General features: G+C 39.6%; 48 protein-coding genes and 1 pseudogene (1 of these 49 running past the window's edge). 9 read left to right on the top strand and 40 right to left on the bottom strand.

The window, feature by feature from the left end; all coding sequences use genetic code 11:
• The 3 genes from ACTJLE_RS04845 to hflX all read right to left on the bottom strand — a co-directional run.
• Positions 1 to 144, bottom strand: partial view of a sensor histidine kinase gene (locus tag ACTJLE_RS04845; RefSeq protein ID WP_481267668.1) — the start only. The gene continues 1,341 nt to the left of window position 1, outside the view; the window shows 144 of its 1,485 coding nt (coding positions 1–144); it begins with the start codon at positions 142 to 144; the stop codon falls past the left edge of the window.
• 150 nt (positions 145 to 294) lie between these two features.
• Entirely contained in the window at positions 295 to 1,257 is a 963-nt protein-coding gene (locus tag ACTJLE_RS04840) for an L-lactate dehydrogenase (RefSeq protein ID WP_004107125.1), read from the bottom strand.
• Positions 1,258 to 1,397: 140 nt separating this feature from the next.
• Positions 1,398 to 2,858: a GTPase HflX gene (gene hflX / locus ACTJLE_RS04835; protein ID WP_481267667.1), complete on the bottom strand. Its 1,461-nt coding sequence runs from the start codon at positions 2,856 to 2,858 to the stop codon at positions 1,398 to 1,400.
• A gap of 107 nt (positions 2,859 to 2,965) precedes the next feature.
• Here hflX and ACTJLE_RS04830 point away from each other — a divergent pair, with 107 nt between their 5' ends.
• Positions 2,966 to 3,733 (top strand): class I SAM-dependent methyltransferase, encoded by a 768-nt coding sequence (locus ACTJLE_RS04830; protein WP_481267666.1) that lies wholly within the window; start codon positions 2,966 to 2,968, stop codon positions 3,731 to 3,733.
• A gap of 25 nt (positions 3,734 to 3,758) precedes the next feature.
• Entirely contained in the window at positions 3,759 to 7,874 is a 4,116-nt protein-coding gene (gene hrpA / locus ACTJLE_RS04825; protein ID WP_481267665.1) for an ATP-dependent RNA helicase HrpA, read from the top strand.
• Positions 7,875 to 8,019: 145 nt separating this feature from the next.
• On the opposite strand, the gene ACTJLE_RS04820 is transcribed toward hrpA, so the two are convergent.
• Positions 8,020 to 9,444, bottom strand: a complete 1,425-nt coding sequence (locus ACTJLE_RS04820) for an MFS transporter (protein ID WP_481267664.1) — start codon at positions 9,442 to 9,444, stop codon at positions 8,020 to 8,022.
• Positions 9,445 to 9,546: 102 nt separating this feature from the next.
• Positions 9,547 to 10,503: a nucleoside hydrolase gene (locus ACTJLE_RS04815; protein ID WP_481267738.1), complete on the bottom strand. Its 957-nt coding sequence runs from the start codon at positions 10,501 to 10,503 to the stop codon at positions 9,547 to 9,549.
• A 341-nt stretch (positions 10,504 to 10,844) separates the two neighbouring features.
• On the opposite strand from ACTJLE_RS04815, the gene ACTJLE_RS04810 reads away from it, so the two are divergent.
• Positions 10,845 to 13,118: a HelD family protein gene (locus ACTJLE_RS04810; RefSeq protein ID WP_481267663.1), complete on the top strand. Its 2,274-nt coding sequence runs from the start codon at positions 10,845 to 10,847 to the stop codon at positions 13,116 to 13,118.
• Between the two features lie 104 nt (positions 13,119 to 13,222).
• Here ACTJLE_RS04810 and nrdR read toward each other — a convergent pair whose 3' ends face one another.
• Positions 13,223 to 13,678: a transcriptional regulator NrdR gene (gene nrdR, locus ACTJLE_RS04805; RefSeq protein ID WP_481267662.1), complete on the bottom strand. Its 456-nt coding sequence runs from the start codon at positions 13,676 to 13,678 to the stop codon at positions 13,223 to 13,225.
• Positions 13,679 to 13,742: 64 nt separating this feature from the next.
• Positions 13,743 to 14,009 (bottom strand): LysM peptidoglycan-binding domain-containing protein, encoded by a 267-nt coding sequence (locus tag ACTJLE_RS04800; protein ID WP_481267661.1) that lies wholly within the window; start codon positions 14,007 to 14,009, stop codon positions 13,743 to 13,745.
• 220 nt (positions 14,010 to 14,229) lie between these two features.
• Between ACTJLE_RS04800 and lexA the strand changes: the two genes are divergently transcribed.
• On the top strand, positions 14,230 to 15,018 hold the full coding sequence (gene lexA, locus ACTJLE_RS04795; RefSeq protein ID WP_481267660.1) for a transcriptional repressor LexA: 789 nt from the start codon (positions 14,230 to 14,232) through the stop codon (positions 15,016 to 15,018).
• Between the two features lie 196 nt (positions 15,019 to 15,214).
• Here the strand turns inward: lexA and ACTJLE_RS04790 are convergent, their stop codons facing one another.
• The 5 genes from ACTJLE_RS04790 to ACTJLE_RS04770 all read right to left on the bottom strand — a co-directional run bounded on the left by ACTJLE_RS04790 (position 15,215) and on the right by ACTJLE_RS04770 (position 21,351).
• On the bottom strand, positions 15,215 to 15,694 hold the full coding sequence (locus tag ACTJLE_RS04790) for a GreA/GreB family elongation factor (protein ID WP_119486748.1): 480 nt from the start codon (positions 15,692 to 15,694) through the stop codon (positions 15,215 to 15,217).
• Positions 15,695 to 15,781: 87 nt separating this feature from the next.
• Entirely contained in the window at positions 15,782 to 16,189 is a 408-nt protein-coding gene (locus tag ACTJLE_RS04785; RefSeq protein ID WP_119486749.1) for an FKBP-type peptidyl-prolyl cis-trans isomerase, read from the bottom strand.
• A gap of 129 nt (positions 16,190 to 16,318) precedes the next feature.
• Positions 16,319 to 17,848 (bottom strand): L-serine ammonia-lyase, encoded by a 1,530-nt coding sequence (locus ACTJLE_RS04780; RefSeq protein ID WP_481267737.1) that lies wholly within the window; start codon positions 17,846 to 17,848, stop codon positions 16,319 to 16,321.
• Between the two features lie 85 nt (positions 17,849 to 17,933).
• Complete coding sequence (locus ACTJLE_RS04775) at positions 17,934 to 20,618, bottom strand: HAD-IC family P-type ATPase (protein ID WP_481267659.1); 2,685 nt, start codon at positions 20,616 to 20,618, stop codon at positions 17,934 to 17,936.
• Positions 20,608 to 21,351, bottom strand: coding sequence for a hypothetical protein (locus ACTJLE_RS04770; protein ID WP_481267658.1), 744 nt, complete (start codon positions 21,349 to 21,351; stop codon positions 20,608 to 20,610). The genes ACTJLE_RS04775 and ACTJLE_RS04770 overlap by 11 nt, the downstream gene beginning before the upstream one ends.
• Before the next feature lie 127 nt (positions 21,352 to 21,478).
• On the opposite strand from ACTJLE_RS04770, the gene ACTJLE_RS04765 reads away from it, so the two are divergent.
• On the top strand, positions 21,479 to 21,922 hold the full coding sequence (locus tag ACTJLE_RS04765; RefSeq protein ID WP_481267657.1) for a toxin-antitoxin system HicB family antitoxin: 444 nt from the start codon (positions 21,479 to 21,481) through the stop codon (positions 21,920 to 21,922).
• Positions 21,923 to 21,993: 71 nt separating this feature from the next.
• Here the strand turns inward: ACTJLE_RS04765 and ACTJLE_RS04760 are convergent, their stop codons facing one another.
• Positions 21,994 to 22,602, bottom strand: a complete 609-nt coding sequence (locus ACTJLE_RS04760; RefSeq protein WP_481267656.1) for a pyroglutamyl-peptidase I — start codon at positions 22,600 to 22,602, stop codon at positions 21,994 to 21,996.
• Between the two features lie 405 nt (positions 22,603 to 23,007).
• Here ACTJLE_RS04760 and nox point away from each other — a divergent pair, with 405 nt between their 5' ends.
• On the top strand, positions 23,008 to 24,348 hold the full coding sequence (gene nox, locus ACTJLE_RS04755; protein ID WP_481267655.1) for a H2O-forming NADH oxidase: 1,341 nt from the start codon (positions 23,008 to 23,010) through the stop codon (positions 24,346 to 24,348).
• A 187-nt stretch (positions 24,349 to 24,535) separates the two neighbouring features.
• On the top strand, positions 24,536 to 25,669 hold the full coding sequence (locus ACTJLE_RS04750; RefSeq protein WP_481267654.1) for a 4-hydroxybutyrate dehydrogenase: 1,134 nt from the start codon (positions 24,536 to 24,538) through the stop codon (positions 25,667 to 25,669).
• Positions 25,670 to 25,811: 142 nt separating this feature from the next.
• Here ACTJLE_RS04750 and ACTJLE_RS04745 read toward each other — a convergent pair whose 3' ends face one another.
• Together ACTJLE_RS04745 and ACTJLE_RS04740 are read right to left on the bottom strand one after the other, a co-directional pair.
• On the bottom strand, positions 25,812 to 27,890 hold the full coding sequence (locus ACTJLE_RS04745) for a YhgE/Pip family protein (RefSeq protein ID WP_481267736.1): 2,079 nt from the start codon (positions 27,888 to 27,890) through the stop codon (positions 25,812 to 25,814).
• A complete protein-coding gene (locus ACTJLE_RS04740) occupies positions 27,880 to 28,647 on the bottom strand; it encodes an ATP-binding cassette domain-containing protein (RefSeq protein ID WP_481267653.1) in 768 nt (255 codons plus the stop codon). The genes ACTJLE_RS04745 and ACTJLE_RS04740 overlap by 11 nt, the downstream gene beginning before the upstream one ends.
• A 558-nt stretch (positions 28,648 to 29,205) precedes the next feature.
• Here ACTJLE_RS04740 and ACTJLE_RS04735 point away from each other — a divergent pair.
• Together ACTJLE_RS04735 and ACTJLE_RS04730 are read left to right on the top strand one after the other, a co-directional pair.
• Entirely contained in the window at positions 29,206 to 30,546 is a 1,341-nt protein-coding gene (locus tag ACTJLE_RS04735; RefSeq protein WP_481267652.1) for a Na+/H+ antiporter family protein, read from the top strand.
• Between the two features lie 267 nt (positions 30,547 to 30,813).
• Positions 30,814 to 33,291, top strand: a complete 2,478-nt coding sequence (locus ACTJLE_RS04730; RefSeq protein ID WP_481267651.1) for a hypothetical protein — start codon at positions 30,814 to 30,816, stop codon at positions 33,289 to 33,291.
• Between the two features lie 286 nt (positions 33,292 to 33,577).
• On the opposite strand, the gene ACTJLE_RS04725 is transcribed toward ACTJLE_RS04730, so the two are convergent.
• From ACTJLE_RS04725 to ACTJLE_RS04605, 25 genes and pseudogenes are all read right to left on the bottom strand, one after another.
• Entirely contained in the window at positions 33,578 to 34,171 is a 594-nt protein-coding gene (locus tag ACTJLE_RS04725; RefSeq protein WP_481267650.1) for a type IV toxin-antitoxin system AbiEi family antitoxin domain-containing protein, read from the bottom strand.
• 156 nt (positions 34,172 to 34,327) lie between these two features.
• The gene (locus tag ACTJLE_RS04720; RefSeq protein WP_481267649.1) at positions 34,328 to 35,137 is read right to left on the bottom strand and encodes a nucleoside phosphorylase; all 810 of its coding nucleotides are present in this window, start codon (positions 35,135 to 35,137) and stop codon (positions 34,328 to 34,330) included.
• A 165-nt stretch (positions 35,138 to 35,302) separates the two neighbouring features.
• Positions 35,303 to 35,881 (bottom strand): LemA family protein, encoded by a 579-nt coding sequence (locus ACTJLE_RS04715; protein ID WP_481267735.1) that lies wholly within the window; start codon positions 35,879 to 35,881, stop codon positions 35,303 to 35,305.
• A gap of 39 nt (positions 35,882 to 35,920) precedes the next feature.
• Entirely contained in the window at positions 35,921 to 36,907 is a 987-nt protein-coding gene (locus ACTJLE_RS04710) for a DUF3137 domain-containing protein (RefSeq protein WP_481267648.1), read from the bottom strand.
• Positions 36,908 to 36,926: 19 nt separating this feature from the next.
• On the bottom strand, positions 36,927 to 37,079 hold the full coding sequence (locus tag ACTJLE_RS04705; protein ID WP_481267647.1) for a hypothetical protein: 153 nt from the start codon (positions 37,077 to 37,079) through the stop codon (positions 36,927 to 36,929).
• A 713-nt stretch (positions 37,080 to 37,792) separates the two neighbouring features.
• Positions 37,793 to 39,559, bottom strand: coding sequence for an ABC transporter ATP-binding protein (locus ACTJLE_RS04700; protein WP_481267646.1), 1,767 nt, complete (start codon positions 39,557 to 39,559; stop codon positions 37,793 to 37,795).
• Between the two features lie 199 nt (positions 39,560 to 39,758).
• Positions 39,759 to 40,181, bottom strand: coding sequence for a GNAT family N-acetyltransferase (locus ACTJLE_RS04695; protein ID WP_481267645.1), 423 nt, complete (start codon positions 40,179 to 40,181; stop codon positions 39,759 to 39,761).
• A 97-nt stretch (positions 40,182 to 40,278) separates the two neighbouring features.
• Entirely contained in the window at positions 40,279 to 41,535 is a 1,257-nt protein-coding gene (gene sstT, locus ACTJLE_RS04690; RefSeq protein ID WP_481267644.1) for a serine/threonine transporter SstT, read from the bottom strand.
• A gap of 143 nt (positions 41,536 to 41,678) precedes the next feature.
• Positions 41,679 to 42,920 carry an MFS transporter gene (locus ACTJLE_RS04685; RefSeq protein WP_481267643.1) on the bottom strand — a complete coding sequence of 414 codons (1,242 nt, stop codon included), beginning with the start codon at positions 42,918 to 42,920 and terminating at the stop codon, positions 41,679 to 41,681.
• A 420-nt stretch (positions 42,921 to 43,340) separates the two neighbouring features.
• Complete coding sequence (locus ACTJLE_RS04680) at positions 43,341 to 44,294, bottom strand: hypothetical protein (protein WP_481267642.1); 954 nt, start codon at positions 44,292 to 44,294, stop codon at positions 43,341 to 43,343.
• 90 nt (positions 44,295 to 44,384) lie between these two features.
• Positions 44,385 to 44,957: a hypothetical protein gene (locus ACTJLE_RS04675; RefSeq protein WP_481267641.1), complete on the bottom strand. Its 573-nt coding sequence runs from the start codon at positions 44,955 to 44,957 to the stop codon at positions 44,385 to 44,387.
• Positions 44,958 to 45,305: 348 nt separating this feature from the next.
• A complete protein-coding gene (locus tag ACTJLE_RS04670; protein ID WP_481267640.1) occupies positions 45,306 to 46,574 on the bottom strand; it encodes an MFS transporter in 1,269 nt (422 codons plus the stop codon).
• Between the two features lie 173 nt (positions 46,575 to 46,747).
• Positions 46,748 to 47,941 (bottom strand): hypothetical protein, encoded by a 1,194-nt coding sequence (locus ACTJLE_RS04665; protein WP_481267639.1) that lies wholly within the window; start codon positions 47,939 to 47,941, stop codon positions 46,748 to 46,750.
• 131 nt (positions 47,942 to 48,072) lie between these two features.
• A complete protein-coding gene (locus ACTJLE_RS04660) occupies positions 48,073 to 48,705 on the bottom strand; it encodes a helix-turn-helix domain-containing protein (RefSeq protein ID WP_481267638.1) in 633 nt (210 codons plus the stop codon).
• A 511-nt stretch (positions 48,706 to 49,216) separates the two neighbouring features.
• Positions 49,217 to 49,702, bottom strand: a complete 486-nt coding sequence (locus ACTJLE_RS04655) for an NUDIX hydrolase (RefSeq protein ID WP_481267637.1) — start codon at positions 49,700 to 49,702, stop codon at positions 49,217 to 49,219.
• A gap of 289 nt (positions 49,703 to 49,991) precedes the next feature.
• Positions 49,992 to 51,200 (bottom strand): ATP-binding protein, encoded by a 1,209-nt coding sequence (locus ACTJLE_RS04650; RefSeq protein WP_481267636.1) that lies wholly within the window; start codon positions 51,198 to 51,200, stop codon positions 49,992 to 49,994.
• Positions 51,201 to 51,438: 238 nt separating this feature from the next.
• On the bottom strand, positions 51,439 to 51,786 hold the full coding sequence (locus tag ACTJLE_RS04645) for a hypothetical protein (RefSeq protein ID WP_481267635.1): 348 nt from the start codon (positions 51,784 to 51,786) through the stop codon (positions 51,439 to 51,441).
• Between the two features lie 147 nt (positions 51,787 to 51,933).
• Positions 51,934 to 52,392, bottom strand: coding sequence for a GNAT family N-acetyltransferase (locus tag ACTJLE_RS04640; RefSeq protein WP_481267634.1), 459 nt, complete (start codon positions 52,390 to 52,392; stop codon positions 51,934 to 51,936).
• Between the two features lie 293 nt (positions 52,393 to 52,685).
• The gene (locus tag ACTJLE_RS04635) at positions 52,686 to 53,717 is read right to left on the bottom strand and encodes a PDDEXK nuclease domain-containing protein (RefSeq protein WP_481267633.1); all 1,032 of its coding nucleotides are present in this window, start codon (positions 53,715 to 53,717) and stop codon (positions 52,686 to 52,688) included.
• Positions 53,718 to 54,049: 332 nt separating this feature from the next.
• The gene (locus ACTJLE_RS04630; RefSeq protein ID WP_415703698.1) at positions 54,050 to 54,346 is read right to left on the bottom strand and encodes a type II toxin-antitoxin system RelB/DinJ family antitoxin; all 297 of its coding nucleotides are present in this window, start codon (positions 54,344 to 54,346) and stop codon (positions 54,050 to 54,052) included.
• 130 nt (positions 54,347 to 54,476) lie between these two features.
• Positions 54,477 to 54,911, bottom strand: a complete 435-nt coding sequence (locus ACTJLE_RS04625; protein WP_481267734.1) for a hypothetical protein — start codon at positions 54,909 to 54,911, stop codon at positions 54,477 to 54,479.
• A gap of 240 nt (positions 54,912 to 55,151) precedes the next feature.
• Entirely contained in the window at positions 55,152 to 55,292 is a 141-nt protein-coding gene (locus ACTJLE_RS04620; RefSeq protein WP_196218478.1) for a hypothetical protein, read from the bottom strand.
• Between the two features lie 116 nt (positions 55,293 to 55,408).
• Entirely contained in the window at positions 55,409 to 56,290 is an 882-nt protein-coding gene (locus ACTJLE_RS04615) for an Abi family protein (RefSeq protein WP_481267632.1), read from the bottom strand.
• 331 nt (positions 56,291 to 56,621) lie between these two features.
• Positions 56,622 to 56,990, bottom strand: a pseudogene (locus ACTJLE_RS04610) (DUF4097 family beta strand repeat-containing protein); the annotation flags it as partial.
• Positions 56,986 to 57,165 (bottom strand): hypothetical protein, encoded by a 180-nt coding sequence (locus ACTJLE_RS04605; protein ID WP_415704526.1) that lies wholly within the window; start codon positions 57,163 to 57,165, stop codon positions 56,986 to 56,988. The gene ACTJLE_RS04605 and the pseudogene ACTJLE_RS04610, both read right to left, overlap by 5 nt.
• Between the last annotated feature and the right edge of the window lie 506 nt (positions 57,166 to 57,671).

The following is a 57,671-nucleotide window of genomic DNA, read 5'->3' as shown; positions in this document are numbered from 1 at the left end:
ATCGCCATTTTGAATAACAAGTAGTAAATCAGCAAAACTTAAATCGGCAATAACTTGCCAATCAGCAACTAAGTGATGTAACCATTCGCGATCACTATCGTTAAAATCAGGTCGAGTTGCAAGAATATGAGAAAAATCAGCCATACAGCAATCATATATCGAACTCAGAGAAAAAATATTACGAGGCATGTTGTTAGCACAAAACAAAACCGCTCCCTCACAGTATTGTGAAGAAGCGGTTTAGTTACTTCAATATGAAATTATGCTTCTATAAGAAGGAATAATTTACAAAAATTAGAAGCCAAACTTAGCAGCAGTTTCGCGCAAAGTTTCTGCAGAACGCTTCAATGCAGCCAACTCGCGGTCAGAAACTGGAGTGTTAAGGCGAGAGTTCACACCATTGCGGTTAAGCAAGGTTGGAACAGACATGCACACGTCGGAAATGCCGTGGAAGTCATCAAGCAAAGAAGACACTGGCAAAATGCGGTTGGTATCGCGAAGAACAGCCTCAACAATGTCAACGCCAGACATAGCAATAGCGTAGTTCGTAGCACCCTTACCGTTAATAATCTTGTAAGCAGCATTTACGACTTCCTGGTGAATCTCTTCACGCTTAGCAGCATCCAATGGCTCGTGGCCTGGAAGAGCGTTCCAATCGCACATTGGGACACCACCGATGGTTGCAGAAGCCCACAGAGGAACTTCGGAATCACCGTGTTCGCCAGCAATGTATGCGTGAACGTTCTTAACATTCACACCAGTGTGCTGAGCGATAAGGAAGCGAAGACGTGCAGAATCAAGGTTGGTACCAGAACCAAACATTTGGTTTGCAGGAAGACCGGAAAGCTTCATAGAAACATGGGTTACAACGTCAACAGGGTTGGTAATCAACATGTAAATTGCATTAGGAGCAACCTTAACAACGTTTGGAATAATGGACTTCATGATGTTGATAGTTGCACCTGCAAGCTCCAAACGAGTTTGTCCTGGCTTCTGGCGAGCGCCAGCGGTAATAACAACCATGTCAGCGTCACGGCAAATTTCCACATCGTCAGAACCGGCGATAGAAACTGCAGGATAGAAGCTGGAACCGTGCTGCATATCCAAAACTTCAGCTTCAACACGTTCCTTAGCAATATCTTCAAGAACAATTTCACGAGCAACACCACGCTGCGCAGCAGCGAATGCGAGCGTTGAACCTACTGCACCAGCACCAATAATTGCAAGCTTCGTTGGCTTAACCTGCGAACTCACCATGAGTAAAAACCTCTTTTCGGCAACTTATTAATCCCTTATAAGCGCACAAAAATACGCCGTTTATGTAATTTAAGGGCTGCTCTTATATTAAGAGCTTGTTGGTATGAACACCTTTACTCTAATCGCACCACCGGAATTTTTTATTGCAATGCGACTTGCTTTAGTTTTGCAGCTAAAGAAGGACCAACTAAAGCTGTAATACTAATACCGGTATCTAAGTAATCAACCTTTTCAACTATGCCATTTTCGCGAATTTTTGAAAGAAGCGAACCTTCACTATACGGAATAATCGCATCTATATGAACGCGTGGAGATGGCAACAATTCTTCTATAGAATCGCGAAGTATTTGAATATTTTCGCCACTTGCTGCAGAAACAATAATTGCATCCGGGTAGATAGCGTTAAAATGTTCTCTCGTAGAATCGCTCATCATATCTGACTTATTTAATGCAATAATTTGCGGAATATCTTCTACGCCATCAATTTTTGAAAGAACTTCGTTTACTGCATCAATTTGCGAAATAGGATCCGGGTGGGAACCGTCAACTACGTGCAAAATAACATCAGCTTGGCTAACTTCTTCCAAAGTAGATTTAAAAGCTTCCACAAGTTGAGTTGGTAGTCTGCGCACAAATCCAACAGTGTCAACTAAAGTATAGTTTCTGCCGTCTTGAGTTTGCGCTCTACGAACTGCTGTATCAAGAGTTGCGAATAACGCATTTTCTACTAATTCTTGCGAACCAGTTAAGCAATTAATAATAGAAGATTTACCAGCGTTCGTATATCCAACTACTGCAACTGTTGGAATATCTTTACGTCTGCGAGATTCACGTTTTACGTCGCGCGCAGGTGCCATATGCGCAATATCGTGGCGAAGTTTAGAAATACGATTGCGAATAGCTCGACGATCCATTTCTATTTTTGTTTCACCAGGTCCTCTAGAACCAATACCAGCTTCTCCTGCAGCTCGTCCGCCAGCCTGCCTAGAAAGAGCCGCTCCCCAGCCTCTAAGTCTAGGAAGCATGTATTGCAATTGTGCAAGCTCCACTTGAGCTTTACCTTCGCGGCTTGTAGCATGCTGAGCGAAAATATCTAGAATCACGGCAGTTCTATCAACAACCTTAACTTTAGTTGCATCTTCTAAAGCACGTCTTTGGCTTGGAGGCAAATCGTCATCAACAATAATCGTGTCTGCATCATGTTGCGCAACAACTGCTGCAATCTCACGAGCTTTTCCAGAACCAACATAAGTTGCAGCATCTGGCCTATAACGCTGTTGCAATATGCCATCGCACACAACAGCGCCAGCTGTTTGAGCTAATGCTGCAAGCTCTCGCAAAGATTCTTCCGCTTGTGCAAGAGTTCCTTTTGCACTCGACCATACGCCTACTAAAACAACGCGTTCAAGGCGAAGTTTTCTGTATTCGACTTCGGTAACATCTTGTAATTCGCCAAGACCTGCAACACGCTTTAAAGCGTTTCTTGATTCGCGCTCCTGCCAAGCCTCATCGTGCTGTTCTCTTGATGACGTGTTGTCAAGAAGCACGTCGGAATGACTCAAAAGCACATCATGAGTAGCAGTCCCCTCGCTATCTACCATTATGCCCTCCTGTATTCCATTGTGAATGACGTTTTACAACGTTTGTTTTATTATGGTTAATTGAGCCGACAATACAGAACGATGCGAAAGCAAACAAATAGCGAATTATGAGTAAGCAGCAATCGAAAAAAGCAAAGCAGTTACAAGAATCAGATCAATCGAAAAAAGCACAGCCACAAAATACGCAAAAGCAACAAAAGCCACAAAAGCCACAAAAAATAAGTGGCGAACAATACTTTTCAGCTGAACCTTCATCGATTGACGAGCGTCGCACTTTACACGTAACTTTACGAGACAATGACGTAACTGTGCAGGTTTCTAACGGCGTATTTAGTGCTTCTAGGCTTGATTTAGGCACTTCTGTATTGCTTAAACATGCTCCGGAGTTGCCAAAATCAGGCAAATTCCTAGATATTGGTTGCGGATGGGGTCCTATTAGCCTCGCTTTTGGATTGGAATCTCCAGAAGCGGAAGTTTTCGCAATTGATGTTAATGAACGTGCGCTAGAACTTACTGAATTAAACGCAAAAAACGCTGGATTAAAGCATATTCACACTTCTTTAGTAGATGATGCTTTAAAAGAAAACAATTCTAAAGAAAACAATTCTAAAGAAAATAATACTTTAGAATTTAATAATTTTGATATTATATGGTCTAATCCGCCAATTCGCGTTGGAAAAGAAATATTGCACGATATTTTGCTTACTTGGATTCCTCGCTTAAAAGTTGGAGGAAAAGCTTACCTTGTTGTGCAAAAAAATCTTGGATCAGATTCGCTTATTACTTGGCTTGCAGAAAATCTTGGCGAAAGCTACAGCGTTGAAAAATATGCAAGTTCCAAAGGGTACCGAGTTATTGAAGTGAAAAGAAATTAAAATTTAAGAAAAGAACTCGCATATTATGAAATTTGACTACCCTACTGATCTTCCTATTTGCGCAGCACACGACGAAATTATTGAAGCAATAAAATCTTCGCAAGTTGTGATTGTTTCCGGACAAACTGGTTCCGGTAAAACTACGCAAATCCCAAAAATGGCGCTTGAACTTGGAAGAGGCGGCAGAGGAAAGCAAATAATACACACTCAACCTAGACGCTTAGCTGCGCGCACCGTAGCAGAGCGTATTGCTAGCGAAATGGAAGTAAAACTCGGTGAAGAAATCGGTTATCAAGTGCGATTTACCGATGAAAGTTCATCTAAAACAAAGCTTCTAATCGCCACAGACGGAATTTTACTTGCGCAAATTCAGCGAGATCCTCTACTTACTCGCTACGATACGATTATTATCGACGAAGCTCACGAGCGCAGCCTTAATATTGATTTTCTACTGGGATATTTAACAACTTTGCTACCTAAACGCAAAGATTTGAAGCTTATTATTACGTCCGCAACTATTGATTCTGCAAAATTCCGCGACCATTTTGAAGAAGCGTTACGAATTAAGGTTCCGGTTATTGAAGTTTCTGGACGCACATACCCTGTTAAAGTACTTTATGAGCCGCTTGGATCCGCACCTTCACTTATGCGTCACGTTCCTGGTTTTGCAGACATTACTATGGATGAGGATTCTGTTGCAGAAAGCCAGTTAAGCGAAAGTGATCGTTCTGACATTTCTGACGAAGATATGTCATCTGCAGTAACTCGCGCGTGCGCACAGCTTGTAATTCATTCCAGCCACGAACTAGGCGCTCGTGACATTATGGTTTTTGCTTCCGGCGAGCGAGATATTCGTGAATTTGAAGCAGGGTTGCGCTCTTATTTTGGCGTGCGTGCGAGCGATATGAAGCGTACGGATGCGATTGAAATAGTGCCGCTTTTTGCGCGTCTTTCTGCTAAAGATCAGCATCGCGTTTTTGAACCTCACGCGCATCAGCGAATTGTTATTGCTACTAACGTTGCAGAAACTTCGCTTACTGTTCCTGGTATTCGATACGTTGTTGATCCTGGTTTTGCTAGGATTTCTAGGTATTCTAAATCCGCAAAAGTGCAGCGACTTCCTATAGAGCCGATTTCTCAAGCAAGCGCCGACCAGCGTTCAGGCCGTTGCGGACGTATTGCGGACGGTATTGCGATTCGATTATATTCTCGCGAAGATTATGAGACTCGCTCTCGTTTTACAGATCCTGAGATTTTGCGCACTTCGCTTGGAGCAGTAGTTTTGCACATGCTTTCAGTTGGCGTTGCTAAAACAGGCGAAGATATTACTAATTTTGGTTTTATTGATCCTCCGGATATTAAGGCTGTAAGTGATGGTTTTAATGAGCTTACCGAGCTTGGAGCAATAAGCAGAAAATTTGGCGCAATCACTTTAACGCATATTGGTCGCGAGCTTGCTAAATTGCCGATTGATATTCGACTAGGCCGCATGATTGTTGAAGCTGCAAAACGAACTACTCCGAATACTCTTGCTGCAGTTTTGGTAATTGTTGCGTTTTTGAGTTTGCAAGATCCACGCGAGCGTATGGAAGAACAACGCGAAGAAGCAGATAGACTTCATAACCGTTATGCAGACGAAACAAGCGATTTTTTGACTGCTCTTAACATATGGGATCGATTATTCCAGGCTGACGGAGATATGAGCAATAATGCTCTTAGAAAAATATGCAAGGCTGAATTTTTCCACTTTTTGCGCATAAAACAATGGAAAGATTTAGTAAACCAGCTACAAGACTTATGCAAAGAGTTACATTACAAAGTTGGAGAAGCGATTCCTGCAAAAAGACCGTCTTTTGAAATTCGTCAGCTTCCTAATAATCAGCAGGCTGCTCACAGTCTTTGTTGCTCTTGGGATTCACAAGGCATACATACGTCAATGCTTGCAGGCTTACTTTCAATGTTGGGAATGCAAGTAGTGCGCGAGCCGAAAGCTTCTGATTTTGCTGGTTTAAGCGGAACAGCAAAAATTAGAGCTATGAAACGCGCGCAAAAAATGGCTAAAAATGATTATCAAGGCGCTCGTGGCACAAGATTTGCAATATTTCCAGCTTCTTCTGTTTCGAAAACTACACCTTCATGGGTAATGTGCACTGAATTGGTTGAAACTTCAAGACTTTGGGCAAGATATTGCGCACAAATAGACCCTGCTTGGGCTGAACCACTTGCTAAAAATCTTACACGAATCACTTATTCTGATGCACACTGGAGCGCTTCTAAAGGCGCTGCTATAGCAAAATCTAAAGTATTGCTATACGGATTGCCTATTGTTCAAGATCGCACAGTTCAATGGGCAAGAATTAATCCTTATGAAGCACGAATGATTATGATTCGTCAAGGATTAGTTGAAGGAGACGTTCAGCAACGATTCCCTCACGATGAGTTTATTACGTCTAATCGTGCTGTTCTTGAAGATGCTGACAATCAAGCAAATCGCACGCGTCAAATAAGCGAAACTGTAAATGACGAGGATTTATTTACTTTTTACGATACAAATCTTCCGCAAGAAGCTACTACTATTACAACACTTGCGAAATGGTGGAAAGATAGTCGCGAGGAAAATCCTCACAAACTTGACTTTAATCCTGAAGAAGTTGAGCGTTTACAAACCGCTCAAAGCACTGATTTAGCTGATTATCCTGACCATTGGAATACTGTTGGAACCGACGGGCAAGCTCTTAAACTTCGCTTAAGCTACGTGTATGATCCGCATAATCCTTTGGATGGCGTAACAGTTCATGTGCCATTGCATACGCTTTCTCGCTTAATGCCTGAAGAGTTTACATGGAATGTTCCAGGCTTACTTGATGAGCTTATTATTGGCATGATTAAGTCGTTGCCAAAAGCACTTCGCGTGCAATTTGTGCCGGCACCGGATACTGCTAATAAAATTCGCGAGTGGATTGACGAAAATTACAGCAGTCTTCCTGGTATTGATGAAACTGGCAACGATTTAAGTGATTCAAGTAGCTCAAGCGATTCAAGTAGATCAAGTGATTTTGCGTGGCCAGATTTTCGTGAAGTTTTCACAAAAGCAGCTATTTGTGTAGTTGGAGCGCAAATTCATCCAGAAGTTTTTGACGATGAACAAATTAGCAGACTTGCACCGTACTTGCGCGTAACATTCAGCGTTGAAGAACGTAAATTTACAGGAAATCGCAATAAAAATAACGCTCGCAACAATTCAAATCACGTAAAACCTACAGTTCTTGGCACCGACAAGTCCTTGGCTGCATTACAGCAACGTTTTGCTAAAGAAGCACAAGAATCAGCTCGAGCAGTAGTAAACCGTAAAGCGAATCAGGCAGCACAAGCTGGAAATGTGATTGAGCGAGCAGATTTATTGCACAAGTCTGGAGCTACGAATCTTTCGCGCTCGCAAATGGTGTGGGATGGTGCGTTAAACATGCTTAGACTAGATGATAAACGCATTACTTCTCGCTGGCTTGGATCCGAAGCGTTACTTCTTGCAGCTGCACCTTATTCTTCGTCTAAAACTCTTGCTGAAGATTTACAAATGGCTGCAGTAAAGCGATTGCTTCCTAATACGGAAAATATTAGCAACGACTCTTTGCTTCAAGAGGCTGTTGCTAACGTATCCGAAGTGTATGAAGACACAGTGTATGCGATTGCTCACGATGTTATTAATATTTTGAAACGTCAAGCAGAAGTAAGTAAAGCTGTTTCCGGAAAAGCTGATTTGCCGTTGCTGTCAGTGCTTCAATCTATTCGCGAGCATGTTGCAAGCCTTGTTTACGAAGGTTTTATTGCTAAAACACCATCTGAGTCTTTGCGTCGTATTGAAAAATATTTACACGCAGACGTAATTAGACTTACTAAAGCTAAAGCAGACAAAAATCGCGATGTTCGATGGGCTTGGGAAGCTGAAGAAGCGCGCAAGATTGTAGAAAAAGCACAAGATAAAGCAAGTAAACTTCCATCTGGTCCGTCTCATGATGAAGCGCAATCTAAAGCAGAAAAATTACGTTGGATGTGCGAAGAGTTTTATGTGTCACTTTGGGCGCAAGAGCTTGGCACAGCCTACCCGATTAGCATACAAAGAATGCGAAAGCTAGACGCATAAAAAATAAGTATCTAAAAAAAAATAAGTATCGAAAAACAAGTATCTAAAAAGTAGACGGTCGCACGTATTTTGTACGACCGTCTACATTTATTTTTGTTTGCTTTGATTAATTTGTTTACTTTGCTTAACTATTAGCCTATTTAGACTATTCTTCAGTAAGTTCCTTATTTTCAGAAATAAAGCAGCCACGAACCAAGTAAACCACTAAACCGATGATGGCTACTGCAGCACCCATCATAAGCAAATTGGAATAACCTGCCGCCTGTCCGCTAAGACCGCTGAAGGAGAATCCTTTGAATAAATCTCCTCCAAAGAAACCGCTGAAAATAGAAATACCAATAGAAGCGGTAACGTTCATAATCAAATCATTCATACCGCAACCACGGCCGGATTCTTCAACTGGAAGAGCAGAAAGAACTGTTGAAACGATTGGAGAATACATTAAACCGCAACCCGCGTAGTATATGCATGCGCAGATAGTAAGCGACATAAAATCAGTGTTGATAAGCAAAGCTGCACCAACCCAGCCAACAATCATCAAGAATGCTGCTGTAATAATACCGGCTTTGCGACCAATATGACTAATAATCGTACCGGAGAACACGCCAAATACTGCAGCGCATACGAAAGCCCAAACAAGGTAAGAAGAAACCTTATTAGTGTCCATATGGTAAATAGCGCCGCCAATAACGTTATAAATTGGAGGCATGCAGTAATTAGTGAAGTAGAAGATGAAAATAAGAATAATGCCGGAAAGCCAACGCTTATTCTTAAAGAATGCAGGAGTTACGAATGGGTTCTTTGCCTTCATAATGTAGAAAGCGAACACAACGAAAAGCACGATGGAACCAAGCAACAATCCCCAAGCCTTGTAGGAGAAGAACAGCGTAAGAAGCGTTACGGCAATGCCGAATACGGTGAAGCCGAGCTTATCAATCTTTCCACCAATACCGTTCTTTGTAGGCAAGCATTTAACAAGCACTGGCAAGAACACGATTGTTATTGCAGGAATAAGGAACAAATATTGCCAAGCAATAGAGCTTAAAATACCTGCTGCAAACACACCAATAGAAGCAGAAAGCTGATATGCTGCAGTAAAGAGTCCGAAGAAAATAACCTTCAAATCATTACGCAAATACTTAGTTGCAATAACCAAGAAGGAAGATCCTGCAACCTGTTCGCCAGCGGTTTGCAAAATTCGAGCTACAATAACAGTCCAAAGATTTGGCGTGAAGTAGAAGTTAGCAATAAAACCAAATAATGAGCCAACGAACAGCGTCACCAAACCGATTGTTATAAGCCTACGAAGCGACACAAAGTCACCGAGAGATCCATAAATAAAGCACACGATGCCAAGAACAATAATAGGCAAACTTGTAATAAGAGATGCCTGTTCTGGTGCTCCAACAGACTTACCAATCTGGTTAAATACCAAGTTAAAGCCTTGCAAGCACAATGTGCCAAGAATAAAGGTGATCAGCAATAAAATAAGCGAATAAATCGCCACCTTATCACGAGTTTTAGGATCCTCGTATGGATCTACTGCAATAGATGTTGCATTTTCAGTCATAATAATCCAATCAACTTATTACGTATGTATTTAAATAATTTAAGTTAATGCAAGCTACTGTAAGATGCAGTAAGATGCTTTAGATGCAATAAACGGAGCTTATCAGCCTGCAATTTTTGCTAAACCAGAAATGCGGGACATAAATTCACTCAAGAAGCGTTTAACATCTACTCCAACAGCTACTTGCATAGTTTTAACTGGATCGTTCAAACGAGTGACATCACCAATAGTGCGGCCACGAGTTGGACCTTCCACATCCACTTGCATGTTAATCGGCAACGTAGTTACAAGCGTTGGATCAACAGCAACTGCAACAGCTAACGGATCGTGCAAACCACAACCGCCAAGGTGTGGAGCAGTAGTTTCGTAGGCTTTGATGTAGAAATCTGTCATATCTGCAAGGAACTTGCCGGCCTTTGTGCCAAGATCACGCCACTTTTGCGTTTCTTTATAAGTAAGCAAAGTTTGCAACGTTACATCCAAACCAACCATTGTTACTGGAGCGCCGGAGCGGAACAGAACGTCAGCTGCATCTGGATCTTGGGAAATATTCGCTTCCATCCAAGGAGTTACATTGCCATGAACTGTAAGAGCTCCACCCATAAGAACAATCTTTCCAATTTCATCCTTAATTTCTGGAGCTTTATGCAATGCGGCAGAAATATTAGTCATAGGTCCTGTTGGAACGTAAATAAGATCTTTTCCATAAGTCTTAACTGCATCAATTATGAAATCAACAGCTGGCTCCGACTCAGCTTCGCGCTTGGAATCTGGAATAACAACATCACCAATACCATTATCACCATGGATAAATGCAGAAATTGGCAATACTTCAAATGAATCCTTCTTGCTTGCGTGCGATAAACCACGATACACTTTCACTTCTGGATGACCAAACAATTCAGTAATAGCAAGAGCATTGCGCACGCCCTGTTCCATAAGAACATTGCCATAAGTTCCAGTAATGCCAATAAGCTCAACCTCTGGGCTACCAAGAGCGTAAGAAATTGCTAATGTATCGTCAACGCCAGTGTCCAAATCAAGAATAAGCTTCTTCATCAGAACAACCTTTCTGTATCGTAAGCTTGCAATATCAACAGTGATACTGCAATACATTTAATCTTTTATGCGGTACCAAAAACGAAGAATATTCTCTTAATCGTTTTATGCTGTACAACTCAAGAATTCTATCGCTTTATAATTCAAAATCAACTCTTATAAACATATGTTTATATCGTATTTTGTGCATACAAAGCCAATACTAGTGAAGTTTTTAAAAAATCTTCTTAACAAGTTGAAATATTACAACACAAGAAAAATACTGTATAAGCCTCGAGATATACTTAAATGCCTTAATTTGGATACAATTTGGTTGCAAATTTTACGAAGAATGGACGCATATGTCTACTTATTCCTCACAACTTAGCGAAGAACAGCAGGCTGTTGACCGCGCTTATGGTCGACTCGACGACTTGCGCAACACTATTCGTACACGTTTAGACACAGTTCGAGCAGCTGGTTCTCACGGATCCCCTACTCAGCGAACCGAACGCGATTCTTTTGCAACTATGTACGAGGATCGTCTTACACAATTACGTGCTGTTGAAGACCGTCTTGTTTTTGGAAGACTTGACAATACAGAAGGTACTCATCGTTATATTGGTCGCATAGGTTTGCTTAGCGAAGAGCACGATCCTATTCTTACAGATTGGCGCGCTGAAGCTGCACGACCTTTTTATGAGGCCACGCCTTCTCATCATGGCGATATTGTTATGAGGCGTCATATTACTCTCCGTTTCAGAGATGTTATTGGTATTGAAGACGAAGTTCTTGATATACATTCTGAAGAAGTAGGAAAAGCTTCACAGCAAGGAACTCTTACTGGTGAAGGCGCTTTACTTGCTTCTTTGGGATCTCGCAGAACCGGAAAAATGACTGATATTGTGGCCACAATTCAGGCAGAGCAGGATCGTATTATTCGAGCTCCTCTTGATCGAACTATTGTGGTTCAAGGCGGACCTGGAACAGGAAAAACGGCTGTAGCTTTGCACCGCGCAGCATACTTGCTTTATACGCATCGACGAAAGCTCGAACGTTCTGGCGTTCTTATTGTTGGACCAAGCTCAGCATTTTTGCGTTATATTGATCAAGTACTTCCTTCCTTAGGTGAAACTGGCGTAGTAAGCCGTACTATTGCAGACTTAATTCCTGGAATACATGCAACTTGCGAAGATTCTCCTCACGCAGCAAAGCTAAAGGGAATGTACAAGATGCGCACAGTTATTTCTAACGCTATTGCGTCGCGCATTCGCGTACCAAAGAATCTTCCAACATTGCATATTGGAGGATTTAGCGTACCGCTTTTAGAAGAGGATATTAAGCTCGCACAATCCGATGCGCAACGCAGTCACCAACCTCATAATCAAGCACGTAACACATTTGTTAAAACTGTTCTTAGCATATTGAAAAACCGCTACTTGGAACAGCTTGATTACGTTCCTGATCAGGCTGAATTAAACGATATAACTTCTCAACTTCGTTTAGACGATAAGCTACGCATTACACTTAATCTTGCTTGGTTGCCTATGACTGGAGAATGGCTTATAGACCAGCTTTTTTCCAAGCCTGATAAGTTGCGAAAATATGCTCCTTGGCTTAGCGAAGAAGATATTGAAAGCCTTACTAGGCCAAAGGGCAGTACTTTAACGCGTTCTGATATTCCACTTCTTGACGAAGCAATGGAATTACTTGGACCTGATCCTAAGCTTGATTCTCAAAAAGCCGCTCTACAAGCTAAAAAGCTTGAAGAACAACAGTTTGCAGCCGATACTTTAGCTCAAGCCGGTATTGGAAATGGAATAGTAACTGCAGATATGCTTCTTGACAATTTGCAAGGAGATGACGCTGGCATGCTCGCTCGAAAAGCAGCATCCGACCGTGAATGGACATATGGTCACATAGTGGTCGATGAAGCTCAAGAGCTTACTGCTATGGATTGGCGTATGCTTATTCGTCGATGCCCTTCACGCTCCTTTACTATTGTTGGCGATGTTGCACAAACTTCTGCTCTTGGTGGAACTCACCGTTGGCAAAAGAATATGAATTCTCTGTTTGGAGAAGCAAATTGGGATCTTTACGAGTTAACGATTAATTATCGTAATCCTCGCGAAGTTTCCGAAGTTTCAAGTGAACTTGCTAAAAAATCCGGCTTGTACATATCTACAGTTCACGCTGTACGCTCTGTGCCTGATTCGTTGATATCTTGCACTGTTGAATCTGAGAAAGATAGCGAAGAAGCATTAGCAAAGTACTGCGTTGATATGTTCAAAAAGTTTGTTGCAGATGACGGAAGCGGTCGAATCTCGATTGTTACTCCTTTAGAAAAAGTCCAACACGTTAAAGATGTTGTGAATCAAGCATTAAAACATGCATTGCCAGAAGAGACATGGATTAAGCTTAATAAACAAAATCCAGATGATTGCCAATGTAGCGTTTGCACAGCTGAAGAAGTAAAAGGACTTGAATACGACGCAGTGATTGTGCTTCAGCCTTCTCAAATTGAGCAAGAAGCGTCTTCTATGCTTACTGCCGCAGCAAATCTTTATGTTGCTATGACAAGGCCAACGCAACAATTAGTTATTATTCGCACTAAAGAAGATAAAGATTTTGACTAATAATTGTATGAATTAGAATACAATAAGTTCGCAATTTAAGAAGAATAAATAATGGAAAATAGTAAACAATATGTTTGTTGTATATTTGTTATGATTTTCTATTTTTATTCTTCTGTTTTGCTGCGCTTTAAATCTTCAATAGCTTTCTCAAAATCTTCAAGCCCAGAGAAGTTTTGATACACACTAGCAAAACGAAGATATGCGACTTCATCTAATTCACGCAAAGGCTTAAGAATAGCTTTACCCACTTCCTCAGATGTGACTTGTGCTAAACCACGCGCACGCAAATCAGCTTCTACTCGCATGCCTAAAATCTTTAATGCTTCCGCATTTATAGGACGACCCTGGCATGCTTTACTCACACCAGCTACAACTTTTGCTCGATCAAAAGGCTCAATTGAACCAGAACGCTTCATAACAAGCAATTGCGTTGTTTCTACTGTAGTAAAACGATTCCCGCACACTTGGCATTCGCGCCTACGACGAATAGAGTAACCATCTTCACTAATACGAGTATCAACAACTTTCGTATCGGAATTTTTACAGAAAGGACAATGCATACATCCAGCATACTAAAAGTTAAGGAAACACGACATAATAATGTTCACTTTATTTTTCTCAGCACTACTTATTAGAACTGACTATTGGAACATTAATAGACTGCCCTACTTCTAAATCTGGTGAAGAAAGATGGTTAAAAGAAATTAATCTTTCAACATTATCTGCAACATTACCGTTTTTAGGAGTAATAGTCGCAGCATAATTCCATAAGTTATCCCCCGGACGCACTGTATACGTTACAAACTTTTCAGGTACAGCAGAAACAGCTGTTCTTGGCATAAACAGCGCACAAAGCGTAACTACTGACATAAGTAACACTAATATGCGCATATTTTTATTCTTGCTATTGCGTTTAACAACAATACTGCGGCTATAGTGCGCATATTGTTTTGAGCGCCTTTCAATTCTTGCTACCCCATAATAACCGTTTCTAGATGACGTATTCATAACTATCCTTTCTCCATCCTCAATCAACTGAACATTTGTTCTATCGAACAGGTGTATCAATAATGACACATTTGTTCGAGGGTTGCAACGGCGTGTCGAACATATGTTTGATTTTTTAAAGAAAGTGCGCTATCATAAAATTATTGAAAGGAGCACCATGAGTAATGAAAGCACTAAAGACATTAATAATACCGCTTATATAAGCAACGTTGACGAATCTTCACTCACAGAGCGCCAGCGCGATATTGTTAATGCTATTCAAAACAATCTCAAAATTCATGGTTTCCCTCCTTCTTTTCGTGAAATCGGCGAAGCCGTTGGACTTCGTAGCCCATCTTCAGTAAAGCATCAATTGCGTGCACTAGAAGAAAAAGGAATTTTGCGTATTAGCGCAAATAAAGGTCGCGCAATCGAGATTATTGACGATTCACTTCTTCCTACTAAAAACGCAAACAGAATTAAAGAAAATAATTCACAATCAGTAGAAATTAGCGCTTATGATTCTGATGCTGTTATTAATTCTAGAGACGTACCGTTAGTAGGAAGAATTGCAGCAGGAGTGCCTATTACAGCTGAGCAGCATGTTGAAGATGTTATGCGCCTGCCAGAACGCTTAACAGGCACAGGAAATCTTTTTATGCTTGAAGTTCATGGAGATTCAATGATTGATGCCGCTATTTGCGACGGAGATTATGTTGTGGTTCGAGAACAGCATGAAGCAGTTAATGGAGACATCGTCGCTGCATTACTTGACAATGAAGCAACTGTAAAAACTTTCCGAAATGACAATGGTCACGTTTGGCTTATTCCACACAATCCAGCATATTCACCAATTGACGGTTCACACGCAACAATTATGGGAAAAGTTGTTACAGTACTGCGCAAAATATAAAGCATAGTTGCTAAAAATATAAGTTTTAGCTGCAGTTTTAGCCGCAAAATATAAAACTTATCCCCCAACCCCTCAAAAAATATTCTCCCCACTTATTTCAAAATATGAACTAAGTGGGGAGAATAATATTTATAAAATCAACTTATGCAGATTATGAAAATCATGTAACTTACGCAACTTACACAACTTACGCAACTTACGCCAGTGGATGAGAATCCTTAATAGTTACAGAAATCTCACGACCATTAGGAGCCGCATAGCTAACAGTGTCTCCAGCATGAGCACCCATAATAGCTGCACCAATTGGAGACTCTGGGCTAATTACGTCATAATCTGTTGCTACAGCAATATCTCGAGAACCAAGAACATACGTCATCTCGCGACCCGCAAGTTCAACAGTTACTAAAGAACCGTTACCAACAGTTCCAGCTTTTGGAGCTTCAAGAATCTTAGCATTACGAAGCTTTACAATAAGCTCGTTAATACGACCCTCGTTCTTGCCTTGCTCCTCACGAGCAGCTTGGTAACCGCCATTTTCCGACAAATCACCTTCAGCTCGAGCCGCAGCAATACGCTCGGTAATTTCTTCTCGATACTCACCTTCGCGATGCTCTAGTTCTTCCTTCAGCTTGTCATACGCTTCTTGCGTAAGCAAAATAGTTTTTTCCTCAGCCATTGCTACCTCCTATCCAACAATCTCTTATATAGCTATATAGATATACAGCTAAGCCAATATGTGCGAAAATAAAACGCACACTTTTACTCAACGAGTTGAAATAATATCAACAACAAATACTAAAGTGTCTCCACCGCCGATACCAGCTTGTGGCACACCGCGAGAACCATAACCATACTCTGGTGGAATCGAAATCAACAGACGAGAGCCAACATTATGACCCGGAACTGTACGATCCCAACCTTGAATAACTTGTCCAATACCAATACCAAAGCTGGCTGGCATATGGCGCTCAAAGCTCGAATCAAATGGCTTTTCAGCTCCCCAAACAACACCATGATAATTCACGGTTACAGTGTCGCCAGCGCGAACTACTGGACCATTACCTTCAACTAATTCAACAACCTTAAGACCTGCTGGCGGTTCAGATTCCGGGAACGTCACCGTTGGCGTAGTGCCAAATTCTGCAATTACTTCTGGCATATCCTGTGCCATATTGCCTCCTTTTTACAACTCCAAACAGTATAATCTGCAACAGTATAACATCTGCATAGACGTCTTGCACAGCCATCTAGCATTACTAAAACACATTTAGATTAACTTAATAGATTAACCTGTCCTAGATTAGCACTCAACAACGTTTACAGCTAGACCACCTTTTGATGTTTCTCGATATTTCGACATCATGTCATGACCAGTTTCTTTCATTGTCTTAATTGCTTGGTCAAGACTTACCATATGCGAACCATCTCCAAGCATTGCCATGCGAACAGCATTAATTGCAGTATTCGCGGCCATAGCATTACGCTCAATGCACGGAATTTGCACCAAACCGCCTACAGGATCGCACGTAAGCCCCAAATGGTGTTCAATACCAATTTCTGCAGCATTCTCAACCTGTTCGGGCGTTCCTCCCAATACTTCACACAATCCGGCAGCAGCCATTGAACAAGCAGAACCAACCTCTCCTTGGCAACCAACTTCAGCACCCGAAATCGAAGCATTTCGCTTAAACAAGTAACCAACAGCGCCAGCAGCAAGCAAGAAACGCACAATTCCATCTTCATTAGCAGAATCAACGAATCGCCAATAATATTGCAATACTGCAGGAATAATTCCAGCAGATCCATTCGTTGGAGCAGTAACAATGCGCCCTCCACCAGCGTTTTCTTCACTTACTGCGAGCGCAAAAAGATTCACCCAAGCTGAATCCGAACTTTCTAAAGCTGAGTCAGAACGACGACGATTATTGCGTAGCATGTCTGAATTTGCAGCTAAACGCTCGTACATGCGAGGCGCCCTACGAGGCACATCAAGACCTCCTGGCAAAATCGCCTGCTTTGAATTGCAACCATTTTCCACGCATTTGCTCATAACATTCCAAACGTGCAGCAAATAGTTACGCACGTAGTCGGCGTCACCTTCATGCAGTGCAAGCTCGTTTTGCCACACAATATCGCTTATTGACATATGATTTTCTAGGCAAATATTTATAAGCTCGTCGCATGAAATAAAAGGATACGGTACAGTAGTATCTTTTGTTTGATTTGAAACGTTTTCTGTATTTTCGTTACTATTTTCGTTACTATTTTCGCTACTATTTTCGCTATTACTTTCGCTACTACTTTCGCCGTTACTATCGCTTTGATTATTTTCATCCTGCTCAGTAACGCGCTCATGCAACCCAACCATTGCATCATCAGCATGACCTTGACGCACAAATCCGCCGCCAATTGAGTACCATACTTGCTCATCTATGCTGTTTCCATTAGCATCCGTTGCCACGAAACGCATTCCGTTAGGATGAATAACCATGCGTTTCCACTTTTCAAAAACAACATCATTATCGTAGTCAAAAGAAATAGTATGCTCTCCAGCAAGAGTTAAAGTGCCGGTTTTTCCACATTCTTCACGAATAGTAAGCATATGTTCGGTATTTACATTATCTGGAAGATTTCCTTCAAGACCTGCAACGCAAGCGCGATCGGTCCCGTGACCGAGACCGGTTAGAGACAATGAGCCATAAAGCGTCACTTTTACGTGCGCAACGTTTTTAAGATTGCCACTTTTTTTAAGCGACGTAACAAACGCATAAGCTGCACGCATAGGACCTACCGTATGCGAAGAACTAGGACCAACGCCTACTGAAAACATCTCTAAAATACTAAACACGTATCTATTGTAAGCATCATTAAGCTCGCTTCGACACACTAATTGCGTTAGAAATATGTTAGATTGTTCACTTCTTACTTTGTTTAGATAACAAGTTTGCTAAACTCACGCACGCAAACCATAAAATTATGGCCAAAACAACAGCTATAAGCATTACAGTAAACGCGTTTCCTTCAGTTGGCACGTGAAGTTCAAAGAATTTTGCAGTAAACGGTATAAAAGCTCCAGCAACGCCAGCTATAGCAAATAGCGCAACCATAATTCCTCTCCACAATCGCAAAGGTTTAGCAACGCTTGCGAGCACGAGTATGCCGAGAACAAATACGATTACGGAACAAATGCTACGAGTGGTTACCAAAGCTTGCACGCTTGAAATAATAAAGCGTGAAGCTTTCAAACTATTTTCTGCATTTTCGTCAAGATTAAATCCCAAAACTCTAGGAGCAATAACAGCAGTCGCGAGCACAGAAGCTGCTATAGCAAATCCGCTAGGAACAGCAAAACGAACAACGCGCTTCAAGAAGCCTGGAATGTATCGACGAGTATTAGGAGCAAGAGCTAGCAAAAATGCTGGAATACCAATAGTTAAAGAACCAATATAAGTAATGTGACGAGGCAAATACGGGAAGTGCAACGCTAGAAGCACAACTCCTGCAGAAATAAGCGCAGAATAAACAGTTTTTACAAGGAACAAGCCAGCCACGCGTTCCATATTTGCCATCACTTGCCTACCGCGAGCTACAACATCCGGCAAATGCGAGAAGCGTGAATCAACAAGAACCACTTGAGCTACAGCTTTTGCAGCAGGAGCAGCATTGCCCATAGCAACTCCCAAATCAGCCTCTTTAAGCGCTAAAGTATCGTTCACGCCGTCGCCAGTCATAGCAACAACATGACTTTGAGTGTGAAGCGCCTGAACAATCGCCTTCTTTTGATTAGGAAGCACACGCCCAAGTACATCCACATTTTCAAGCACTTTAGCCAATTCGTTAATATCTTCTGGCAATTTTCGAGCATCCATTGCAACAGGCTTGCGCTCTCCTGTTAACCCAACTTTTGCAGCAACAGCAGCAACAGTTGTAGGATTATCTCCCGAAATTACGCGGCAGCGCACACCCTGCTCACGGAACCATGCGAGCGTTTTACGCGCATCTTCACGAATACGCTCAGAGCATCGAACCAACGCAACAGGTTGAGCGCTCGCGCAAATAGTTGGAGAATCACCAAAAGTTTTATCCGTTTCTGTGACGCTATTTACTTCTCTATTTTCGACGCTACTTACGCTGCTACTTTCGCTACTTACAGCGCTACTTACAGCGCTACTTACTTTTGCAAGAAGCAGCACGCGCTCACCAAGCTCCGCATAAGAATTAACTTTCGCTAAAAGTTCATTAGAATTTGCATAATTAATCGCGCTTAGCAATACTTCCGGAGCACCCATATACCAAGTTTCATATTCTCCACTGCTTTGCGCATATTGCACAGCGCTCCACTTTCTAGAAGACGAGAATGGTAGACGATTGGATACATGCTCGCTAGCGGCAACTCCTTGAGCGCCAAGCCCTTCCATAATTGCAACGCCTGTTGCGTTAGGATTTTCTTCGTTTGATAAATCGAATAAAGCTTGATTTGTTTGTGAGTTGATTTGTAGGTTGGTTTGCGAGTTGATTTGTGAGTTGGTTTGTGAAGATATTTCAGCACTGCTATTATCTAGATTTTCTACGCCAACGAATGCAATACCACCGTCGGTTATAGTGCCAGTTTTGTCCAGATTCAAGCAGTCTACGCGCGCTAAAGTTTCTACAGATTCCAGCTCCTGAACTAACGTTTGCTTACGCGCAAGTCGCATAGCAGCCACCGCAAAATTAAGCGAAGTAAGAAGAACCAATCCTTCTGGAATCATTCCAACAACGCCTGCAACAGCAGAAACAACAGCTCCCCTCCAAGCACCAGTCTGCCAAGCTTCAACAAATCCGCCAACCTTATGCATTTGCGACCACACAAGCAGCACGCACAAAGGCACCACAACCATAGTCATATACTTCAAAATCGTATTAATTCCGCGGCTTAAGTCGGAAATTGTTTTGGTATAAACCTTCGCTTGTGCCGCCAATTTTGCCGCATAACTGTGCTCTCCAACGGCAGTAACATGCGTTAAAGCCATGCCAGAAACTGCAGTAGATCCGGAATAAACGTCGTCACCTTGGGCCTTTCGAACTGTAGCAGACTCGCCCGTAAGCATGGACTCGTCCATTTCCAATCCCCACGATTCCAGCACTTCTACGTCTGCTGGAACCTGCTCTCCAGCTCTAAGCCACAAAATATCCCCAAGCACAATATCTTTGTGCGCAATCTCAATATTTTCTCCGCTTCTACGCACCATTGCGCGAGCTGCAATCAATATAGAAAGCCTATCCAAAGTGCGCTTTGCTTTTAATTCAGTCACAATGCCAATTCCAGTATTCACCAGAATTACCGCGCCAAAAACAGCATCCTTCCACGAACCTGTGGCAAGCACAACTACCATTGCTGTGAAAATAATCGCGTTAAACAATGTAAACACGTTCGCGCGCACAATATCCATTAAAGAGCGCGAAGTTTGCTTAGAAGTAATATTCACGTTTCCGCGAGAAACCGCCTCCGCAACTTCTTCGGTGCTCAATCCAGAAACTTCTACTTTAGGAAGCGCCGCAATAGCTTTATTATTAGTGTTTTCTGTAGACGCTATTACGTTTTGCTTGTTACTTGCCATTTATAATCACTTCCCTGCTGTGTGGCGTATTGTCAATTATTGCGCGAACGATGCTTAGCAAAGATGAACGTTTAAGCGCGGAATTATTATGCGCAGAATTTTTAGGCGCTAAATTATTAGAAATATCCCCAATTCGCAATATTGCTGCGTATAAAGTTTCGTCTTTTGGTGCTTTTACAGGATTTACTAACGCAACTGGCACTCCAGCATAACGCGCGTACTGCAACGCAGAAATCCATGAATTACTTTCGTTTTGCTTATTGCGCGCGCTGTTATTAAGCTGATTATTTTGATTATTTTGATTATTTTCTTTTTTATTGTGTTGATTATTAGCATTATGAGGCTCATCAACTCTTGTTACGTCGAGCGCGTTAATAAGTATTAGTGAAACAGGCTGCTCGCTTGCAGCGCGAATAGCTTTCTGAGATGCTTCGTTCGCATTATTTATATTTGAAACCGGAACGTACGAAGCGCTTAAATTTGCCATTTTGCACTTTTGCATAATCGCATCATCAAGAGACGCAGACTTAGAACCAATAACCAGTAAATGGATGTCATTAATATCTATGCCGTCGTGAATTATGTCTCCAGCGCGACCAGTGCTACCAACGGCTTTACCCTGCGGCTCGCAAGCACTCAACGTGCCAAGCGCTAAAGCAGCTACAACAGCAGCCGCAAAAATGGTAATAGCGCGTTTAGAAAACATAAGACTTTTATACCACACCTTCAACATAAGTGGCTGTTTTTGGAGTATTTTATGCAATTCTACAAATTGTAATACATTAACACATTGACACCACATGTAACACCACTTATAATTTTATAAAACTTTTAAAAATCAGCATAATATGAAATCAAATATGACTAAAACAAATAAAGCTAGCAAAAATATCACTCACAAAAACAATGCCAAAACACCAACAAATAAAACACTCAGCTACTACATGTCACTACCGTATAAGCTGGAGATTGTAAAAGATCCAGATGAAGGCGGATTTGTGTCCTACTACCCTGATTTGCCAGGATGCATAAGTTCAGGAGACTCCGAACAAGAAGCAGCAGCAAATGCGCAGGACGCTAAGCATGCTTGGTTTGAAGCAGCTCTTGAAAGCAAAATCAACATAAAAGAGCCGTCTTACCATGAGCTGAATGACTATTCTGGTCAATTCAAACTGCGTCTCCCTAAAGAATTACACAGGCAGTTGGCTGAGCAATCTCAAGCCGAAGGCATAAGCATGAACCAGTATTGCGTGTATCTTCTTTCGCAAAATAATGCTATTGAACGCGTGCTTGAGCGAGCGTAGAAAATAAATACTTCATACTATTTATTAGCAATTACTTACAAATTAAAGATTTGCTGGCAGTTTACCTGCAATCACTTGCAATCATCCGCAATTACTTGCAGCGCAACTTCAACGCCTCGAAGCATATCAACTAAACTCATAGAACTCGTAGTCGGCTTATCAAGAACCTGCTCAGGCAAATATGGAACGTGAATAAAACCACTCTTAATCGGCAATTTTTTAGTCTGGCAATAATAACAAACACTGTAAAGTACGTCATTGCATACGTACGCGCCAGCAGAAAAAGACACAGACGCAGGCAATTTTGCTTTATTTAAAGCATCAACTATGTTCACAACTGGCAAAGTCGCTCTATACGCCACATCGCCATCTTGCACAACAGGCTCATACCAAGGCTTATATCCACTATTATCCGGTATGCGCGCAGCTCTACAGTTAATACCAACATACTCAACGTTAAAACAAGCAGAACCACCGAATTGACCTAACGAAAGCACAGCATTAGGGTGAACTTCCTCTATTTTCTCAATAACTTTTTGCGCACCCTTGCTAAATTCCGTAGGAATCTGCAAACGAACAAGTTCCACACCCTCAGGTGCATGCACCGATTGCGCAATCTCCCACGACGGATTTATAGACTCATTGTTAAACGGCGTAAAACCAGTAATCAAAATACGCATCACAATACCCCTTCATACGAATATCACTTTATTAAAACATTAAAACGCATCACAAAAACTGTACATATGTGAATGTCACTGTATATAAACTGTATACAAACTTCAGGATTCTACTACGTAATTCAAGTTCGCGAAAAGATTAGTGATAGTCAGATTGTGAAATAACCCCCCCCCACAACACGCACAAAATCAAAATTGGTAAGACGAGCATTCGTGTAATAAGATTGTGCGCTAGATGTGCAATCACGCTGCGGCGTAAATTAAACAAAGTAGTTAACACAGCACATAACATAATTTAAACAGAATTCGACAGAATTAAATTAAACTAAATTAAATTAATTTCAGCAGAATTCAGCAAAAATAAACAAAATTAAAACTAGATTCAACGACGAAAAGAGATTACCGATGACGAAGATCATTCAGATTGGCGCAAATCACGCCGGCACTGCCTGCGCTAACACCATTTTGAGCTACCCAGGAAACGAGCTTACAATTTACGATCAGAATAATAATATTTCCTTCCTTGGTTGCGGAATGGCTTTGTGGATTGGCAAGCAGATTCAAAGCAGTGACGGCCTGTTCTACCAAAAGCCAGAAGATTTCGTTAAAAAAGGCGCTAAGGTAAATCTTGAAAGTAAAGTTTTAGACATTGATTACGCAAAGAAAGAAGTAACAGTCGAACTTAAAGACGGCACTGTTATTCACGATTCTTACGACAAGCTGGTTCTCGCTACCGGAAGCCTTCCAAACAAGCCTCGCATTAAGGGCATCGATTTGGAAAACGTGCAAATGGTAAAGCTTTTCCAGAATGCACAAACTGTTATTGCTAAGCTCCAAGAGCGCGATTTCCATAATGTTGTGGTTCTTGGCGGCGGCTACATTGGCGTGGAACTTGCTGAAGCCTTCGAGCGTCTTGGTAAAAACGTGACCCTTATTGACATGGAAGACCATATTCTTAACGGCTACTTTGACCCAGAGTTTTCCGATAATTTGAAGCAAATTATGGAGAATAAAGGCATTAAGTTTGAACTTGGTCAAACTGTTGAAGAAATTGTTGGCGAAACTGAAGTCAAGGCTGTTAAAACAAGCAAAGGCACTTACGATGCAGACATGGTGATTTGCGCTATTGGCTTCCACCCAAACGTTGCGCTCGGCAAAGATCACTTAAAGCAGTATGCTAACGGCGCTTTCCTCGTTGACAAGAAACAGCAAACTTCCGATCCAGACGTGTACGCAATCGGCGACTGCGCTACAATCTACGACAATGCCCGAGACCGCGTGAACTACATTGCGCTCGCTACTAACGCCGTTCGAAGCGGCTTGATTGCAGGTCACAACGTTTGCGGAACTCCTGTAGAAACCGAGGGCGTGCAAGGCTCTAGCGCAATGATGATCTACGATTACAAGCTTGTTTGCACCGGTTTGAGCTTGACTGCCGCTCAAAAAGAGGGAATGGACGTTGATTACGTTGATTTCGAGGATACTCAAAAGCCGGCGTTTATGGAAGTTGAGAATCCAAAGGTGAAGATTCGCATTGTTTACAAGAAGGATTCTAAGGTTATTGTTGGTTGCCAGTTGGCTTCTAACTACGATATGTCTGCCGCAATTCACCTGTTCTCGCTGGCTATTCAAAAGAAGGTTACGATTAAGGAACTTGCTTTGTGCGACATCTTCTTCATGCCTCATTTCAACCAGCCATACAACTACATTACGATGGCAGCTTACACGGCTTTGCTGAAGGGCTGATTAATATCTGATTAATATGCTGATTAGCTTCTGCAATTAGCTTAAATCGCGTTTATTAAACCAAGCAATCTGTTCTATAATGGAGCAGTTGCTTGGTTTTTTAATCATCCGCGCACAAAAGTACGCACACAACGCGAGCTATTAGCACTATTAGCACAAGACATGGATTAAAACAAAGGAGTCTGGGATGAAGCAGCTTTCTATTAAACCAACTATTCATAAGTTCGAGCACGCACGCGACTTTGCGCAAGAATTTAAGCTTGGTAAAGGCGATTTGGTTATTACAAACCAGTATATTTGGGAGCCTTATTTTGGTGATTTGAATCTTGATTGCGACGTGATTTTCCAAGAAAAGTACGGCAAGGGCGAGCCGAGCGACGCAATGGTTGATGCAATCGTTAGTGACATTCACACTACCCCGAAGCGCGTGATTGGCATTGGCGGCGGCACTGTTTTGGATATTTCGAAAGTTTGCTCGTTGAAGCAAACAAGCCCGCTTGAGGATTTGGTCGACGGCAAGATTCCTGCGCAAAAAGGCGCGAATCTTATTCTTGTGCCAACTACTTGCGGAACCGGTTCCGAAGTGACGAACGTTGCCGTGTTCTCACTTACTAAGCGCAACACTAAGAAGGGTTTGGCAAACGATGCTTGCTACGCTACGGACGCGGTTCTTATTCCGGAATTATTGAAGAGCCTTCCGGATTACGTTTTTGCAACCAGCTCTATTGACGCTCTTACGCACTCGATTGAGTCCGCACTTTCTCCTATTGCAACCGAGCTTACAAAAATGTTTAGTTACAAGGCTTGCGGGCTTATTTTGCAAAGTTATATGCGAGTTGTGAAGGAAGGTAGTAGTGCAAAAAGCAAAGTTGTAGGCGACTTGGTTTCGGCAAGTCTTTACGCTGGTATTGCGTTTGGTAACGCTGGCTGCGGTTGCGTTCACGCGATGGCTTATCCGCTTGGTGGCACTTTCCACGTGGCTCATGGCGAAACAAATGCCGCTCTTCTTACAAGCGTTTTGCGATACTACGCTAAGCACGACGCAGAAAGTAGCACCAGCGCCGAAAGCACTGAGCTTTCTAAGCTTTTTGACTTCATGGCAAATATTCTTGAATGCCAGAAAGAAGACGTATTAAATAAGCTTGACGAAGTTCTTAACACGATTCTTCCTAAGCACAAGCTTCACGAGTATGGCATGACCGAAGACATGATTCAAAGCTGGGCAGCATCCGTTGTTAAAGAGCAGCAGCGACTTTTGAAGAATTCCTACATGCATATGGACGAATCTGCAATTGCCGAAGTCTACGCGTCTACTTTCTAAAATCGACTCTAACTAAAAAACAGATTCCACTAAAATCAGATTCTAATAAAAACAGATTCTAATAAAAAACGAATCTCACTAAAAACAATCCCCGCAACTAACAAAAGCTGCGGGGATTTTAATTATCGCGACTATGTGAAACTTACGCCTCAAGCGTTATTACAGGATGCAAATCAAACATTGTTACAGTGCGCTTCATATGCGCAACAATGCTTGTTATAGCAATCGCAATCACGCCGAAAAGCACAAGCATTCCAATGCCTGAGACTATTTCACCACTGTTCTTTCCAGCCATTGCTTGACGCAAGCCCATAATCGAGTACGTCATTGGCAAATATGGGTGAACAGCTCTAAAGAATGCCGGCGTCATTTGCACAGGGAACGTTCCTGCAGAGCTTGTGATTTGCAACATAAGCAGCACAATCGCAACTATTCGCCCTGGTATGTGGAAAATCACCATAATCATTTGCATTATAGCCATAAAGACTATTGACGCTATAATCCCCAGCGCGTAGAATGCAGCAACATTATCGATTTGCAACTTTAACGCTCCTTGCACAACGCCCATAAGAATCACAGCCTGCACAACGCCCATAATCACAAACGGCGTCAAGCTAATAAGCGCGCTCTTAAGCGGATTCATGCCGTTTAGTATCGCTCGCCTATCCATAACTCTCAAAACGAATGTTGCCATAAGAGCACCAACCCAAAGGCCGATGGAAATAAAGTAAGGAGCAAAACCAGTTCCATAGTTTTCAACGTGCGAATACTCGTGCTCCTCCAAGGAAACTGGTGCGCTCATCATCTTACTTTTTTGAACAATACCGTTTACTTTTCCAGACTTTTGAGCATCTTTAAGCCCGTCATGCAATTTCTTAGCACCATCAACAAGCTTTGGAGTGTTATCCGATAGCTTCTTAGCGCCGGAATTAAGCTGATCAGAACCGTTCACTATTTTCGCAGAACCTTGTGCAGCTTCATTCACGCCATTATTTAGCTTCTCACTACCGTTACTTACTTGAGCCAAACCGTCAGCAAGCTTATTTGTGCCAGCAACTAACTTATTTGAACCAACATTAACTTTTTCCATGCCTTGCATAAGAGCGTCAGCACCGCCCTTTATTTGCAAGCTTCCTGCAGAAAGCCTGTCTGCTCCAGCGCTTAAAGCAGAAAGATTTGTTTCTAGAAGATTAGAATTTTCACCTAATCCTTCTGCCAAACTTTGCAAATTAGCAAGCACGTCTTCCTTTGTTACTGCTGGGTTTTGCGCTTGCATAAGAAGACCAGTAATTTGTGCTTTTGTTTCAGCATTTCCAGCTTTAACATGTTCTTCTAATTCGTTGCTTGAAGCTGCAAGCTTTTGAGCTCCTTCATAGAATTCGCTTGTCGCTGCCGATAGCCTTTGCGTTCCTTCGCTTAACTGTTGAGCTCCGTTTGCTAAATCTTGCGTTTTTTGTGCAAGATATTGAGCTCCTTCTTTGCTGCGAGCATTGGCTTCAGTTAGCGTATTCGCGCCTTTTTGAAGCTCCCCTAATCCGCCTTGAAGTTTTTGCAAAGATTGCGAAAGTTTATTCGACCCATCTGCAAGCTTATTTATTCCGCCTTGCAAAGACTTTGAACCTTCATGCAATGCTCCAGCACCGTTTGCAGCAACACCAATAGAATCGGAAGCTGAATTAACTTTCGCAAACATGTGCTCCCAATACTCTTGTGCAATAGCCTCACTAATTTCGCTTCGCATAGTGTGGAAAGCAGTTTTACCAATTTGAGAGGCCAGCATATTGCTTGCCTGATCGTACTTTACGTGAAGTTTTGCTTTAGTTGGAGTGTCGTATTGCGCGGAAGCAATGCACTTACTGAAGGAAGCTGGAATGGTTGCTACCATAAAATAATTGCCATTTTTAAGACCCTTATTCGCTTCAGCACTATTTACAAAATTCCATTGGAAACCTTCACTACCGTCTTTTTGATTCTTTAAACGAGTTTTGATTTCGTTTCCAATGTTGCGCATTTTGCCGTTAATCATAGCACCATTGTCTTCAACAACCACAGCCACAGGCACAGTGTTTAGCGTATTGTACGGATTAGTAAATGCCCATAAGTAAAGCGATCCGTACAAAAGTGGAATCAAAGCTACGGTTCCAATAACAAGCTTTCGCGCTTTTCCTTTTATAGCATTATTAAGCTCACGAAATGCAAGAGCAATAGTATTAACGTGCATTGTTTTCACCACCATTTGCTTTACGTTCACTAAGCTGAGAATCAGTACGAGAATTTTCTGCTTTCTCATTATTTGGCATAAGTCTTAATACCTGATCCGCTTGCTTTTCTAACTCACTTTGCAAAACTCCAACAAGGCAAGAGCAGTAGTTTTTGCTAACATACTCGCGAATATCTGCAAGCAAGCATTCACTTTGCTCGCTAGTAAGCTCCGTCTCAATTCCATCAACAAATAGTAGCCACGGCTTTTTTAGCAAAGCCAACGCAATTGCCAAACGCATGCGCTCGCATGGCGTTAACCCTCCTATTGCTGTTTTGTGAGGAGAAAATACTTTCCACTGCGCAAGAAGATTGTACGCGTATTGTCGTAACGCTTCGCGATTTTTTACATCATTTTTATACTGTTCGCGAAATAGTGGCGAAGATGATGCGAGTTTTAGCTCGCTCATCAAAACTTCTTCTATTGTTTGCGTTTTGTAGAATTCGTTAATTCCGTTGAATAATCCCAATCCCACATATTTACGCGATTCTTTAAAATCGTTAGGAAGAGTTGCGTCCGCAATAGTAAGAGTTCCGTTCGTAAATTTCATATAACCAGACAGTGCAAGTAGCAGAGCTGATTTTCCAGAGCCGTGTTCGCCTGATATTGCAACGATTTGATGAGGCTCTACTTTTAACGATACGTCCCAAAATGGTGATCTTCTAAATTTTTGTAAACCTAATTCTTTAGCTTCTAAAAGTGTTCGACTCTCTTGCATAATTTGTATGTTTGACGCTTGTAATTAAGATATGGCGTAGTATCTTTTTTACTTAGAGCGCCAGGCATTCCTCCTTACTCTAAATACTCTAAATAACTATTTTCAATTTTTAGTTTTTTAGTTTTTTAGTTTTTTAGTTTGTTGTTTATTGTTTATTGTTTATTTTTAGATCTTCACAATTAGCAAAACAATTTTTAATTTTCACATTGCTTTACCGCTATTTCTCGCGATAAACTCACGTTGCAATGTTGCAATAAAACGGTGTAAAACCGAACATCCGGTGATTTATGAATTCATCACCTCACAGGTTTCAGAGTACTCTTTTGGGTAAACAATTGTTAAGCTACTCTAATTTTTTTATTTAATTGTTTATATTTTATATTCACTTAAGAAACAAGTTGTAAACACTTCCATGCTATATTGTCTTTAATTACTAAATGTAAGAAATACATATGTAAGAATACATATGCAAAAAATACAAACGTAAGTAATACTAAATAAAACATATTGCTTCAAACAATATATTATAAAATTCAAGCATTTAAAGGGGTGAACGGCATGCTAAGTTTGCAAATTTTAAATATTATATTTAATCCGGTTATTGTGTCGGTTGTAGTGCTATGTGCGCTTAGTCTTGCAAAACTTAATGTTTTGCTAGCAATGATTGTAGCTTGTGTTGCAGGTGGCATTGCCGGCCATCTTCCACTTTTTGGAGATGGAAATCACACTATTATGGCGTTGCTTTGCGACGGTTTCTCTACCAACGCACAAACTGCACTCGCCTACATTTTGCTTGGTACTTTTGCAGAAGCAATTACAGCAACCGGTTTGGCTCAAATTATTTCTAAAAAAATTAGCAAAATTATTGGCACTAACAAATTCATTCTTCTTGCTGTTTTAACAGTAATTGCGTGCATGTCTCAAAATATTGTGCCAGTTCACATTGCTTACATTCCTATTCTTATTCCGCCGATTTTGCAAGTTATGAACAAACTTAAGATTGATCGCCGAGCAGCTGCCTGCTGCACAGCTTTTGGTCTTGAAGTTCCGTACATTGCAATTCCGTTTGGATTTGGCTTAATTTTCCAGACTGTTATTGCTACGAATCTTTCTAAAAACGGCATGAAGGTTAGCGTTGCAGACGTTAGCGCTGTGAACTGGTATTTAGGTGCTGCAATGCTCGCAGCCTTACTGTTTGCAGTTTTTGTGCTATACCGCAAGCCTCGCGAATACGAAACCAACGAAGCTGATACTCGTGCTGCTGACGCTGTTGTCGGTCCTCTTACTAAAGCACATTACGTAACTATTCTTGCGATTATTGTTGTTGTAGTAGTGCAAGTTATTAGTAAGGATCTTTCGCTTTCTTCTCTTGCAGGTCTTGCAACGATGATTATTTTTGGCGCAATAAAATGGAACGATATCGACAAGCAGCTTATGGGCGGCGTTAAGCTTATGGGTCTTATTGCTTTCGTTATGCTTATTGCCGGCGGCTACGCTAACGTTATTCAAGCAACAGGCGGAGTTGAGGAGCTTGTGCACTTAGGTGTTGCATCTATGGGTCAGAACAAGCTTGTTGCTGCATTTGTGATTACGATTATTGGTTTGCTTGTGACTATGGGCATTGGCACTTCGTTTGGTACAGTTCCTATTCTTGCGGTTTTGTTCGTGCCTCTTTGCCAGAGCATTGGTTTTAGCACTCCTGCAACGATTCTTCTTATGTCTTCCGCTGCAGCTCTTGGTGATGCAGGCTCCCCTGCTTCCGATACTACACTCGGACCTACTGCCGGCTTAAACGCGGACGGCCAGCACAGTCATATTTGGGATACTTGCGTTCCAACGTTCCTTATTTTCAATATTCCGCTTATGGCTGCCGGCATTGTTATTTCGCAGTTTATTTAGCAGATTATTCCCGAGATTAGCTATTAAATATCTCGTATTATTTAGCTAAATGTTTTAGTTGAATATTTAATAGAGATTAAGTATTTCGAAACGCAAAAGTGTTTATTGATAAAATTATCGATAAACACTTTTATTTTTTATTAATATTGTTATAATGTAATGTGCAATTTTATATTTGTTATATTGTTTTAAACAAAATAACAAAAGTTTGTTTAGGCAGCTAGTTAGATAGCTGATTAGGTAGTTGATTAGAGAGTTGGGTGTTTTATGAATAAGGCAGCGAAAATAATTCTGACTTCAACAATGATGGGTATTGCGACTGCAGCTTGCGCAGTATGCATGAGCCAAACCGCTTACGCTGCTGACACTAATGCAAATAACATAAAAACAACTACCCCCCCCCCTGCCAATCTCACTAATCAAAATGCTTTAGAAAATAGCACCAAAGCCAGCAATAATAAAACAGATAACAATAAAGCTTACATCGAAAATCGTGAAGCCAGTACAGAATTAGCAAATACAACCGCAACAGCAGGCCAGACCATACAACATGAAGTGCCGCAGTCGAACAACACATTGGCATCCGGAACCGTAAATAAGGGCAACACACAGTACAATTGGCAAGTAACGGATAATTCTAGTAGCACCAAAGATTTTAATGCTGCGAAAATGCATGAATATGGCAAACAGCTCAATTATGATCCTAATAATAATAAGTTAATCGCAACTATGAGCAATGTGCCATTCAAGAATGAAGTAGCAAATGTTGTTGCAAGAAAATATAACGACATTACACTAAAAGTCACAAATGACAATGAAACGACTCCTACCACCATTGGCGACATTAAAGAAACACCATGGTTCTATAAGAGTCAATATTTGAAAAACATTTTGGACGAAATTGATAAAACTACAATCGGTTCATATAACTTTACGAGATTCAATCAAGAACAAAAAGTTGGCGGCAAAGGCTTAAACGGCTTAAGATACAACTTTAGTACACGTAAAATTGAAGGTACTCCAACAGTTACAAATTGGAAGGACGGCGAAACAAGCCGTAAGATTCCTGTATATATGGCAACAACACACAAAGGCACAGATTCAGACTATATAACGTTAGGCATATTGCAAAACATTACTGTAAACAAGCCGCAGACACCTGTTGTTCCACCGACGCCGAAACCACCTGTTCCACCAGAGTCTACTACTAACGTATTAGCATCTGGAACTGCAACCAATCAGGACGGAAAACAGGTTCAGTGGCAAGTGATAAACAATGATAAAAATTCTGATACGTCACAAATGAAGATGTACGCTCAGTATCTTAGTTACAATCCAAATACGAACGCGTTGACAATGACAGATGCTGCAGCGTTTACAGAAAATGGCAAAGCTATTTCCGCAAGGAAATTCAGCAATATTACGCTAAAAATCACTAAGGACGGAAAAACAACAGAAGAAAACATCAAAGAAACGCCATGGTTCTTCAAAGATCAAAATTCGAAGAATATGTGGGACTCAATTACCCAAACAACAATAGGCACGCAAACCTTTGAAAAATACAACCTCGAGCAAAAGATCGGCGGCGTAGGACTAGAAGGTTTGAGCTACGACTTTCTGAATAAGAATTTTGATGGTACGCCTACGATTGCCTGGAATGGCGATGAAAAAATCCGCGAAATTCCTGTGTATATGACATCGATCTATAAAGGTAAAGATGGCTCAAATTATATGACGGTAGGTGAATTGAAAAAATTCAAGGCATATAGAAAGAGGAATTATATCTTTGAAGGCACAGCTGGAACTAATCCGCGAACGAACCAAGCATACAAGTTCGATGATCTCGGTCTTAATAACGTTACGCAGACAGTAATAGGTGAATACAACAGCGGTACTTATGGAATACCTTTTTACATCAAGCCGGGCGAAACAAAGACAATTCCACTCAGGTTCTATTTGTTGGACGACAATAGGAAGCCAATTCAGGAAATTACTGACGAATTTATGAAGGTATTAAATCCAGAACCAGGGGAAGTGAGCCTGAAGAAAGTTCAACTTGTCCGTAACGGCGAGACAACCGTGGTTGAGATGAATACTGAATATACGTTGAATACAGACTATTCAATCACATTTACAGCGAACACGGATGCCCAGGACGGCGATTCTTATAATACGTATGGTTCGAAGGTTGATGACGTACCAATCGTTCTTAATCCAGCGATGACGCCAACATACACACACGAAGATGGCATAACGTTGCATGAGAAGGGTAATCCTAAGAATGTATCAACAATGAACGCAGTAATTAGAGTTACGAAGCCTAAGTCGCAGCCACCAAAACCAGAGCCTCCGAAGCCGGAACCACCGAAGCCGGAACCAGAACCAACTCCTGTTCCGCCGGAACCAGAACCAACACCGGTTACACCAGAACCAGCACCGGAGCCGGAACCAGAACCAACACCGGTTACACCGGAACCAGAGCCAGAGCCGGAGCCAATTCCTGCTCCAATCCCAGAACTTGAGCCTATTCCAGTGCCTATAGTTTCGAAACCGGAACCAGAACAAGAACCAGAACCAGAGCAAGAAAAGACTGTGGAAGAAGCACCAACTCCACAAACGCACGAACCGCTTGCTCGCACTGGCTCTGAAACATCAACCATTGCAGGTGCTGGATTAGCATTCTTGCTGTCAGCCTTCGGCGCACTTTCGCTTAAACGCACGCGCATCGGCAAACACGGCAAGTAAAAACGCAACTAGCGAATAACGCAAGTAACCAATAAACGCAAATAACTAATAAACGCCAGTCGAGTTGAAATAAACTCCCTGGCGTTTATTTTTAAGCACCAATCAACCAATCTCAAATCAACCAATCTCAAATCAGTCAACAGCAAAGTAGCCAATCGCTGCAATTTTGCACTTAATGGCCACTAGCTCATGTCTACGTTAGACGCATTAGCACGCGAGGATCTGCGCTATTCTGTTCTGCGAGGTTTTTGATTCTACCTCTTATTTGCGCATCCGTTAAACCCACTTATAGTAACACCTCAAAATACTTGCGAACAACATTGTTTACTCTAAAAAGTTTCGCATATTCCATCAACAAATTGAGATCTTTGTCTGGTCTAGCAATATAAGATTTTAAGATTGTATTAAATTCCTGAATCTCAATTAAATTTCTGCTTCTAAACGCGTCACAGACAGTTCTTTCGAGATTATACATTGGCACTTTATTACCGAGATTATCCGTGACTAAAATCTTTCCGACTTCAAGCAATTCCTTTTTTACGCTATAAACTTTCACATTGCACGACGCTTTCAGCCGATGAGCATTAAAACCACTGTAAACAGTAATAGTGTGAGTAATTGGCTCCATATCAACCAATCCATGATAAAAGAAAGCTTCGTCGTGAGAAAAAACAGCAGATGGTGAACGCTTATGAATAAGAAGCAACTCATCTACCCAGGAGTCTTTAGACGCGTATATTCCACCGCTTAACTGTTCTAGTTCATTATCTTTAACAAATTTATAAAACTTATATTTTGACAGTCCGCAAGATTTTGCTTCTTTTAAAGTAAGCATATTGCTGCTATTAGCATTTAATAATGTAGCGATAACACTCACCATCCTTTCGTGCATATATTGTAACTCATATTAGCACGATTGGATGAATTATATAAACTTTACTCTATCACTATTACGCTAATGGGAGTCTGCAATCAAAGCACATCTACTTAACAGCACGTTTATGCTGATTTAATATGTAGCATCAGCATGAACGTATCAAATGCGCAACACTGCTTCAATACAAAGCTCAAGCGCATACGCTTTAGAATCCCCGCCCCAATTACGCTCATCATAATTTTCAACATCATGCAAAGTATCTGCAGTGTAAAGGATCTCACCCCAAACAATCTCACGCATTTGCGCACAAGCCGCTAAAGCAGAACATTCCATTTCAACAACCGCGCACCCCTCCTGCTTACGATTAGCAACTTTCGTCTTAGTTTCACGGAAAAACCCATCCGTAGTCCACGTCTTAACCTCATAATAAGGCAAATTATGCGCCTGCAAAGTTTGCAAAATAGCACGCCTCGAGCGCTCTGAAACATCAACATAACGACTTGGAGGCAAATAATGATAAGAAGTTCCCTCATCCCTTAAAGCTTTATACGGAACCAGAAAAACATTTTCTGCATAATCAACTAACGATCCGCAAGAACCAGCACTAACAACTTCCCTAACGCCGTAAGAAATCAACCAATCTAAAATCTGAACAGCAGCAGGAGCGCCAACTGGAGCCTGTACTAAGCAGATTTTTTGCGTTTCTTCTTCTACTTCGCTGTTTGCGTCTTCCCTTACTTTTTTCTTTACTTTTTCTTCCAAAACATATATTGGATATACTTTAGTTGCAGATTCAAAATTTGCTACAATCGTAGCTTTTCTACTTAAAGCATACTGATCGATTTCATCGCCTAAGAAAGCAAAAACCGCTTTAGATGGAAGCTGAACAGAAATATTATCGTGATTTGGCATAATAACCGCGCTTTTATCGGAATCATACTCTAAAATCGGCAAATCATATTCTGTCATATAATCAACTCCTTCATACGATCAGCTCCATCCTACAAGCAACTCAATCCTATATGCAAATACACGCATTAGTACGCAAAAATCACAAAGTAGCCAATCGCTACAAATTTACAACGATTGGCCACTTCATAAACGGGTTATAGGCCACCCAGCTCAATATTCCATCTAACCCAATATGCTATCTATATTCTTCTTATTGCTTAAATCATCCTCACTAAGAAAATCCATCTGCTTTATTCCGCTTAAATCTGCAATAAGTGAAACTGGGAATGTAACAATGTTTTGATTAAGCGTGCTGATATTACTATTAACAATTCTTTTTGCCGCCGCCAGCTGCTCGTTTTCGTCGTTTATTTCTTCCTGCAAGTTCAAAAATTGTTCAGAAGACTTCAATTCCGGATAAGCTTCCGCCAAAGCATAAATCTTCCCTATTGCATGATTCTGATTTTTGATTACCGAACTAGAATCCGCAGAACCCAATCCTTCTCTTAAACTCACCAAATCCACTAATGTTGTTTTTTCATACTTTGCAAACGACTGAGCAACTTTGAACATTTGGCAAATCGTATCGTATCTTTTAGCGAGCGCAATATCAACGTTTTTCTGCGACTCTTCTATAATCACCCTATATTTTCTTAGCCTATTTAACGTGCCTATAAACCAGGCAATAAGCGCTACAACCGCTATCGCAACAACTATTAACATAGTGTCCCTATCAATAAGGTCTTCCATAATGTCACTCATAATGTCTCCCATAATGTCACCTTTAGTTCTAATCTTTTTCTACTTTTGTAATTTCTCTCTAATTACGTTAATTATTTCGTAATACTCAGCCAAAACATCTCTAAATTTTGAGTATTCTCTTGCTAAAGATAAGTTTTCTACACCAGATTTTCCTGGAGCGCCAAATAAATACCGACCAGAATCAAAGGCTGCAACAATACGCTCACTATCTAGGTACAAGCAAACTCGCATTCTTTTTTGCAAATTATTCAATAGTTCTATAAGTGTTGGATCCAATACCAGTTTTGTATAAAAATCGTCTGTAGAAAAGATTGAATACGAGTTATTAAATTCAATAGATTCTGTTTGAACTTCACTCTCCTCTTTTGTTTTTTTACCATAGTATCCATTTAGTTTTTGCCCCATAAAGTTCTTTCCAGTAACTGGGACGATTCTAATGTGGCCATTTATGTTGGTTTTTGAGTTTATTAATAAGACTTGTCCAATAAAATCTGTTTTTTTGACAGTTTTTCCACTTTCACTTCTAGAAAAGTGCATTGCTTGCATATTTGAAAATTCAGTTTTAAATTCATCGCCAAAAATTATGTGTGTATTTGAATAATACCTACTCGATATTGGCAGAAGATTATTAAAAATACTGCTGTCAATTCCTTCGGAATTTTTTAATACTGTTCCAGGCAGAATCGCATTAAAAATCGGAGTTAAAACATTATCTGAATATAGGGCATCTACATCGACCTTATTATTTACAAAAAACTTACCTGCAAAGCAAACAACAAAAACACCTACTATTAGCAAATAATATTTGTAACGAGAGTAATCAATATTTGGAAAATAATTATATAAAGCGCCAAAAACCATTACTACTGGTACCAATGGGATTAAGCGCGCGAAATCAAAAGAGTTATTTTTTACGCCTTCTTTTAACTCGTTTAATTTTCCTTGTATTTGGGGAGATTGTTCTATTCGCGCGAGTCTGTTTAAAACTTCTGGATTTGTAAATACGCTACCATATTTTACATTCATGTCATCTCCCTTTTATAAATCACTCGGCATTCTTTGACATATTCTGCGAATCTTTATGCACAACGTTGTAGACATTTGAATTTACAGTATCATCGTTTAAACTTGGCTGACTCTGATCATTAGATTCATAGTCATCTCGATCATTCGAGTCATACTGTTTAAACTGTTCCATATATGCCTTTTCTCTAACTCTATACAATCTAAATTACACAAAATCATTAAATAAAAACAGATTCTGCATAAAATTTATTTTGCTAAATTTTAAAATCGCAAACTCATATATTTTTTATAAAAACAAATCACAAAGTAGCCAATCGCTGCGAATTTGCACTTAATGGCTACTTATACCAAACAGAGACCTTCGCGCAGCGCGACGACCTGCCTGAGCGCATATCCTCACGGCATAGCCGTTCGGCTGATTTGGCATGTGAAGTACACCGTGCTTCACAATTAAGCCAAATCACGCTTTGAAGGAGCCTGAAATTCCAATAATTTCAGACTCAGTCAAAGCGCACGCGAAGGCAACTCGGAGCGGAAACTCGCTTAAGTTGGAAGTCCAGTGGACTTCCAACGCGAGTTTCTCGCGCGAGCGTAATCAACGCGAGCGCCAACTGCACCAATGTCAAAAAATAAGCAAAATCAGACCTTCGCGCAGAAAACAAACTGCACCAATGTCAAAAAATAAGCAAAATCAGACCTTCGCGCAGAAAACAAACTGCACCAATGTCAAAAAATAAGCAAAATCAGACCTTCGCGCAGAAACCATACTGCACAAATGTCCGATAATAGGCCACCATAGACAATAACGCAGAACGCAATCTGCACGCGTGTCTCTACAGACATCGAAATTGCACAGCGCATTGAAAGCAAACCAGCGTAACAACCTCACATAGACACAGTGTAAAGCGAGTAGAAGTAAGCCTTTTGATTCATAAGTTCCTCAAAGCTTCCGCACTCAATAAGCTCGCCGCTTTTCATCACAAGAATCTCATCATATTGCTTAAGCGAATTAGCATCCAAGCGGTGAGTTACAACAAGTCGAAGAATTCCTTGCAAATCCAAAATAGACTGCGTTACGTTCGCGCTCGTCTCGTTATCTAGTGCGCTCGTTGCCTCATCAACCAGCAGAATCTCGGACTTTTTAAGCAGGCTTCGCGCAATAGCAATACGCTGCTTTTCGCCGCCAGAAAGATGACTACCATTCTCACCGCACTGATAATCCTTGCCTTTAGCAGCAATCAAATCATCCAAACCAGCCAAGTGAATCACACGATCCACCTCCGCGCTCTGGAATGGCTTAAAAAGCGTAATATTATCTAAAATCGAAGCATCAAACATAAACACAGACTGCTGCATAAGAGTCGTCTTATCGTAAAGCGAACTCTTGCTAACCTTACTAAGCTCGTGATTATTCAGATGCACGCTACCTTCATAATCCTTGTAGTAACCCATAAGCAGATTAATCAAACTACTCTTACCAGCACCAGAAGGTCCTACTATCGCGTAAGATTTTCCAGCCTGCAAAGTTAGATTTACGTTTTTCAAGACTTTATGATCCACGTCATAAGCGTAAAAAACATCGCGCAAAACAACGTTTTTAATAGAATCGTCAATAATTTCGCCAGAATCTTCCTTAGCGTTACTCATATAATCAGCCATCTTGCTAATAAGCTTCTTAGCACCCTTCATCTCGCCAAGCATTTGCGGAAGACTTGAAATAGGCTGAAGCACTCCATTCATCAAATTAGTGAAAGCTAAAACCATTCCAGCAGTAATAACACCAACGTGAGCGTTAACCATCCAAGCGCCAACAAGCATCACGCCAAGCTGAGTTCCAAGACTTGAAATCGTTCCAAGAGCAGAAACAGTAGTCATTGTTTTTTCGCGAAGATTCTTAGTATGCTCAAGCTCCATAGACTGATTTTTGTAGCGATCAATAACCTCCTGCTCCGCCTTAAAACTCTTAATAACCGAAACGCCGTTCAAAACATCCTTCGTCAGGGCCGTATAAGACTCATTCGACTTAGAAACCTGCTCCTCGCGAGTAGCAATTCCGTTAGCTGTAAGAATAGAGCAAGCCATTGGAAGCACAGAAATAATAAGAGCAATAACAGTGAGCAGCGGACTATAGTAAATCATAAGAGCTAGAGAGCTTACAAGCATAAGAACGTCTTGAACAAAGTCAAAAATCTTCTTCAAATACTTTTCTTGAATACGCTCGCAATCATTAGTAAGTACAGAAAGATACGTGCCAGAATTTGCAAGCGAAAAATCACTATAACTCTTCTTTAAAAGCTTTTTGATAACAGACTCTTTATACTGATTCATTGCTTTTTCAAGAAAGCGAGGGTACGCGCTGCGCTTCAACGCGAAAATTAAAGAGATTGCCAGCATAAAGGAAACGACAAGCAGCAAAATAGTAGTTAAAGAGAAGTCTCCTTTGCCAGACATATAGTCGAAAATAATTTGCAAAATCCAAGAAATAGCAGTGAAAATCATAGACAAGGCAATAAAAACTATCATCGAAAGAAAAGCTACAAGCTTGTTTTCTTTGAAAAATAGTTTTACGTAATTTTTTACGTCGGGATGTAATTTGGATGATTGCTGATTCGCCGATGATTGCTTATTTGCCGCGTTGTCAGTTTTACTCATTCTCGCTACCTCTCACTTCCCTTATATCTATACTATTTTGTTATTTCTTCTCTAATATCATTTTCGTAGCTAGCATTTTCGTTTCCATTTTGCCGATTCGCTCGCTACAAAGCATTGAAAGCTACATTATCACACTTATCGTGCTTAATAACACTTATACGTAATACCTAAACACATTTATGCGCAATGCTTACTTGCATCATGTTCTGTCTTTTATAAAACCGCAGCAATCAATTTCTGAAAACTCAATAAAACCAGCAGACTTATAAAAAGCAATAGTTTTTTCAGTACAATCCGTGGTCAATTGAATTTGACGAACATTAGGATAACAATCCACAATCGCCTTTAACAAAGCAGACCCTATCCCCTGCCTTTGATACTCAGGCAAAACGAGAATATCCTGGATAAAAACAACCGTGTACCCGTCACCAACAGCCCTAACAATGCCAACTAGCTCATCATTTTTATACGCAGCTAAAACCTTGAGCGAATTTTTAAAACCATTTTCCAAAGAAGCTAAATCATCTGTATATTCAGACCAACCAACGGAACCATACAGCCTTAAAATATCCTCGCTATTATACTTTTCATACTCTTTTATTTGAACATCTGTTAAATTCATTTACAATAACACCTCGCAAAATATAGCAAAAAGTGCGCGCTCATAAAACGTAAAAACGTAAGAACGCGCACTATTAAGAACACTTACTTAGCAACAGTTACTTTTTAAGCTGCACAGTCTCGTGATCTTGACCCATTTTGAACTTAATGCCTGCACGCTGCCACATGCGATATTCACCAACTGCAGTAAAGAGAACATCTGTGGAAGAGTTAAGTGCAGTTTCGCAAGAATCCTGAATAACGCCAATAATAAGACCAATAGCAACTACTTGCATAGCAATGTCATTCGAAATACCAAACGACGAGCAGGCAAGAGGGATGAGCAAAAGCGAACCACCGGCAACGCCAGATGCACCAGCAGCAGAAACTGCAGAAAGCACAGAAAGAATCACAGCCGTTGGAATATCAACGTAAATACCAAGCGTATGCGCAGCGCACAAAGCCATAATAGAAATAGTTATAGCAGCACCACTCATATTAATAGTTGAACCAAGCGGTATCGAAACCGAGTAATTGTCTTTGTTAAAACCAAGCTTTTCGCACAAATTCATATTCACAGGAATATTTGCAGCAGAAGAACGCATAAAGAACGCTGTAACACCCGAATCGCGCAATGTTCTTAATACAAGAGGATATGGATTCTTGCCAGTAAGAACGAAAACCAAAATAGGATTAAGAATCAAAGCAACAACAGCCATAGTGCAAACTAACAGAGCAATAACAGAACCGTACTCGCTAAAAATACGAAGACCGTTACTTGCAACCGTTGTATAAACAAGACCCATAATGCCAAAAGGCGCTGCGTTAATAATCCAGTGAACAATTTTTCCAATTGCAGACGAAACATTATCGAAGAATGTTTTTGTGGAAGGATCAGCTAAACGAAGTGCAATACCAAAAGCGATTGCCCAGAAGAGGATACCAATAAAGTTGCCCTTAGAAAGAGCATCTACAGGATTTACCACAATATTTAGCACAAGAGAATTAAGAACTTCACCAATTCCTTGAGGAGACGGCGAAGATGCTGCTTCAACATGAGCAAAAGTAAAGTCAACCGGGAAAATCATAGCCGCACACACTGCTACCAAACTTGCGGCAAACGTAGAAAATGCGTACAACAAGATTACAAGCTTCATATTGCCCACACTTTTTGCTTTTGCAAGAGCGCCAATCACCAAGCAAAATACCAAAATTGGAGCAACAGATTTAAGCGCGCTCACGAAAAGCTTTCCAATAAGATCTAGCACATAAACGTGAGCAGGCACAAAAATGCCAAGTGAAGCACCAAGAAAAAGGCCAATAACAATGCGCAAAATAAGGTCAATGTCATTCCATTTTTGAATAATCTTGTGCATGAGAGTCTCCTGTATCTAATTCGTGCAGAATATTTTATACTCTTTTGTTTGCATTCACACTTGCAAGATTTCTATTTTTATTTTTTATTTTTATTTTTATTTTTTACAGATTATACATAGGTATGCATATATATGCAAATCGTCTAATCTGCGTAGCGCGTGTTTGGCAACTGTGGCAAAACAACAAGCAAACCGGCAGTAAAAATCAGCGCAAGTATAGGCAAAAGTTGCCATTGAAGCAAAGATGAGAACACAAATCCAATCCAAGATCCGCTAGTAGCACCAATCGCAAACGCGAGTCGCGCCCAACCGGAAAACTTAGCGAGAGTACTTCCTTTAAACAGAATCTGACGCGCAACAATAATCGGCTCTACTAGTAGCATCCCACCAATCGCTTGAAGGAAGAATGCGAAGCACATCATCGGCAAAAGATTAATGAACATAAAGCAATAAGCAAGTAAGCTCACAGCAATACCCAAAATCGCAACTTTTCTTAAACCGAGTTTTTGAGAAGAGTGCGCATACAAAACGGATGCGAGCACGCTTCCTACACCAGTGAAAATATACAGTATTGTTAAAGATTGAGAGCTATATTGCTTACCGATACCGAGAAGAATATAGGAAACGGAGCATGCAGGAATAAAAGCGACCAAAAGAGATCCCAAAAGAAGCATGATTTTACTCTTGAGTGACGGATTTGCAGATTGCTTAGCTGCAGATTTGTTGGCAACGTCATTTTCCAGAGATTCTTCCTGTAGATGTTGCGACGCTTCCTTTACATCTTGCGACGCTTCCTCTTCTGCACAAGACGCTTGCGCAATGTCTTGCTTCATAATAAATCGCGTAGCACAAGCCGCAAAAGAAGTCACGGACGAGAAAATCAAAACCGCAGGAATCGACCAGCTTGCAATCCAAGATCCAAGCGGAGAGCCAAGTAGCGTTCCTGTAATACTCGCCAAAATACTCACAATGCCGCTGTAGTTTACAATCATGCCGTCATCGCCGCCGGCAGCATCAACTTCGAAAACTTCGCTAGCAATATCAATCACTTGACCTGTAATCAACAATGCGCAAGAAAGAGCTACAAGCGACCACTTCCACGCAGGAGAGCCAAGCATAAGAAGCGGCAGCAAGCTGAGCACGCCTTCCACGCCTTCAGTCATAGCAAGAGCGCGAAAACCGCCAAGCTTATCAACAATCCAACCAGAGCATGGCGAAAGAAAATCGGCAACCGTCATGAAAGTCTTACGAAAACCAATAACCCAAGCCGGCAAGCCCACAATAATAATAGAAGGCAAAACCGAGCCTTCATACGCTTGATTGCCGAGCATAGAAAAGCAGAAGCCAACCAGCGCCCATCGCAATGCAGGACTAATAGATCTCATACGAATAAAAATATTATTCTTGCTAAATATTGACTTCACAGCAACCAACTCTCCTCTAAAACTCTTTCAAAATAACGCAAACTTGCATAGCTGCTTACATGCAAACTTACATAACTACCTTCAAATCGCTATCCAACTTAAATAATTCACTACAAACTACACAAATCAAATAGCTTATTTGACAAATTTAATAACACAATACTCTCGTTTAAAAAAAAAGCAAAAATTGCATTATGTCTTAGCGAATATCACATTATTATATATGTTTTGGTTCATTTAATCACATAATTATACGTATTTTAATGTTTTTTATCACATTATTATGCATTGCGTAACTATCAGCATAAAAACAACGCTTTTGACGTGCGTAGAACCTTTTGCTCACTCAAAGAAGAAGAAAACAGTCTTATAAAATCTTATTTATGCTTCTACTGCGGTTCTTCTCCATGAGTGCTGCTTAATAACAAGAACAATATCGGTAAGCACAATACCAAAAACTACGCTTACCCATGCCAAGCTCGGTGTAAGCAGCCAAGCGAGAACACCGAAAATCATCAATCGAAGCAGTACAGCAATAGTCAAAAAAGACCAACTTTTTGTTAGGCATTTCTGTTGATCAGCCTTCAATGCGCCCATCAGAACCATAATCGCAGCCGCCGCGCAAGAAAATAGTATATTGCCCAAGAATATGACGAGCAGCGTTCGCCATCCAGCGATAGTACCAAGCATCCACCATTGCAGCATCAATGCAAGCAAAAATGTGACAACATCGCATACTGCTTCCATCAGCATATTCGCAACGATTAACGAGGAAAATGTTAGAGACACACCTCCAGGAGTGTCTGTTTTACCTGCGCTCGCATGCTGTAATGCAATCGTGTTTCTCACCTCGGCGCGCTTTACGCGCTCTTCTTCAAGCATTTGAACGCCAAGCTCAACCGATTTCTTTGAAGCTTCCTGTAATTGCACATCCGTCATCCCTGGCTGCCAAGGCTTTTCAAAAACAAACATCAACACACTAGTAATCACTGCGCCAATAATAATGCTTAGCAACGTAGTATTGGAAACAAGCAATAAAGCAATACCAGAAGTCACCAGCAGCCTGAGCACAAAATCGATAATTCCAATAAGCAAATACCCGTCATCCGGTCTACGATGCCTATACCACTGCAGATACGCTGCACTTAGCAGCGAAAACACCACAACACTCAGCACGAGTATGACCACAGTTTCCCAACCTAGTACGCGGTGCCCTACGAACTGCTGTACAAGAAGCGCAACAATAAGCGTGCAAATACCAGCAACAGTTTCTATAATCACATTATCCCAAAAAGCATGCTTGAAAAGCACTGGCCTTACATTCTTCTCACTCATCATCTCTCCCAAGAAAACGCAATTACGGAATATCGTGCTTTGATTATACAAAATGTCTAAAAAATTGTCCTAAGCCCAAACAGAGAGTTGCTAATTCTTTTGTTCAATAATTTTATCGGTAAATGCCTTTAAAAATTCTCTAGAATTACTCCAGCCTACACCATTGTTTAATCCCGAGAAATCAAAACCAGATATTTCATCTAACGCTTTACTGCAAACCCATTCATACATTCCAGCCTCTTTGCTTTTATATATTATTAGGAACAATGGTTTCATTGCTTTTTTACCCAACGACACAACACTCTTGTATTGTTTAGAATATATTACATCGTTATACCATCCTGTCAGCCGATAGTATTTATTTTTAACCCCCTTTTCACCAATCTCGTCGCATAGATTTTGTAACTGTTTAGCCACATATGTGAGAACCTTTTCATCTATGTTTTTTATGAGCAAAGTTTCATCAACACCATTTTTACTTACCTCTTTCCAGTCAACATCTTCATTATTGTCTGAGTGCTTTTCATTCCTTGCAGACTTTTGATTTTCTGTTTTTACTTCTCTATTATTATCTCTAAAACTATTCTGACTCTTACAACCTGCAATAAGTGATATAAGACAAACTACCATAGTCAAAAAAGCATAATGCTTGATATGCTTCATTTTATGCCTCCTCTACAACTTAATCTTTACCTAATTGCGGCTACGATTCTCATGCTCAATCTTCGCTCGATGCTTCACCATCATCTGTCCAATATTTATTCATCTCGGAGTACAAATCATCCTTGAGTTTAATAAAACTGACGGGATGTAAATTATGGACAAAGAATGCAGATATGCAGCCTATAGAATGATTGTAGCTAAAAATCATCCTATAATCCACAAGATTTTATTTCCATACATAAACAGATGTGTGTGCAAAGTGAGTGCACTTTTTAACGATAGGAAAATATCGCAAAAAGGTTTGCCAATTATTAGTCTTATATTCCTACATATAACCACTCTGCCCTACTACCAATCTGCCTTACTGCTCTTTGTAATTAGTCCAGTGCTATATTCATACGTGTAGGTGTTCTGCATATGAGCATCACTCGGCGACCAGCTTCCGTTTGAAGATTTTGAAGCCTTAAACAGAATATAAAAACCACATTTTCCATCCTGAGAGTCCCTGTTATACTGCAGATAGGTAATGTCCGAACGGCTTTCATTCAAAACAAAGTACATATTTCCCTTGGCAGTATAGTTCTCTTTGAACGTAAAGCCTTTCGCAGCAAAATACTTATCAAATATCTTAAGCGCTGCATTTCTTTCCTTCTTTGATTCTAAATCATGCTCAGCGGAATCATGCAAATCGGAATTTTTATCTGGCTCTTCAACCTTTAATCTTGTATCTTTCCTGTTATTACGATCAATTCTGCGATACCACTCAGATTCACTTATTTTTGGATCAGTATCAGTTGAATCTTTCATTGGTCGAAGATACTTAAGGAAAAACGGGCCTTCAGACTTATAAAGATAATACTCAAAAGGAGCATACATGTCGTCCACATGCTCTGTGTATGTACCATTATTATTTTGTTTCACAGAATATCTGCCAACAATAAATAAAACGTGAAAAAATCCAAGACCTAAGATAATCAATACACAAAGCAGAACAGATAGATAACGAAGTACAATTCTTATACCTATCTTCCGTACACATGAAATAAGATAGAGATTATAGAAGACACATTCAAGAACAATCGTAACCATCCAAACAACTGGCATTGCCGCGCATATAACATATACCCAAGTCTGCAAAAGCCACTGATTTGGAAGATGCAACGCAGTTATTTCGAAAAATGCAGTCAGTATGCCACTTAACACAAAAAAGTAATAAAGGGCCAGTGAGAATCTACCCTTTACCCGTTGCTTGCCATAGCTAAGAAAAGATTTGTTATGCTCTATATTTTCACTCTGAAAACGACTGTGTATATTGCGCTGCCAAATAACACAAATAACCCAAATAAGAGAAACTCCAACAAGAAACAGAATTGCAAAACAATAAGTGATCCATCCAAAAAGCTGTAGCTTATTGGATGCCATAAAAACAGTTCCAATAATAATTAAGATGGAAAAGATTTCCGCACTCAGTTGCAAAACCTTATACTTGGACAATTCCTTATTTGCACTGTGAAGGTTTTCACATATTTGCTCATGTGATTCACAATATAGAGGATTTTTCTCATCTGTAAGAGTATGTTCCTGCTTTTCTTTCTCTTTCATCGATGAATCTGACATTGTTCTATCCCTATATTCTATTCATATATTCTATTCCTATATTGCGCTTACGATTTACAATTGTTCCAGTTGCTTAGCCTGATCTCTTTTTACGTAAATAACCGCGAGTATTTGGGCTTCTTTTCTACTCTCATCAACACAACGTTTTCTCACAACACGAAACAATATATAACTTACAACAAATATATTTTTTCTTTATCAACACATATTTGCGAAGTACGATTGTAGATTTGAGTTATATCCTCCATTTTTTCCACAAACACTTTTGTTTCCGGATCACGCAAAACAGCAAACTCTTTCACTGCTTTTACTCCCATTGCATTAGCATTTTCATGTAATCCGTTTCCTTTATCTTGCAAAAACTCATCAACAGAACCATCTTTAACTAAAGGAATACCACCAATTAACTTACCAACAGCCGTACCGGCAGTACCTATAGCTTTCACAACGTTGACTTCCACTTCCGAATTACCAAGTTTTTCTAAATATAAAGAACTTTTTTCAAATTTCTCACAGTAGTCATCAGATAATTTCTTTATCTCATTTTCTGCATTACTAATGTACTCTTCCGAAAAATTACCACTTAACATTATTTCCATCAAAGATGATAGAGAGAAAATATACAACGATAATCTGTAATACTTAAACTTTTTCCCTAAATCAGACAAAGTCGAATTTACGTTACTTTTATACACAATAAACTTCTTTAACAGAAGAATATCAGTAATCTTTTTCTGATAAGCAATAATGTTCTTTCTAGCACGATTCTTAATATCGATAACAAGCTTATGATTATTCATAACAGAAATTTCATTATCCCAACTGCACTTATAAGTAGAAGCAATCCCCATCAATGACTCAACATCTGCCTCAATCTGTGACTCATTCTCAACTTCAATAAAGGTAAGTATCTTTTCCTGCGTCTCTTTAATCTTTTTCATATCTTTTTCAATAGAATAAATAGCCACAGCCATCATTAAAAGAGCAGGATTAAACGCAGATACTGTTTTCATAGAACCTTGCAAAGAATCCATCTTTGAAATCTGCATCATTCTAGAACCACCGTCAGCTTTTCTTAAAGATCCCCATAGATTCCCATTTTTTGCGTATTTTAGAGTATCACCTGCAGCTTTATTAGCAATCTTATAAAGACCATCCGTAGGAATTGTTATTGTTTGAGTAACCGTATTACATGCAGGAATTAATGACGATAAACCAGATCCGAAATTCAATAATTCAGATACGGGAACACTTAATACTTTATTGTTGTTCTTAGTAAAATCTTTAACATCCACAAGAAGTTTTTCAGTAAAATCTACTAACGCATTTTCACTGTTACTTGCAGAAAGCTCACTACTATTACCCATAAGAACAATACTATCTGAAATACTATCTGAAAGAAAATTACACTTCTAGTTTTCTACTCTCTTGAACACTATGAAACTTTGCAAACAATATTATCAATATTAAATCCAATGGAAAGCAAACTTGACATTTACTACTTATCACGCAACTTACCAACTTTCATAAATTCCTTATCCCCAACACACATCTTCTTATCAGTGAACTTTACTCGCATCATTCTGCTAATAATATACTCATCCGTTATCAGCACAAAAAATTGCTTCTCTTTTTTATTCACCAAGTAATACTGTTCACTGCCAATACTATCTACCGCTTTACCGAATGCAAACGTATCAAACAAAGGAATATCACCGAACAAAGTAGTAATACACCCGATAAAATTATCCATAAACTTTTCAGACGAATTCGGAATAAACTTCGTCACCGTGAGCATAATAATTTCAGCATCTGCATATTCATCGCGAATAATTTGTTCCTTCATCTTGATTTTCTTACGAACACCCAATTTTGCATTAAGACCATACTTCGCTAAATCAATAGGCTTCTTAATGATTGACAAATCAATAGCATTGTCTTTATTCAACAAATAGTCGACAGTAACACCCAGCGCATCCGCAATCACCTTCAAATTTGCAACATCCGGCAAACCGCGACCACCTTCCCACTTCGCTACCGCAGCACGCGAAACCATAATCATTTCAGCAAGTTCTTCCTGAGTTAAACCCGCTTCCACGCGAGCATTTCTGATCTTTTCTCCCAACAACATCGTATAACTCCTTTCATTGGCTATGAGCTTTCGTTCTTAACGATTATTTGTTTTGCTCGTAATGCAATTAGTAATCGCACTGCGTAATTACATGCTAACGAGCAACATATGAATAGAAAAGGAACGAATGAGAACACAAGCGTTACGAATCGTAACATGGCATTTTCTTAGCACACGCGCACATAATTATGTGAAAATAGCTGTTTCAAAAGAAATTTATACAAAACTAACAGAGAACGTACAAAATCCAAGGCGCACGAGCCATACAACACAACGCGCCGAAGACCGATATCCACCTCATTACTCTGCTCTCATTCATGCCAATCCCCAACAACGAACGTACGGAATAAGGCAACAGAAACATACGTTTGTTGTCAAGTGCATGCTGGGATATATAACACAGAAAGCAAACAGTTTCAGAGTTCATAAGGAAAAGTTTCATTGCATACAAGAGTTAAGAAACTAGAAATAATATTTATGTAACGATCTCTTGCCATAATAGCGGGATTCATTAATATCTTTCATCTGAAATTATATGCTCTATTCCACTATGCTCCGATTTAAGATATTCTTTCATAAATGTAGGGTAAGCCTTGCACTTATCAAGCTCATCTATAGGTAACCAATGCATTGTCTCTTTAGCACCTGACTCTGTAGTACTATGGCTCGTAAAATCTCTTTTGCCCATGGGCTTCATCATGTAGTAGAGTGTAATCTCATGGAAGTCTACTCCTTTTAAGCCAGAGCTGCCGATGAAGAAGTGCTCGTGTATGACGGCAAGGTGATCTACTTCATAATTAAGACCTGTCTCTTCAAATACTTCTCTCTTTACGGCTTCTTCTGATGTCTCACCCATGTGAACCGCTCCGCCAACTGAGTAGTAATAGTCGTCCTCATCATTTCCTGCAAATAGCACACAACCTTCTTCTACTATGATGGCTGCTGCTCTATATCTAAATGCTTTTTTATCGTTAATAAATCCGCAATTATGATCCATAGTTTACTCCTTTATTTTTTATCTAATGACTGTGACTTATGGTTCAAATGCAAACAAGTTCCCAATCTTAATTGAAAATCCAAGTGATTGATACATTTGTATATCACACTGTGCACAAGCAACAATCATTGAACTTATTGCACTCAACCCTAGAGCGTGATATCTTCCCCAATACAGCCAAAACACGTTGAAAAACCACGCCGAGCCAGTCTAAAACTGCCGCACGCTAAACCTTTTAATAAAATAGCCATCGAGAAACATAATCTACATGAGAGCAAAATCAAGCAGATTACGCATTATCTTCCAGTAGAAAATCTGGTAAATATTTGTGTATAATCCCTTCTTGCGAAAAATTCATTGTATCCATCGACAAAACATATTTAGGATAATTATCCTTAACCAATCGATAAACACCAAATTCCCGGCTACGAGTCTCTTCGCTAGCCATCAAATAAGAGACTTGATAATACTCAGTTTCACCTTGTCTAGTAGCAATGAAATCGATTTCTTGATTATTAATACGACCAACTTGAACCTGAAAACCACGAGACAAAAGCTCAATATAGACAATATTTTCTAAAATACGTTCAATTGATACAACATTTGAGAAACCTACTGCTTGCCTAAAACCATGATCTGTTACATAATATTTTTCCTCGACCGTCAATAACTTTTTCCCAACACTATCATATCGTGGAACTTTTTTTAGAAGATACGCCGCTTGGCAAAAATTCAAGTAATTCAAAATGGTGTCGACTGAAACTTTACGATTTTCGCTAACAAAATATTTACGTAAACTGTTAGCTGAAAAACTTTGTCCAATATTATCTAAACAAAAAAGTAAAATGCGATTAAATACGTCAACATCTCGGATTGAATTGTATTCAAGTATATCCTTAACAACAACGGTATTATAAATGTCGTTTAAATATCTAAAACTCGGCTCCTCTTCCCCATTAAAATAATGAAGAGGAGGCATACCACCAATTTTGATATATAGCTGAAATAATTCCTGTATGCTTAAATTCAAACTTTGATACAAATTCACGAATTCGCTAAAAGTAAAAGGAAGCACCTCAAAACTTACGTAACGCCCTGCAAGCAAGGTGGCAAGCTCACCAGACAATAATTTTGAGTTAGAACCAGTCAAATAAATATCGCAATCATAATCGACTCTAAGCGCATTTATAACACGTTCCCAATGATTGACTAATTGAATTTCATCAAAGAAAAAATATATTTTACCTTCGATTTGTTTACTACGTTCTGTAATTAATTTCTGCAGATCAGAATCATTTTTCACAGATAAGTATTGAGCTGATTCTAAATTGATATAAATAATACGACTTTGAGGAACGCCTACAAGCAATTCAGATTGAATCATTTTTAACAAAGTGGACTTTCCCACTCGTCTCATACCTGTAATCACCTTCACAATAGGCTTGTCAATAAAAGGTTTGATCTTATTAAGATATTTTTTACGTAATATATATGACATATCCTCACACCTTTCGATTACAGTTTTGCTTACACTTTCGATTATAGTCGATAAATTTATTGTTTTTTATAGTTATTTCTATTATAAACGAAACAAATTAAAAATTCACCTTTGAGATTGAAGCCGCAGTGTTCTAATAATGGGCGTAAATTTCAAGTTCAACTTTAAAATTACGCCCAAAATGGTCAACTTGCACTTTTGCGCGTAAAAGACGCACGGCAAAAAATTGCTTCACGCACTAAATATCTTGCCCTTTATGACTTGATGACATGTATTTCACGCACCGCGCTTTCCAATCATCTTCACGAACGCAATCAAACGCATCCGTTACAGACTGCAAACCTAAACTTTTAACATACTTACAAGCAATACTAAAACTATTATCAATACTAATATCTTCATTTACCAGCAAACTATACTTTGCATACACAGAAGGAACAGCAGAGCCAATATCATCAAATAGAAAAGGATTCATATCACTTAAAAATGAAGTCAATTCTTCACTTTTATTTTCTTTCCAATAATGATTTAACGCGTAATAAATCATAGAAAACAATTCAAACTTATTCACAACTATTCCTCCCACGGATCATTATTTAATCCTGTCCTATCATGCCATTGTTATTCATGTATCAGCCTATCTTATAGACTTAAATAACATGTATTTCAAAGAGAAGAGAATTAAGATTTTGTGCATCTTTATTTGAGCATATTTGTACATTTTATATGAACACTAACAAACCAGCTTTCTTTTGAATACACTGCAGCCATCACTTTCTCCAATAAATTCAAAATCATTTTTCATCGCAATATGTTTTGAGATTTCCTGATTCGAATCACACTCAATAACCAAGTTTTTCCCTATCTCTGAACTACGTTCTATAAAGACTTTTGTTAATTCATTGGCATATCCTTTCCCCCAGTATCTCTTATTGAGTATCCAACCAAGTTCAAAGGAGTCTTCATCATACTCATGAAATATTACATATCCAATAAAATTCTGATTGAAATCTTCTACCGCATAGATCAAAGGAGGGTCAATCAGTGCGACACTATTTAGAAAATCCGCTGTTTTTTCCAACGAAAAAGGAGGCTCTATGAATTCCATGACGTCCTTATCTGAAAGTAGATTGTAGAGTTCCGTTAGATCATTATTAGTAAATTTTCTTATCTTTAATCGTTCAGTAATCATACTGCACCTCCTTCTCTTTTCCTATTGTTTTCTTGCATTCTATGATACGTTAATTTAATTGTTTCGATATTGACGAAAAGTACTGGTAGCATAGCTACACTTTTTTCAAGTGCACACTATGGATAGTGGGTGCACCTTTTAACGATCGAAGCAAGCTATCGTTAAAAGGTTTGCCATTTATTAACAAATCCTAAATGCTTCAAATCCACTAGCAGACAACAAACAGTTTTAGAATACAAAAAGGCGGTTAGATTTTACTCTAATCACCTTTTACGCATTATAATTATTAAATTTTATTCGTTTGTTTCTCCCGCAATATCTATATATTCCTTTAATTTTCGTTGCAACAAATTCTTATCTATCAGTTTTAATGTATACTCAGATACCATTGTAGGCGAAAGACTTCTACTTAATGCAAATTCTACTACCTCATCATCTTTTGAAGCACAAAGGATTACTCCTACGCTTGGATTTTCAGTTTGTTTCTTTACTTCTCTATCCAGTGCTTCTAAATAGAGGTTCATTTTTCCGATATATTCCGGTTTAAACTCTCCAATTTTTAATTCAAATGCAACTAAACAGGATAATCCCCTATGATAGAATAGCAAATCTATATAGTAATCATGATTGCCAACCTGTACCCTATACTCATTACCTATAAAAGAAAAATCTTTCCCAATCTCTAAAATAAAGTTCTTCAAATTCTCTAGAATTGACTTCTGAAATTCTCTTTCATTCCCAAGCTCGGGAGCATCGATAAATTCTAAAACATAACTGTCCATAAACAAATTATGCGTCTCTTGTTTTACCCTTTGTATAGCAGGCAAATTATTACTATTTGAAAGCATATAACGCTCATAATAGCCACTGTCCATCTGCCTTACCAACTCTCGGTGAGTTAGATTCTCGTTAATAGCTAAGTTAATGTAAAATTCTCTTTCTTCTTTACTCTTAGATCCAGATATTATTTTCAAATGATTAGACCAGCTCAATTGTGTCAACAACGTTGACACTTTTTCATCATCCTTATATATCTCATAGAATTGCTTCATTCTATAAAGTCCCCTACGGGTAAATCCTTTTAAATCAGGATAATTTTCAGAGAAAAAATCAGCAACATTTTCCACAAAATTTGATCCATAAGCTGCTTCTTTACTTTTCTCGCTTATATACTTTCCCACTTCCTGATACATCAAGATTAATTCTTCATTAACTTTTCTATAAGCGCGATCCTTTGCACTTTCGACAATCTTAACAATATCATCAAACTGATGATTATCTTTTCTAATACCTGTATTCTGCAATACCATCTTAGCCTTATTCATTTTTTCACCTCCCTCATATTTACTTTCTTTCACCCTACTTATACTACAAAAAGTATAACATTTTTGGGGAGGATTTCCCCACTCCGAAATTAGTGGGTATTACTTACAATATGCAACTAGACTGCACGCAAGTAGGTGTCATCAAAACGCTGTTTCGATTCAGCGGGATTTGTAAAGGAGCGCTACTGATTCTGTATGGATTGAGAGAACTCCTAGTATAGCTACACTTTTTGAGTGCACACTATTGATAGTGGGTGCACTTTTTAACGATAGGAAAAGCTATCGTTAAAAAGTTTAATTTTCTAAAACCAAGCTTACCTCACGGTTTCCTATCAACGTTCAAGCTCTTCAAAAACATCATCTATCGGATAACTATCACTTTGAACCGCCTGATCATAACCTTTAGCCATCAACGCATTAAACGTTTTCTCATCCATATCATCTTGCGCCGGAAGCGACTTCGGAATAGTAAGCGAAAACGGAATACCCTTATTAAGAATGATTTGACGATAAAACATGTCAATAGCAGTAGCCCTAGGAATTCCAATAGTTTCCAAAATCTGCTCAGCCTGCTGCTTAATATTTTCTTGTATTCTCACATTCACATTCGCTGTTTTAGTAACTGCCATATCAATCAACCTCCATACACACATCATAAAATACTGTATCGCATATTGCAACACAATTTACATGAATAGGATTCCTCGACTGATATAAACACTTTCAACATTCACACTAAGCATTTAGCGCAAAATACTACTATTTCTTCTTATAACCTACAGCAACATTACCTGCTTTATCGATACCTGATACTTTAAGAACATTAGAGCTTGGCTTATCTTTTAAGTCAAATTTACCAACCAAAAATAAAGCTTTAAGTCCTGGACCAGGCAAATTAAACTGTGAGTCAACTAATTTGATGGGCTTATCTCCAAGAGTGACTTTAGACAAATCATAATGAGAATCAAGAATGTCTCGTGACACAAAGAGATACAGTTCACCTTTATTCATGTAATCGTCTGGTAGGCGATATTCTTTCTGAGATACCTCTACTGTTTCCCAATGATACGACGCAAGCTCTGCCTTCTCCTCATCATCAGCACACCCAGCAAGAGAAAAGAGAGAACCTAGCAGCAGAAGCATAACAAGACAACTTTGAAAAATGTTTTTACAAAAAATAGTTTTACTCCTCATAACACCACCAGCCTCCTTTTCATTAACACCACTTTGTATCAAATGATTATAAAACAGATTATTAAGTAAACAAAATCTCCCATTCGCTCTGATTACTGTAATAATCTTAATAAATATCCTATTTTTTTTTATTAATTTGTCTAGACTATCGACACTAATTTCTTCATTTACTAGCAAACCATACTCTTTCATAAACAGCAAGGTTCACAAAGCCAGAAGAACCAACATAATAGCGCACGTTTAACACCTCCAACAATATTCCCTCATAAACGAAGCAATCACCTGCAAATCTTCACCCTCATAATACTCAACAAGCAACTTCTTAAACTCAGGAACATTATTTTCTGGAATAACCAACAAGCCCCTACCATGAGAAATCAAACAGTGTAGGGAACTTTTTTACAATTTTTACACCGATTTGTTCCCCAAAATATAAGCAACTAGAGCACACTAACACTCTTCGCTAAATTTAAATCTATAGCAATTTAAACCAGCACTTAAAGGATTTCCTCCCAATTTTTAGGAAATCCCATAAAATCAAATTTAAACGAACCTTCATATTTAGCAAACGTATTTTTCAAGTCTTTCAAAAGAGAACACCACTGTTCATTTGCTTTTAGCATTCTTTTAGTAATTAAAAGTACAGGAAATATTTTATTTTGTTTCCCTTTATATTGAAGACTCTCTTTATAAAGGCGCGGATTTTCTTTTAAAGGCATATTATAAAGTCTGGTATAGTGTGCACAAATATTTCTTACTTCTACTAAACATAAAATCCAGTTTTTTAGATATTTAGGATCAGTATTGTAATAGCGAGATATATTTTTTTGATCTTCAGTTTTTAAAATGCTAAACAATGAAGATAAACTCCCAAAAGACATTAATTCCACAGAAACCCATATAGGAAATTGACTATTATATTTTTCTATGTGATGCTTAACAAAAGGTTTATTTTTTTGTCGTTCAATTTCTTTATTCAAGCTTTTTATAAGAATAGAGTAAATAGATTGTCCTTGTTTATTTGTCTTGTAAACAAAATTAGTCTCACTCATCAATACTTCAGGACCATATTTGATAGATAAGTAATAGGCAATCTGAGTTCTAAGTTCTATCTCAATTTGCTCTATAGTTCGCATTAGATTATTTTTAAATTGACTATCAAAGCAATAAAGATTAAATAGTTGTTCTATGCTAACAGTGTCTTGATAATACTCCTTGTTATTAGCATTCTTCAACCCTACACCATAATCAGAAAGTCTGTAATAGTTGACTTTCTTCAAAATTTCTTTTGCAAACTCAATGTTAGAAATTTTTAAATGATGGTCATTTACAAGTCTTGCAATTTGTTGATCATACGTTAAAGCTGGCTTCAATGTCATACGTATACTCTTTCATACAAAAAGCCCTCTCCGTGGTCCGCATGTAGAAGAACTACATTAAGCGTGGAGAGGTTCTGTTAATGCAATTGTATCATGCCGCATTTATAAATCAACCTACACCGCACCGTTCGCACTCAGCATACACATTTCCATCCTTAATTGGAATAAACATGCCACGGTCTTTCTCATTTCCCATGACACTAACATCTTCGAAATCATCAAATTTTACATAGAGCATATACGACTCACTCCTTCATTTTGGTACGTCTATATACGCTCTAATTCCAACTTATATCAAGTTTTATTGCTTCTTTTTTAATCTATATGCCTGCTACTTCGCAATAGCTTTCCCATTAAGACAGTGCACCATGTAACGCGCAAACCCATCGTTTTTACAGTTTACCTTCTTCTTATCTGAAACCTCGGTGACACCATTCTCACAAACTACTTCAAGACATGCATCCTTAGGTATTTCTCCCTCTAAAACACTCATGCCATTTAACGTATCAAGCGTACAAACATGAGTTACTTCTACGTTTGTTGCTGAAACCGACCCATTACAACATTTAAGAAAGACATCATCCGCTTTCAAATTAACAACTTCCACCTTGCCATTATTCACTTCTACATAAAGCTTACCAATCTCAATATCCGTGATGAGCACTTGATTAGAATCAGATTCAACCTCACAAAATTCAATCAGTCTTTCGAAGGACAGTCTTAAGCGAGATCACTGTGACACCAATAACAAAAGAGGTAAAACCAATTCTAATAGCAAGTGTGCCACCCCATATTAAGGCAACCAGCATCGCGATTAAAGCAACCGTCAAGCAGAATGTCGCTACTTCACGGCAAAAACGAACGAGCTTATCCATTCCTTAAACACCTCCTCGTACACATACTAATAACCAGGTTTCATTTTACCTTTTGAGCTATATTTTACCACTTCACAGGGTGGGTGCAAAGCGTCGAATCGACTTGCATGGGCGCTTTGACAGAGCTTGAAATTGCATAACGCATTTCAAGCTCCTTCGAAGCGTGATTTGGCTCAAATGTAAAGTCCAGTGGACTTTACATGCCAAATCAGCCGAACGGCTACTAATAGCCGTGAGGAATAACATAATTCGCGAATGCACTTCGATTCGCTGAGCTTGCTCAAAGTTGAAAGCACAGTGTGCTTTCAACGCAAGCGAAGTACGTTAACATCCTGTGCACTCGACCCTACACCGTTGACATGTTCCCTCATACAGCCAAACTGCGCTCAAAGACCGCAAGAACCCAGCTTAAAACTGCCACGCATTAAACCTTTTAACGATAGCCCCCGCTAAACCCTGCTACACAAGGGCAAAAATGCACCCACCTAATCAGCCTCCTGCATCAG

The sequence above is a fragment of the Gardnerella sp. CCPDSM genome (assembly GCF_056754715.1).
This window is presented reverse-complemented; position numbering and strand designations above follow the sequence as displayed.

Bases quoted from the DNA above. Each gene is read 5' to 3' on its own strand.
- ACTJLE_RS04840 (WP_004107125.1), bottom strand. From the start codon at position 1,257: ATGGTGAGTTCGCAGGTTAAGCCAACGAAGCTTGCAATTATTGGTGCT.
- hflX (WP_481267667.1), bottom strand. From the start codon at position 2,858: ATGGTAGATAGCGAGGGGACTGCTACTCATGATGTGCTTTTGAGTCAT.
- ACTJLE_RS04830 (WP_481267666.1), top strand. From the start codon at position 2,966: ATGAGTAAGCAGCAATCGAAAAAAGCAAAGCAGTTACAAGAATCAGAT.
- hrpA (WP_481267665.1), top strand. From the start codon at position 3,759: ATGAAATTTGACTACCCTACTGATCTTCCTATTTGCGCAGCACACGAC.
- ACTJLE_RS04820 (WP_481267664.1), bottom strand. From the start codon at position 9,444: ATGACTGAAAATGCAACATCTATTGCAGTAGATCCATACGAGGATCCT.
- ACTJLE_RS04815 (WP_481267738.1), bottom strand. From the start codon at position 10,503: ATGAAGAAGCTTATTCTTGATTTGGACACTGGCGTTGACGATACATTA.
- ACTJLE_RS04810 (WP_481267663.1), top strand. From the start codon at position 10,845: ATGTCTACTTATTCCTCACAACTTAGCGAAGAACAGCAGGCTGTTGAC.
- nrdR (WP_481267662.1), bottom strand. From the start codon at position 13,678: ATGCATTGTCCTTTCTGTAAAAATTCCGATACGAAAGTTGTTGATACT.
- ACTJLE_RS04800 (WP_481267661.1), bottom strand. From the start codon at position 14,009: ATGCGCATATTAGTGTTACTTATGTCAGTAGTTACGCTTTGTGCGCTG.
- lexA (WP_481267660.1), top strand. From the start codon at position 14,230: ATGTTTGATTTTTTAAAGAAAGTGCGCTATCATAAAATTATTGAAAGG.
- ACTJLE_RS04790 (WP_119486748.1), bottom strand. From the start codon at position 15,694: ATGGCTGAGGAAAAAACTATTTTGCTTACGCAAGAAGCGTATGACAAG.
- ACTJLE_RS04785 (WP_119486749.1), bottom strand. From the start codon at position 16,189: ATGGCACAGGATATGCCAGAAGTAATTGCAGAATTTGGCACTACGCCA.
- ACTJLE_RS04780 (WP_481267737.1), bottom strand. From the start codon at position 17,848: ATGTTTTCAGTAGGCGTTGGTCCTAGTTCTTCGCATACGGTAGGTCCT.
- ACTJLE_RS04775 (WP_481267659.1), bottom strand. From the start codon at position 20,618: ATGGCAAGTAACAAGCAAAACGTAATAGCGTCTACAGAAAACACTAAT.
- ACTJLE_RS04770 (WP_481267658.1), bottom strand. From the start codon at position 21,351: ATGTTGAAGGTGTGGTATAAAAGTCTTATGTTTTCTAAACGCGCTATT.
- ACTJLE_RS04765 (WP_481267657.1), top strand. From the start codon at position 21,479: ATGACTAAAACAAATAAAGCTAGCAAAAATATCACTCACAAAAACAAT.
- ACTJLE_RS04760 (WP_481267656.1), bottom strand. From the start codon at position 22,602: ATGCGTATTTTGATTACTGGTTTTACGCCGTTTAACAATGAGTCTATA.
- nox (WP_481267655.1), top strand. From the start codon at position 23,008: ATGACGAAGATCATTCAGATTGGCGCAAATCACGCCGGCACTGCCTGC.
- ACTJLE_RS04750 (WP_481267654.1), top strand. From the start codon at position 24,536: ATGAAGCAGCTTTCTATTAAACCAACTATTCATAAGTTCGAGCACGCA.
- ACTJLE_RS04745 (WP_481267736.1), bottom strand. From the start codon at position 27,890: ATGCACGTTAATACTATTGCTCTTGCATTTCGTGAGCTTAATAATGCT.
- ACTJLE_RS04740 (WP_481267653.1), bottom strand. From the start codon at position 28,647: ATGCAAGAGAGTCGAACACTTTTAGAAGCTAAAGAATTAGGTTTACAA.
- ACTJLE_RS04735 (WP_481267652.1), top strand. From the start codon at position 29,206: ATGCTAAGTTTGCAAATTTTAAATATTATATTTAATCCGGTTATTGTG.
- ACTJLE_RS04730 (WP_481267651.1), top strand. From the start codon at position 30,814: ATGAATAAGGCAGCGAAAATAATTCTGACTTCAACAATGATGGGTATT.
- ACTJLE_RS04725 (WP_481267650.1), bottom strand. From the start codon at position 34,171: ATGGTGAGTGTTATCGCTACATTATTAAATGCTAATAGCAGCAATATG.
- ACTJLE_RS04720 (WP_481267649.1), bottom strand. From the start codon at position 35,137: ATGACAGAATATGATTTGCCGATTTTAGAGTATGATTCCGATAAAAGC.
- ACTJLE_RS04715 (WP_481267735.1), bottom strand. From the start codon at position 35,881: ATGAGTGACATTATGGAAGACCTTATTGATAGGGACACTATGTTAATA.
- ACTJLE_RS04710 (WP_481267648.1), bottom strand. From the start codon at position 36,907: ATGAATGTAAAATATGGTAGCGTATTTACAAATCCAGAAGTTTTAAAC.
- ACTJLE_RS04705 (WP_481267647.1), bottom strand. From the start codon at position 37,079: ATGGAACAGTTTAAACAGTATGACTCGAATGATCGAGATGACTATGAA.
- ACTJLE_RS04700 (WP_481267646.1), bottom strand. From the start codon at position 39,559: ATGAGTAAAACTGACAACGCGGCAAATAAGCAATCATCGGCGAATCAG.
- ACTJLE_RS04695 (WP_481267645.1), bottom strand. From the start codon at position 40,181: ATGAATTTAACAGATGTTCAAATAAAAGAGTATGAAAAGTATAATAGC.
- sstT (WP_481267644.1), bottom strand. From the start codon at position 41,535: ATGCACAAGATTATTCAAAAATGGAATGACATTGACCTTATTTTGCGC.
- ACTJLE_RS04685 (WP_481267643.1), bottom strand. From the start codon at position 42,920: ATGAGATCTATTAGTCCTGCATTGCGATGGGCGCTGGTTGGCTTCTGC.
- ACTJLE_RS04680 (WP_481267642.1), bottom strand. From the start codon at position 44,294: ATGAGTGAGAAGAATGTAAGGCCAGTGCTTTTCAAGCATGCTTTTTGG.
- ACTJLE_RS04675 (WP_481267641.1), bottom strand. From the start codon at position 44,957: ATGAAGCATATCAAGCATTATGCTTTTTTGACTATGGTAGTTTGTCTT.
- ACTJLE_RS04670 (WP_481267640.1), bottom strand. From the start codon at position 46,574: ATGTCAGATTCATCGATGAAAGAGAAAGAAAAGCAGGAACATACTCTT.
- ACTJLE_RS04665 (WP_481267639.1), bottom strand. From the start codon at position 47,941: ATGGGTAATAGTAGTGAGCTTTCTGCAAGTAACAGTGAAAATGCGTTA.
- ACTJLE_RS04660 (WP_481267638.1), bottom strand. From the start codon at position 48,705: ATGTTGTTGGGAGAAAAGATCAGAAATGCTCGCGTGGAAGCGGGTTTA.
- ACTJLE_RS04655 (WP_481267637.1), bottom strand. From the start codon at position 49,702: ATGGATCATAATTGCGGATTTATTAACGATAAAAAAGCATTTAGATAT.
- ACTJLE_RS04650 (WP_481267636.1), bottom strand. From the start codon at position 51,200: ATGTCATATATATTACGTAAAAAATATCTTAATAAGATCAAACCTTTT.
- ACTJLE_RS04640 (WP_481267634.1), bottom strand. From the start codon at position 52,392: ATGATTACTGAACGATTAAAGATAAGAAAATTTACTAATAATGATCTA.
- ACTJLE_RS04635 (WP_481267633.1), bottom strand. From the start codon at position 53,717: ATGAATAAGGCTAAGATGGTATTGCAGAATACAGGTATTAGAAAAGAT.
- ACTJLE_RS04630 (WP_415703698.1), bottom strand. From the start codon at position 54,346: ATGGCAGTTACTAAAACAGCGAATGTGAATGTGAGAATACAAGAAAAT.
- ACTJLE_RS04625 (WP_481267734.1), bottom strand. From the start codon at position 54,911: ATGAGGAGTAAAACTATTTTTTGTAAAAACATTTTTCAAAGTTGTCTT.
- ACTJLE_RS04615 (WP_481267632.1), bottom strand. From the start codon at position 56,290: ATGACATTGAAGCCAGCTTTAACGTATGATCAACAAATTGCAAGACTT.
- ACTJLE_RS04605 (WP_415704526.1), bottom strand. From the start codon at position 57,165: ATGGATAAGCTCGTTCGTTTTTGCCGTGAAGTAGCGACATTCTGCTTG.